The organism is Roseateles aquae, assembly GCF_032337115.1.
Classification (GTDB): domain Bacteria; phylum Pseudomonadota; class Gammaproteobacteria; order Burkholderiales; family Burkholderiaceae_C; genus Roseateles_C; species Roseateles_C aquae.
Genome location: NZ_JAVXZY010000014.1, coordinates 1 through 56,340 on the forward strand (window position 1 = coordinate 1; position 56,340 = coordinate 56,340).

52 protein-coding genes (1 of these 52 only partly in view) are annotated in these 56,340 nt (G+C 66.3%); 33 read left to right on the plus strand and 19 right to left on the minus strand.

The window, feature by feature from the left end:
• Positions 1–233: 233 nt before the first annotated feature.
• Positions 234–434 carry a hypothetical protein gene (locus RQP53_RS23280; protein WP_315653123.1) on the plus strand — a complete coding sequence of 67 codons (201 nt, stop codon included), beginning with the start codon at positions 234–236 and terminating at the stop codon, positions 432–434.
• Positions 435–700: 266 nt separating this feature from the next.
• Positions 701–1,726 (plus strand): patatin-like phospholipase family protein, encoded by a 1,026-nt coding sequence (locus RQP53_RS23285; protein ID WP_315653124.1) that lies wholly within the window; start codon positions 701–703, stop codon positions 1,724–1,726.
• Positions 1,727–1,858: 132 nt separating this feature from the next.
• On the opposite strand, the gene RQP53_RS23290 is transcribed toward RQP53_RS23285, so the two are convergent.
• The 4 genes from RQP53_RS23290 to RQP53_RS23305 all read right to left on the minus strand — a co-directional run bounded on the left by RQP53_RS23290 (position 1,859) and on the right by RQP53_RS23305 (position 6,186).
• On the minus strand, positions 1,859–2,692 hold the full coding sequence (locus RQP53_RS23290; protein ID WP_315653126.1) for a PEP-CTERM sorting domain-containing protein: 834 nt from the start codon (positions 2,690–2,692) through the stop codon (positions 1,859–1,861).
• A gap of 161 nt (positions 2,693–2,853) precedes the next feature.
• Positions 2,854–3,741: an alpha/beta fold hydrolase gene (locus RQP53_RS23295; RefSeq protein WP_315653127.1), complete on the minus strand. Its 888-nt coding sequence runs from the start codon at positions 3,739–3,741 to the stop codon at positions 2,854–2,856.
• A gap of 91 nt (positions 3,742–3,832) precedes the next feature.
• A complete protein-coding gene (locus RQP53_RS23300; RefSeq protein WP_315653128.1) occupies positions 3,833–4,654 on the minus strand; it encodes an esterase/lipase family protein in 822 nt (273 codons plus the stop codon).
• Positions 4,655–4,701: 47 nt separating this feature from the next.
• Complete coding sequence (locus RQP53_RS23305) at positions 4,702–6,186, minus strand: wax ester/triacylglycerol synthase family O-acyltransferase (RefSeq protein ID WP_315653129.1); 1,485 nt, start codon at positions 6,184–6,186, stop codon at positions 4,702–4,704.
• Positions 6,187–6,456: 270 nt separating this feature from the next.
• On the opposite strand from RQP53_RS23305, the gene RQP53_RS23310 reads away from it, so the two are divergent.
• The 4 genes from RQP53_RS23310 (at position 6,457) to RQP53_RS23325 (ending at position 11,731) form a co-directional block, all read left to right on the plus strand.
• On the plus strand, positions 6,457–7,581 hold the full coding sequence (locus RQP53_RS23310; RefSeq protein ID WP_315653130.1) for an HD-GYP domain-containing protein: 1,125 nt from the start codon (positions 6,457–6,459) through the stop codon (positions 7,579–7,581).
• 1,354 nt (positions 7,582–8,935) lie between these two features.
• Complete coding sequence (locus RQP53_RS23315) at positions 8,936–9,262, plus strand: hypothetical protein (RefSeq protein ID WP_315653131.1); 327 nt, start codon at positions 8,936–8,938, stop codon at positions 9,260–9,262.
• 2 nt (positions 9,263–9,264) lie between these two features.
• Positions 9,265–10,536 carry a hypothetical protein gene (locus tag RQP53_RS23320; RefSeq protein WP_315653132.1) on the plus strand — a complete coding sequence of 424 codons (1,272 nt, stop codon included), beginning with the start codon at positions 9,265–9,267 and terminating at the stop codon, positions 10,534–10,536.
• Between the two features lie 292 nt (positions 10,537–10,828).
• Positions 10,829–11,731 (plus strand): LysR family transcriptional regulator, encoded by a 903-nt coding sequence (locus RQP53_RS23325; protein ID WP_315653133.1) that lies wholly within the window; start codon positions 10,829–10,831, stop codon positions 11,729–11,731.
• Here the strand turns inward: RQP53_RS23325 and RQP53_RS23330 are convergent.
• Positions 11,717–12,415, minus strand: a complete 699-nt coding sequence (locus RQP53_RS23330; RefSeq protein WP_315653134.1) for a glutathione S-transferase family protein — start codon at positions 12,413–12,415, stop codon at positions 11,717–11,719. The two genes, RQP53_RS23325 and RQP53_RS23330, sit on opposite strands and share 15 nt — an antisense overlap.
• A gap of 381 nt (positions 12,416–12,796) precedes the next feature.
• Here RQP53_RS23330 and RQP53_RS23335 point away from each other — a divergent pair, with 381 nt between their 5' ends.
• The 3 genes from RQP53_RS23335 to RQP53_RS23345 all read left to right on the plus strand — a co-directional run bounded on the left by RQP53_RS23335 (position 12,797) and on the right by RQP53_RS23345 (position 16,396).
• Positions 12,797–13,153 carry an H-NS histone family protein gene (locus RQP53_RS23335; protein ID WP_315653135.1) on the plus strand — a complete coding sequence of 119 codons (357 nt, stop codon included), beginning with the start codon at positions 12,797–12,799 and terminating at the stop codon, positions 13,151–13,153.
• Between the two features lie 575 nt (positions 13,154–13,728).
• Positions 13,729–15,609, plus strand: a complete 1,881-nt coding sequence (locus RQP53_RS23340) for an ATP-dependent nuclease (RefSeq protein WP_315653136.1) — start codon at positions 13,729–13,731, stop codon at positions 15,607–15,609.
• Positions 15,610–15,982: 373 nt separating this feature from the next.
• Positions 15,983–16,396, plus strand: a complete 414-nt coding sequence (locus tag RQP53_RS23345) for a hypothetical protein (protein WP_315653137.1) — start codon at positions 15,983–15,985, stop codon at positions 16,394–16,396.
• A gap of 315 nt (positions 16,397–16,711) precedes the next feature.
• On the opposite strand, the gene RQP53_RS23350 is transcribed toward RQP53_RS23345, so the two are convergent.
• The 3 genes from RQP53_RS23350 to RQP53_RS23360 all read right to left on the minus strand — a co-directional run bounded on the left by RQP53_RS23350 (position 16,712) and on the right by RQP53_RS23360 (position 20,569).
• Complete coding sequence (locus tag RQP53_RS23350) at positions 16,712–18,961, minus strand: xanthine dehydrogenase family protein molybdopterin-binding subunit (RefSeq protein ID WP_315653138.1); 2,250 nt, start codon at positions 18,959–18,961, stop codon at positions 16,712–16,714.
• On the minus strand, positions 18,958–19,425 hold the full coding sequence (locus tag RQP53_RS23355; protein ID WP_315653239.1) for a (2Fe-2S)-binding protein: 468 nt from the start codon (positions 19,423–19,425) through the stop codon (positions 18,958–18,960). Before RQP53_RS23355 ends, RQP53_RS23350 begins: the two co-directional genes overlap by 4 nt.
• Positions 19,426–19,567: 142 nt before the next feature.
• Entirely contained in the window at positions 19,568–20,569 is a 1,002-nt protein-coding gene (locus RQP53_RS23360) for an MBL fold metallo-hydrolase (protein WP_315653139.1), read from the minus strand.
• A 174-nt stretch (positions 20,570–20,743) separates the two neighbouring features.
• Here RQP53_RS23360 and RQP53_RS23365 point away from each other — a divergent pair, with 174 nt between their 5' ends.
• Positions 20,744–21,898 (plus strand): sensor histidine kinase, encoded by a 1,155-nt coding sequence (locus tag RQP53_RS23365; protein ID WP_315653140.1) that lies wholly within the window; start codon positions 20,744–20,746, stop codon positions 21,896–21,898.
• Positions 21,895–22,716 carry a LytR/AlgR family response regulator transcription factor gene (locus RQP53_RS23370; protein WP_315653141.1) on the plus strand — a complete coding sequence of 274 codons (822 nt, stop codon included), beginning with the start codon at positions 21,895–21,897 and terminating at the stop codon, positions 22,714–22,716. The genes RQP53_RS23365 and RQP53_RS23370 overlap by 4 nt, the downstream gene beginning before the upstream one ends.
• A gap of 16 nt (positions 22,717–22,732) precedes the next feature.
• Here RQP53_RS23370 and RQP53_RS23375 read toward each other — a convergent pair whose 3' ends face one another.
• Positions 22,733–23,638 (minus strand): LysR family transcriptional regulator, encoded by a 906-nt coding sequence (locus RQP53_RS23375; RefSeq protein ID WP_315653142.1) that lies wholly within the window; start codon positions 23,636–23,638, stop codon positions 22,733–22,735.
• A 140-nt stretch (positions 23,639–23,778) separates the two neighbouring features.
• Here RQP53_RS23375 and RQP53_RS23380 point away from each other — a divergent pair, with 140 nt between their 5' ends.
• The 5 genes from RQP53_RS23380 to grxC all read left to right on the plus strand — a co-directional run bounded on the left by RQP53_RS23380 (position 23,779) and on the right by grxC (position 26,052).
• Positions 23,779–24,324: a carboxymuconolactone decarboxylase family protein gene (locus tag RQP53_RS23380; protein WP_315653143.1), complete on the plus strand. Its 546-nt coding sequence runs from the start codon at positions 23,779–23,781 to the stop codon at positions 24,322–24,324.
• Positions 24,325–24,383: 59 nt separating this feature from the next.
• Positions 24,384–24,887 carry a YHS domain-containing (seleno)protein gene (locus RQP53_RS23385; protein WP_315653144.1) on the plus strand — a complete coding sequence of 168 codons (504 nt, stop codon included), beginning with the start codon at positions 24,384–24,386 and terminating at the stop codon, positions 24,885–24,887.
• 91 nt (positions 24,888–24,978) lie between these two features.
• Complete coding sequence (locus tag RQP53_RS23390; protein WP_315653145.1) at positions 24,979–25,461, plus strand: nuclear transport factor 2 family protein; 483 nt, start codon at positions 24,979–24,981, stop codon at positions 25,459–25,461.
• Between the two features lie 22 nt (positions 25,462–25,483).
• Positions 25,484–25,771 (plus strand): BufA1 family periplasmic bufferin-type metallophore, encoded by a 288-nt coding sequence (locus tag RQP53_RS23395; protein ID WP_315653146.1) that lies wholly within the window; start codon positions 25,484–25,486, stop codon positions 25,769–25,771.
• Between the two features lie 5 nt (positions 25,772–25,776).
• Entirely contained in the window at positions 25,777–26,052 is a 276-nt protein-coding gene (gene grxC, locus RQP53_RS23400) for a glutaredoxin 3 (protein WP_315653147.1), read from the plus strand.
• Here grxC and rtcR read toward each other — a convergent pair.
• Positions 26,049–27,659, minus strand: a complete 1,611-nt coding sequence (rtcR, locus tag RQP53_RS23405; RefSeq protein ID WP_315653148.1) for an RNA repair transcriptional activator RtcR — start codon at positions 27,657–27,659, stop codon at positions 26,049–26,051. The genes grxC and rtcR overlap by 4 nt on opposite strands.
• Before the next feature lie 206 nt (positions 27,660–27,865).
• On the opposite strand from rtcR, the gene RQP53_RS23410 reads away from it, so the two are divergent.
• From RQP53_RS23410 to rtcA, 4 genes are all read left to right on the plus strand, one after another.
• On the plus strand, positions 27,866–29,440 hold the full coding sequence (locus RQP53_RS23410) for a vWA domain-containing protein (RefSeq protein WP_315653149.1): 1,575 nt from the start codon (positions 27,866–27,868) through the stop codon (positions 29,438–29,440).
• Between the two features lie 750 nt (positions 29,441–30,190).
• Positions 30,191–31,408: an RtcB family protein gene (locus tag RQP53_RS23415; RefSeq protein ID WP_315653150.1), complete on the plus strand. Its 1,218-nt coding sequence runs from the start codon at positions 30,191–30,193 to the stop codon at positions 31,406–31,408.
• 56 nt (positions 31,409–31,464) lie between these two features.
• Entirely contained in the window at positions 31,465–32,274 is an 810-nt protein-coding gene (locus RQP53_RS23420) for a nucleotidyltransferase domain-containing protein (protein WP_315653151.1), read from the plus strand.
• Between the two features lie 20 nt (positions 32,275–32,294).
• Complete coding sequence (gene rtcA / locus RQP53_RS23425) at positions 32,295–33,329, plus strand: RNA 3'-terminal phosphate cyclase (RefSeq protein ID WP_315653152.1); 1,035 nt, start codon at positions 32,295–32,297, stop codon at positions 33,327–33,329.
• Between the two features lie 18 nt (positions 33,330–33,347).
• Here the strand turns inward: rtcA and RQP53_RS23430 are convergent, their stop codons facing one another.
• The 8 genes from RQP53_RS23430 to phnF form a co-directional block, all read right to left on the minus strand.
• Positions 33,348–33,647, minus strand: coding sequence for a cupin domain-containing protein (locus tag RQP53_RS23430; RefSeq protein WP_315653153.1), 300 nt, complete (start codon positions 33,645–33,647; stop codon positions 33,348–33,350).
• Between the two features lie 291 nt (positions 33,648–33,938).
• Positions 33,939–34,433, minus strand: a complete 495-nt coding sequence (locus RQP53_RS23435) for a hypothetical protein (protein ID WP_315653154.1) — start codon at positions 34,431–34,433, stop codon at positions 33,939–33,941.
• Between the two features lie 388 nt (positions 34,434–34,821).
• Entirely contained in the window at positions 34,822–35,517 is a 696-nt protein-coding gene (locus tag RQP53_RS23440) for a hypothetical protein (protein ID WP_315653155.1), read from the minus strand.
• A 58-nt stretch (positions 35,518–35,575) separates the two neighbouring features.
• A complete protein-coding gene (locus tag RQP53_RS23445) occupies positions 35,576–38,188 on the minus strand; it encodes an AAA family ATPase (RefSeq protein ID WP_315653156.1) in 2,613 nt (870 codons plus the stop codon).
• 437 nt (positions 38,189–38,625) lie between these two features.
• Complete coding sequence (locus RQP53_RS23450) at positions 38,626–40,458, minus strand: M14 family metallopeptidase (RefSeq protein WP_315653157.1); 1,833 nt, start codon at positions 40,456–40,458, stop codon at positions 38,626–38,628.
• Positions 40,459–40,584: 126 nt separating this feature from the next.
• Positions 40,585–41,529: a hypothetical protein gene (locus RQP53_RS23455; protein ID WP_315653158.1), complete on the minus strand. Its 945-nt coding sequence runs from the start codon at positions 41,527–41,529 to the stop codon at positions 40,585–40,587.
• A gap of 156 nt (positions 41,530–41,685) precedes the next feature.
• On the minus strand, positions 41,686–42,366 hold the full coding sequence (locus tag RQP53_RS23460; protein WP_315653159.1) for a DUF1045 domain-containing protein: 681 nt from the start codon (positions 42,364–42,366) through the stop codon (positions 41,686–41,688).
• Positions 42,363–43,121, minus strand: a complete 759-nt coding sequence (gene phnF / locus RQP53_RS23465) for a phosphonate metabolism transcriptional regulator PhnF (protein ID WP_315653160.1) — start codon at positions 43,119–43,121, stop codon at positions 42,363–42,365. The genes RQP53_RS23460 and phnF overlap by 4 nt, the downstream gene beginning before the upstream one ends.
• 61 nt (positions 43,122–43,182) lie before the next feature.
• Between phnF and phnG the strand changes: the two genes are divergently transcribed.
• From phnG to RQP53_RS23525, 12 genes are all read left to right on the plus strand, one after another.
• Complete coding sequence (phnG, locus tag RQP53_RS23470; protein ID WP_315653161.1) at positions 43,183–43,668, plus strand: phosphonate C-P lyase system protein PhnG; 486 nt, start codon at positions 43,183–43,185, stop codon at positions 43,666–43,668.
• Positions 43,665–44,396 carry a phosphonate C-P lyase system protein PhnH gene (gene phnH, locus RQP53_RS23475; RefSeq protein ID WP_315653162.1) on the plus strand — a complete coding sequence of 244 codons (732 nt, stop codon included), beginning with the start codon at positions 43,665–43,667 and terminating at the stop codon, positions 44,394–44,396. The genes phnG and phnH overlap by 4 nt, the downstream gene beginning before the upstream one ends.
• Before the next feature lie 3 nt (positions 44,397–44,399).
• On the plus strand, positions 44,400–45,509 hold the full coding sequence (locus RQP53_RS23480; protein ID WP_315653163.1) for a carbon-phosphorus lyase complex subunit: 1,110 nt from the start codon (positions 44,400–44,402) through the stop codon (positions 45,507–45,509).
• Complete coding sequence (locus RQP53_RS23485) at positions 45,506–46,396, plus strand: alpha-D-ribose 1-methylphosphonate 5-phosphate C-P-lyase PhnJ (protein ID WP_434064143.1); 891 nt, start codon at positions 45,506–45,508, stop codon at positions 46,394–46,396. The genes RQP53_RS23480 and RQP53_RS23485 overlap by 4 nt, the downstream gene beginning before the upstream one ends.
• Positions 46,393–47,205: a phosphonate C-P lyase system protein PhnK gene (gene phnK / locus RQP53_RS23490; RefSeq protein WP_315653164.1), complete on the plus strand. Its 813-nt coding sequence runs from the start codon at positions 46,393–46,395 to the stop codon at positions 47,203–47,205. The genes RQP53_RS23485 and phnK overlap by 4 nt, the downstream gene beginning before the upstream one ends.
• Entirely contained in the window at positions 47,202–47,978 is a 777-nt protein-coding gene (gene phnL, locus RQP53_RS23495; RefSeq protein ID WP_315653165.1) for a phosphonate C-P lyase system protein PhnL, read from the plus strand. The genes phnK and phnL overlap by 4 nt, the downstream gene beginning before the upstream one ends.
• Complete coding sequence (locus RQP53_RS23500; protein ID WP_315653166.1) at positions 47,975–49,153, plus strand: alpha-D-ribose 1-methylphosphonate 5-triphosphate diphosphatase; 1,179 nt, start codon at positions 47,975–47,977, stop codon at positions 49,151–49,153. Before phnL ends, RQP53_RS23500 begins: the two co-directional genes overlap by 4 nt.
• Before the next feature lie 538 nt (positions 49,154–49,691).
• On the plus strand, positions 49,692–50,666 hold the full coding sequence (locus RQP53_RS23505; RefSeq protein WP_315653167.1) for an NAD(P)-dependent oxidoreductase: 975 nt from the start codon (positions 49,692–49,694) through the stop codon (positions 50,664–50,666).
• Between the two features lie 69 nt (positions 50,667–50,735).
• The gene (locus tag RQP53_RS23510) at positions 50,736–51,869 is read left to right on the plus strand and encodes a helix-turn-helix domain-containing protein (RefSeq protein WP_315653168.1); all 1,134 of its coding nucleotides are present in this window, start codon (positions 50,736–50,738) and stop codon (positions 51,867–51,869) included.
• A 27-nt stretch (positions 51,870–51,896) separates the two neighbouring features.
• The gene (locus tag RQP53_RS23515) at positions 51,897–52,844 is read left to right on the plus strand and encodes a hypothetical protein (RefSeq protein WP_315653169.1); all 948 of its coding nucleotides are present in this window, start codon (positions 51,897–51,899) and stop codon (positions 52,842–52,844) included.
• A 232-nt stretch (positions 52,845–53,076) separates the two neighbouring features.
• Positions 53,077–54,099 carry an alpha/beta hydrolase family protein gene (locus tag RQP53_RS23520; RefSeq protein WP_434064145.1) on the plus strand — a complete coding sequence of 341 codons (1,023 nt, stop codon included), beginning with the start codon at positions 53,077–53,079 and terminating at the stop codon, positions 54,097–54,099.
• Between the two features lie 71 nt (positions 54,100–54,170).
• Positions 54,171–54,926, plus strand: a complete 756-nt coding sequence (locus tag RQP53_RS23525; protein ID WP_315653171.1) for a hypothetical protein — start codon at positions 54,171–54,173, stop codon at positions 54,924–54,926.
• Between the two features lie 27 nt (positions 54,927–54,953).
• On the opposite strand, the gene RQP53_RS23530 is transcribed toward RQP53_RS23525, so the two are convergent.
• Positions 54,954–55,607 (minus strand): peroxiredoxin, encoded by a 654-nt coding sequence (locus RQP53_RS23530; protein ID WP_315653172.1) that lies wholly within the window; start codon positions 55,605–55,607, stop codon positions 54,954–54,956.
• A gap of 160 nt (positions 55,608–55,767) precedes the next feature.
• On the opposite strand from RQP53_RS23530, the gene RQP53_RS23535 reads away from it, so the two are divergent.
• Positions 55,768–56,340 carry the 5' portion of a class I SAM-dependent methyltransferase gene (locus RQP53_RS23535; RefSeq protein ID WP_315653173.1) on the plus strand. Its footprint extends 219 nt past the window's final position, so only the first 573 of its 792 coding nucleotides appear in the window; it begins with the start codon at positions 55,768–55,770; its stop codon lies off the right edge, out of view.

Consider the following 56,340-nt stretch of genomic DNA (forward strand, 5'->3'; position numbering starts at 1 on the left):
CTCTGCGCGGTGCTCCAGCACCATACGCACCGCGCGCTCGCGCACCTCAGGCGAAAACTTCGGGGACTTCTTCATGGCTCCATTCTCCAGAGTTGGAGCCTCCTCGAAATCCGGGGCGATTCAAGGCGGAAAGCGAGGCGGAGGCGAAGATCGGTAGGTCGTAGACCCCAGTTTTGTAGGGCGGGTCACCGACTCGCGCTGACCCATTAATTGCGCGTCCCGGCCATGCCAACATGCGCACCCCCGCCGGCGACACCACCACCGACAGCGCGCTGTACAGCAACGCCATCTACGGCCTGGACGGCCGGCTGGCGCAGCTGGAGGTGGGCAGCGCAAAGATGACACTGGCCTACGACGCACAAGGCCAGCGCGTGCGGCGCAGCATCAGGGGGGGCGGGCGGCACCTCAATGGTCGCAACACCTACTGCGCTTAAGGCCAGCAGGCCCAGCCGCGCGACGAGTACGGCCAGGGTTCCACGGGCGAGCCGATCGCGCTGATCGAATACGTCTGGTTCGATGGGCTGAAGGTGGCGGCACTCTGGAGGAATAGATCTGTAGCCCTGAGCTCGACGCTAGTCTCTGCGCAAGGCCACAATCGCCGCATCGCCCACTCCCGAACCCATCCATGGCCACAGTCCCTCGCAGCCCCCGGTCGCGCAAAGCCAGCAGTCGTGTGGCCGGCCGAAGCAACGGTGCCCGCTTGTCTGTCGACCTCGCTCTTCAAGGCGGCGGTTCGCATGGCGCCTTCACCTGGGGCGTGCTGGATGCGCTGCTGGAGGACGGCCGCCTGCAGTTCGATGGGGTCTCGGGCACCAGTGCCGGGGCGATGAATGCGGCGGTGCTGGCCAGTGGCTGGGCCAAGGGCGGGGCCGCTGGAGCGCGCCAGGCGCTGGCGGGTTTCTGGCATGCTGTGGGGGGCGCGGGCGGTTGCTGGGCGCCGCAGGCGCCGGGGATGTCCTCAGCGGCCTTGCCCGCCTGGGTGTTCAACCGCGATCAATGGCCGGGCTTCGCGCTGTGGGAGAGCTGGCTCAAGCTCTGGAGCCCGGCGCAGCTGAACCCCTTCAAGCTGGACCCGCTGCGCGAGCTCGTGACTGCCCATGTCGATATCGAGGCGATCAAGCAGGGGCCGATCAAGCTGTTCATCGCTGCCACCTCGGTGCGCACCGGCCAGCCGCGTATTTTTGATGCTAGCGATCTGAGCATTGACGCTCTGCTGGCCTCGGCCTGCCTGCCGCAGAGTGCGCAGACGGTGGTGATCGATGGCGAGCCCTTCTGGGACGGTGGCTTCTCCGGCAATCCTGCCCTGTGGCCGCTGACCTATGGCACGAGCAGCGACGATGTGCTGCTGGTGCAGATCAATCCCCGTGTCCACGAGGGAATTCCGCAGACCGCGGCCGAGATCAATGATCGCGTCAACGAGATCACCTTCAATGCCAGCCTGGTGGCCGAGCTGCGCGCCATCGCCTTCGTCAAGAAGCTGCTGAAGCACCAGCAGATCGATGCCACGCACTACAAGAACCTGCGCCTGCACCGCATTGCCGATGAAGCGGGCTTGGCGCCCTTCGATGCGTCCAGCAAGCTGAACACCGATCCGCGCTTGCTGCAGCAGCTGTTTGAACTGGGCCGCGCCGCAGCGGCACGTTGGCTGCGCGACGATCTGGCGTCCGTGGGCCAGCGCAGCAGCATGGATGTAGAGCATCTATTCCTGGCGCCGCGGGGAAGCTGACTCCGGCGCTCAGGCCAGCGGGCGAAACATTCAAGTCGCGACCGATAAAAAGCAAAGGCGTGAGCGGGCTCACACCTTCGTTCGCGCGGACGGTCAGCCTGTCGATGTTTGGCTGGCCGGCTGAGCTGCTGGTCAGCGGCAGCGACGCGCTGCCGCGCCCAATCCAAGTAGGCCAAGCAGCATCATGATATAGCTGCTGGGTTCAGGAACGGGGGCAGACAACTCGATGGCCTGCGCATAGCCCTGGACCATGAAATTGAAGGTCTTGTCGGTATCGCCGGTGTTCTGCAGCGTGTAGCTGACGTGCTGGTGATCAAGCTGCTTGTTCAACGCAGCCTTGTCCCACCAAGACGCGAAGGCACTATCAGTACCCCATTGCCAGTCATTGACGACCAAGGCGACGTTGTATGACAGCGAGGAAAAAGCTGGCACTGAAAAGCTGTCAGGCATCACCAGATGGCCCGTGAAGGCATCGCTGCGCAAGCTTCCGCTGTATTCCACGTCAAAGGTGACCTGGCTGTGTGCAGACAGCGTGAATGCCTGGAAGCTGCTAGCGAAGCTGGTGAAATTGGCACCGCCACTGACGGTATGGCTCAGCTGAATGCCGCTGAATCCTGCCCCTTGATTGCTGACCGACTGCTGGCCACCGCCCAGGTTGGTCGACAGGCTGCCGGCGCCAGGCCCCGAACTGCTTTGCCATTGTTGGCGGTCTTGCCAAACGGTGGAGTACTCAACGTAGTTCGGATGAAGCGTTGTCGTCCAGCCGGATTGCTGGTTACCCCAGCTTCTGGTTTGGAGATAGACGTTGCTGTCCCAAATCAGACTCGGGGTCACGCCGTCATGCGCGTCAAGGTCGCTCAAGCTGACGGTCACCGGCCCGATATTGAGCGTGGACTGAGTGCTTGCCTGCGCGGCAAAAACGGAAGAAGACAGCAGCAGTGCTGCCGACAGGTGTGCTGGATGCATGGGTTCCTCGCGAAGGTCGTTGAGTGTTCTTATCAGTCTCGCGGCGCCCCTTGCTTGGACGTTTGTTCCCCCTTAGACAAACGGCCCGCTGACGCCACGGATTGTTCCGAGCAGGGCGCTACGCGCACCATAGGGGTTAATGCTTCCCCTGAATGGGTGGGTCAGCGGGACCGCTGAGCTACCGCCGCGATGCCATCCGAAAAACGCCCCCACAGCGGCTCCGGCAGGTCGTGGCCCATCCCGGGGATCAGGTCCAGCGTGGCGCCTTGGATGCGGCGTGCCAGGTCTTGCCCGGCGGCGCTGGGCACCAGCGGGTCGGCGGCGCCGTGGATCACATGGGTGGGGGCCTGGATGCGCGGCAGCAGCGGCGTGCGGTCACCATCGGCGACGATGGCCATCAGTTGGCGGGCCATGCCTTGCGGGTGGTAGCTGCGCCGCAGCGCCAGATCGGCGCGAGCTTCCAGCCAGCCCGGTGGCGCCGGGTAGGCCGGGCTGCCAATCATCGTGTACAGCGCGGTGTAGTGGGCGAGGCGGCTGGCGTGTTCGTGGGGATTGGCCGGGCGCGACATCAGTGCGGCGCGCATTTGCAGATTCGGGCCGGGCAGTCGGCGCGAGCCGCTGCTGGTCATCATCAGCGTCAGGCTGTTGACGCGCTCAGGATGCCGCGCCGCCAGATGCTGGGCAATCATGCCGCCCATGCTGGCGCCGCAGACGTGGGCGCGAGCGAGGCCCAGGGCGTCGAGGATGCCGCGGGCGTCTTCGGCCATGTCGGCCAGGCTGTAGGCGCTTTGCACCGGCAGATGAAAGAGGTGCTTCATCGCAGCCAGGCCCAGCGCCGGGCGACCGTGCTCGTCGAAGTACTGGCTCAGGCCGACGTCGCGGTTGTCATAGCGGATGACGCGAAAGCCGCGTCGCACCAGCAGCGCGACGAAGTCCTCATGCCAGGCCAGCAGCTGCATGCCCAGGCCCATGATCAGCAGCAGCGGCTCGCCCGAGGCCGGCCCGTGGTCTTCAACTTCGAGGCGGATACCGTTGGCAGAGATTTGCATGGTGTGTGAAGTGCGCTGTTGCGCGGTTCTTTGCATTTGCGGGCCAAGCGCCGGGCCGCCCAAGGCAAGCCTTGGGCGAGGGGTCCATAGCTCAGGTTGTCTTGTAGAACCAGCGCCGCGCCCCGTGCGGATCGAACTTGTGCCAATGGCCGGCCGGCTGGGCCAGGCGGTCGGCCACGGCGTAGAGCGCCATCGGATTCATGCCCAGGCCCAGGTGGCTGGCGTGGACCTCGATGTTCTCGGCCTGCGGGCCGGGCTCCATCACGCTGCAGCGCCAGGACACAACGCCATCGCTGCGCGAATAGATGCTGGTGGTGGGCACCGGCGGCGTCTGGCGGATTTGATGCAGCAGCTCGTGATTGGTGACGCGCTGGCCGCTGACGAATTCGAAGAAGCGCCAGGCATTGGTGGCGCGCGGGTGGCCGGTGAAGGGTGTGCCCAGCGTGATCACGCAGCGCACATGGTCGGGCAGCTCCTTGGCCAGCTCGCGGGCATAGATGCCGCCCAGGCTCCAGCCAATCAGGCTGACCTTGCGCGCATGGTGCTTGAAGAGCCGCTGCACATCGGCATTGCACTGCTCCAGCACACCGTGGCGTGGCCCGAAATTGAAGCCCTGGCCCCAGGGGTGGCTGACGTAGCCGAGCTCGTCCAGAAAGCGGCGCAGCGCGAGCGTGGTGAAGTCGTTCGCGCCCAGGCCCGGAAAGACGATGACCGGATGACCATCGCCGCGCGGCAGCTTGCGCAGCCAGGGGGTGGCGGCCAGCAGCGCGGCTAGCTCCCAGGGCGCGCGGCCTTCCAGCATCATCAGCCAGGCATTGGGCGGCTGCAGATCGTCGTGATCGGCGGCGATGTCGTCGTCGGCAGGCAGCGGCTTGTTGCGGCTGGCCGCGCGTTTGCGGGGGGCGGTGGGCATGGGCGAAATGGTAGCGAAGCCGGATGACAGCGATTGGGGCATCTGCCCTAGTTGCCTGTCCCCTGGGCGACAGGCCGGTGCGGTCGAGCTGCTACGGGCTTGAGCGCCAGGAACTCGTCATAAGCGGCCTGCAGATGGGCGGCCAGCGCTTGGGTGTCGGGCAGGACCTCGGCGCAGGCCATCAGGCCGACTTCCAGCATGCCGTTGTAGCTCTGCACGGTGATGTTCAGCGCGATGCCGTGGACGACGATGGAGGCCGGCGCATTGGTCAGCATGCGGGCGCCGGCCAGGTACAGCGGCATGGCCGGGCCGGGCACATTGGAGATCACCAGATTGACCAGCGGCGGCACCCGCTCGGCCAGATGAGCGCGCCCATAGAGCTTGGCGGCGGCGGCCAGCAGCCAGGGCAGGCCCGGCGAGGGGAAGTCCTCGGGCATCAAGTCCTTGATCGCGCCCATGCCCTGCTTCATCGCCGCCGAGGCCTGCAGCAGCTGGGCCAGCCGGCGGCGCGGATCGGCGATATGGGTGGCCAGGCTGACGCGGGTCATCGACACCTGGTTGCTGGCCCGCGTGTCGCCGGCCTCGCGCAGCGAGATGGGCACGGCGGCGATCAGCGGCTTCTTGGGCAGCTCGCCCAATTCCAGCAGCAGGCGGCGCAGCGCCGAGCCGCACACCATCAGCACCGCATCGTTGAGGCTGGCGCCGTGGCGCTTGCGCGCCTCGTTCAGGCCGGCCAGCGGCAGGCTCAGCGACGCAAAGCTGCGCGCGGCCGAGATGCTCTGGTTGAAGCGCATGCGCGGTGCCAGCAAGTCGCTGCTGCCGGCGCCTGAGGCCTCGCCGCGCCAGCGCCCGGCCAGCGCACTGAGCGCCTCGCCCGCGCTTTGCGAGGCCAGCTGGCTCAGCGTGCCCACGCTGCCGGGCAGCGCCCGGGCCAGCTTCATCGTCTGCTGCCACTGGTGGGCCAGGGCGCCGCGCAGCAGGCCGACCGGCCCTAACGGCGTGCGTGCTGCCCTGGCCGGCTTGGCCGGCAGCTCGCGGGGCTCGGGGCTCAGGTCGAGGATGACACTGGCCAGCGCCACGGCGGCCTGGCCGTCGACCGCGGCGTGGTGCAGCTGGGTGTAGAGCGCCACATAGCGCTGGCCCTCGTTGCCGGGCGCCAGGTTCTCAAAGACATGAAACTTCCACAGCGGCCGCTCGCGGTCCAGCAGCTGGCCATGCAGCCGGCCTACGGCGTCCTGCAGCGCCCGCATCGCACTGCCCGGCGGCAGCTCGATGGCGACGATGTGCTGGGCCAGATCCGGTTCGGCGGCGACCCAGGCCGGGTTGAACAGATCCAGCGGCACGCTGGCCAGGCGGCGGCGCAGCGCCGGCAGATGGGGCAGTCGTGCAGCGATGTGGGCACGCAGCAGGTCCACAAAGCGGCCCTGGAAGCCGGCGGGCAGCTCCAGCACATGCAGCGCGCCCACATGCATGGGCATTTCGGGCGTCTCCAGATAGAGAAAGCCCGCGTCCAGTCCGGCCAGTTGTCTCATGTCGGGCTCCGATCTGCTTGCGGGATGCGTTGGCCCGCATGCTATGCCGAAACTGCCGCGCACCGGCATTCGCTGGCCCCTTGTCCAGCCCGGCGGCAAGACAGAGGCGCGTTTCGCGCGCCGCTGGCATGGCCAATCTGCCCGCCAACTGATGCAGATCACCGACAAGTCCGGAAAGTGCGCCTTTTGAACCTGACAGTGGGCGCCTTTTCTGTCTACGATGGGCCCGCAAGGCGTCCTGCCCGCCTGGCAAGTCACGGGAGTTCATCAATGGTTCAGTCCACCGCGTGGGCATTGCGCCAGCTCGAGGTTGAAAAGTCCGGGCTGGCGGGACGCCTGCATAGTCTGCATCTGATCATCCAGGCCCGTTTCCCGGCGATCAGCCGGATCGCGCTGGCCTTGTACGACCCGCTCAGCGACACGCTGAAGACCTTCGCCAGCAGCAATGACGATGGCGAGGCCTTGAAGCGTTATGAGGCCCTGCTCAAGGATGTGCCCTCGCTGCTGCAGCTCAAGCAGGAGCGCAAGGCCCGCGTCGTGCCCGATATCGACGCGGCCTTCGCCACGCCCAGTGCCCACACCGCCTGGCTGCGTACGCAAGGCTATCGCAGCAGCTACACATTGCCGATCTTCAATCGCACCGAACTGGCGGCCTTCTTGTTCTTTGACGCCAAGCAGCCAGAGGCCTTTGGCGCCGAGGTGACGGCCTTCCTCGATCTCTTTGCCGACATCGTCGGGCAACTCTACCTGCTGCGACTCGCCGCGGTGAACACGCTGGTGGGTGCGGTCGACATCGCGACCGGACTGGCGCGCATCCGCGATGTTGAAACCGGCCGCCATCTGGAGCGCATGGCAGCCTATGCGCGCCTGATCGCCAAATCGTTGCCGGCATCGCTGGGGCTGAGCGACGAGCAGATCGAATACGTCCATCTGTTTGCACCGCTGCACGATATCGGCAAGGTGGGCATCCCCGACAGCATCCTGCTCAAGCCCGGCAAGCTCGATGCCGAGGAATGGCGTCACATGCAGCGCCATGTGGAGATCGGCCTCAAGCTCGTCGACCACATCATTGACGATCTTGGCCTGCGCGGCGATCCGGTGGCTCAGGTGATGCGCGAGGTGGTCGGCGGCCACCATGAGCGCGGCGATGGCTCGGGCTACCCTCAAGGCCTGGCCATGGCGCAGATTCCGCTGGTGGCGCGCATCATTGCCGTGGCCGATGTCTACGATGCGCTATCGACCCCGCGGCCCTACAAGCCCGCCTGGGACGATGCCAGCAGCCTGCAGGAGCTGCAGCGCGAGGTTTCCCTCGGCCGCCTCGACGCCGATTGCGTGCGCGCACTGAGTGAGGCCGGCGCGCAGCGCGCAGAAATCAGGCAGCGGCTGGCGGATTGAGGGGCTTCCGACCGAGTCACGCGTGTTGATTGCGCCTGGCGAGACACCACACCGGGTGAGCATTCAATACAGCCAGGGAAGGGCTTCACCCTCGAAACGCCCTGGCGGCCACGACGTTGTGCGCTCCCGGCCCCATGTCTTGCCAAAAGGCCACTGCCCTTTTTGCCTAAAGGCCCGCCATTTCGAAACTTTGACCTGAACGCCCGGTCGGCCTTCCCCCAAGACTTCGATAATTTGCCAGTAACTTCGAAACTTTGTTCTCAGCCTCCTTTCACAAGGAACCTAATAACAAAGTTTCGAAGTGGCCGCTCTAGGGTCACGCGGCAGAGCAGCGCTCCCAACGTCGTGGCAAAGATTCGAAGTCTCCGCTCATCTCGGCGGTTCGAGCTGATAACACAAATGGCAATGTCTCGAAGGGCGTTGTCGGACAGAAGCTACTCGAGCAAATCGGCAGAGAGAGTGTGTGGCAACCCTCGGATGTCGCGCATGTCTGATAAGAGCAACTCGACCTGTCGTCTCAGATGCTTCTGGGACACCTCAATCCCCCCGGTCGAGCCATGTCGCATCGGACAGAGCCGCTCGGCGAAGTCCGGTGCCTGATTTCCGCCAGATCATTTGCTCTGGACAAAGTGACTGGGCAGTCAGGAGGGCTGCTGCGCAGCGGGTGCGGTCATCTGCGACCAGTCGCCCAGTTTTCGCTGCGTGGCATTAAGCAGTCGCCGGTGCACCTAGCAGGCTGACGGCTTCAACGACCGGTGTCGAGGGTGCTGCGCTCGTCCAACTCTGGCTGCCCGCGGCTGTCACCGTCAACTCGCGCCGGAATGTCTGCTGCTTGAAGCTTTGGAATGGCGCTACTGACCCGTTGGCGACATCCGCTGCCCCAATCGAGTCTCCATAAAGCCGCCGCTTGACCGCCTGCGCTCCGGCCGGCATGGGGCTCGGGAGCGGGCAGCGTGCATATATGCCGCTGACTGCGCACGCGTTTGATCCCTTTGACACTTGTAATTGCTGGTGTGTCGCCGCCAAGCGAACCAGGATGGAGAAGTCGGCGTCCTCAACTTTGAGCATGACGGCCCCCCCCCCTGCTCAGGCAAGATGCCGCAATAGCATTGCCCGACATGCGAAACCTCGGGTACCGATGTATCGGCCGGATGGACGCGCGTCCTTTCCTCCCCCCGGCAAGAGGTTAGCTGTCGCGCCGTCCCGGTCCGAGTGCCGAGGCGGCGAAACTCGACTGGCTGCATTCCGGTGCCCGGCCTAGCTTGAGCTCCCGGCCGGGAGCCGTCGGTGAAGGGGGCTTCTTTCGCCTACCCTAGTCGGGTCAAGCCCTACTTATCCCACTTGAGGAGCCATGATGTCTGACCTGACTCTCGCGCTCGAATGCGACTCGGACGCCTCCAGCAGCCTCTCTGCGGCACTTGCAGAGGCCACGCACGCCAATGTCATCGAGGCAGAGAAGAATAGTCTCGACGGTTCGTTGCCGACCATTCTGCAGATTGTGCAGGTGGCATCCTCGATCGCCGCGATCGTGACACCTATCGTGACGAGCTACATCGCGAGCAAGAAGGTCAAGAAGATTAAGTTCGGCGACATCGAGATCGAGAACCCGACGCAAGAACAGTGGGAACGCCTGTGGAGCGACTACCAGGCACGCGGCGTCGAGCCCGATAACAGAGGGTGAATGTGGCCAGCGCCACCTTGCGTCACCTCGTCGACCTGGCGCTCCCCAAGCCCTGCGAGTTCGGGGACGAGAATTTCGCCGGCGATCCGCTAGTGCGTGAGTTCTGTGATCGCTTGGCCCAGGCGCACGATCTCAATCTGCACTTCTTCGTGGCTTGGGCCTGTCCGCCAGATGTCACCATCGTTCGAAGCGCTGCGGGCAGCGCCATCATCCGTAGCGAACGCCTGGACACGCTGCTCATCGAGTACTTCAATCTTCAGAGCGTCCATTCGAAATGGTCGGACGACTTGGCCCGAGAGGTGACAACATCGGCCGTGCTGCGCTGGATGTCCGAATTGCTCATCGGATATCGCCACTCTGGCCTTGCGCTGCTTGCACAGCGTCTTCGACCGCCACTTCCGGGGCTTCGACTTACGAGTCCCTTTCGAGATCAAACACTTGCCTCGGTACCGGAACTCGAGAGAGTTGCTCTTCAATGCGCTTGCCTCGCTCACGAAGTTGGACACATCCTTAATCCCCGGCGGCCAGGGGTCACCGTCGACGAAAGTGTGGATGGTCTTCCCTTGGCTGCACACATTGCCTGGGGAGACCAAGCGTGCGGCTATTCTGAAGAGACTCTCTCTGCCCTGCAACAACACTGGCGGCAGCATCTCAACGGACCGGCGCTGCTTAGCGAAGTCGAGGCCGATCTTTTCGCGTTCTCGAGCGTGGTCGAGTTCTTGTGCAATGCGCTCTCATACACGTTGGAGGATTCCATTCGCGCAGCCCTCCGTGCTTTCGAAGCTCAACTATTCGTCTGCGCTTGCAAGAACACTTGTTCGCTGCTGACGACCAGCGTACTTCGTGGCACGAGCAAGGGCGACTTCGTGATTGAGGATTACCTCGTAGGTGCTCAGTACCTAGCGCGCGCACGGGCGCTCGTGAGACGTGCCGGCATCGTCTGGGCGATTGCCGAGCAACCGGATGCATCACCTGGGACGAGAGACTTCAACTCATACGTGCGGCGGATCGATTCCATGATCGTCGCGGTTCAGCCGTTCACAGCGCTTGCGGCGGAGACGCTGACGCATCACGCTCACATGCTGTTCGAGCAGGCCCACTTCCTAAGCCAGCAGCGTGACGGCGCATGGCTTGCTGCGGAGATAGCCAACCTTGAGAACAGTTCGGATCTGCGCGTCGAGCTTTTCGAGATGCTCGTGGCGTTTGGCTGTCCCGGAAGCGTCAACGTAGTCGAGTACCTCAGGAGCATGCAAATGTCCGCACAGGCGCTCTGAACCCGCGCCCGAGCGTTTTGGGTTGCCTCGGATCTATTCCAACGAGTATTACGTCTCAATGACCGTTGCTGTCGGTAGCAGGCATTGGATCGAGCAAGGCGGGTGAACGCAGTCAGCCTTGGACAGACATCGCGTTTGGGGTCGGCGGCTATGCAACGATAGGCGTCATTCGGCTTGACTCAGGCAATGACCGCTAGCGCTGCATTGCGGCCTTGACTGGCAGGATCGAGTGCTAGCGCGGCTCGCGAACCGGGAGCCAACATGTGGGATGTGTGCGGCGACAATGCCAGCCATGAGCCGCACCTCCGCTTTCGACTGGGATGACCTGCGTATTGCACTCGCCATTGTGGAGAGCGGCACATTGTCCGGTGCTGCAGCCGCGCTGCATGTGAGCCATCCAACACTATCGCGCCGTCTGCAGCTGATGGAACGGCGCCTCGGAACGCGGTTGTTTGAGCGCACCCCGGGCGGCCTTCGGCCGACGGAGGCGGGAGAAGAGGTCAGGACGCTTGCGCTTCGTTTTCGAGACGAGATCGCCGGTCTTGAGCGCCGCGTCTGTGGGCGCGACGATGGCCATGACGGGCCGGTGCGTGTCACAGCCCCTGATGCTGTCTCCGAGTACCTGCTTCCCGATGTGCTGGCCGCTGTGTGCCGAACGCACGATGGGTTGCGGCTTGAGCTTCATGTGTCCAACGATATCGTTTCGCTGGCGCGGCGCGAGGCCGACATTGCACTTCGCGTGACCCGAACACCACAAGAGACTTTGCGCGGACGCGAGGTCGGTACCGTTGCGATGGCGGTCTATGCACCGCGCCAATTGACCGAGGCGGGAGAGGCTTCGGCGCCGCCTACCCGCCTGCCATGGATCGGCTTCGACGCTGGCCTGGCGTGCAGTGCACCGGGAAGCTGGTTGGCGCGTAATGTCTCGCCCGACAACGTGCGGTTTCGCGCCAACACCCTGCTGGGCGCCGCGCAAGCCGCACGTGCGGGGATCGGCTGCGCCGTTCTGCCTTGCTTCGTCGGCGGCTCGATCCCAGAGCTCGTTCGCCTCGGTCCCCCGCTAGACGAGCTGGCGCAGCCGCTATGGCTGCTGATGCATGAGGACGTCGCGCGCGTGCCGCGCATGCGCCGCGCAAGCGCGGCGCTGTCTGAAGAGATCGCGAGATCGTCTCGGCTGATGTCAGGCCTCGACTGAGGTCGTGTCTGCGGCGGCTGCCGCGAGTCGAGCCATGTGGGAACCACGCCCGGCCAGATAACGCGTGAAGACCTGCCCGTAGTCGGGCACCACTGCCGTGCGCACGCTTGGCCGCTCTGCCAGATTGCGGCGATAGGCGGCAGTTGCCGGGAGCCCGTGAAGAAGGCGGAAGTCACCCAACTGGTCGAAGGTCTCCAGCAGCCGGAAGATCGGCGCAAACGCGGCGTCTACCAGACCGAAACGCTTGCCGCCGAAATACGGGCCCGCGCCCGCCAGCTGGCTCTCAAGCCGCGCAAAGCGTCCGGCAAGCTCCGACCGCTTGCGTTCGAACGTCGCCTCGTCCGGTGCCATGTAGAAGCCAAACACGTCTGCGATCACGGTCGAGGCAAACTCGGCCCACGCGCGGTGACGAGCGCGATCCAGGGCGTGGTCGGGCCACATCGGTGCCTGACCGACGGTTGCCTCTTCGATGTACTCGCAGATGACGGTGGTCTCGAACACGGCCGTGTCGCCCACGCGCAGCAGCGGCACCTTGCCCAGTGGCGACAGTTGGATGAACCAATCTGGTTTTTTTGCAAGGTCTATATAGGTTCGCCTGGCTTCCAGGCCCTTCTCGGCAAGCTGGATCGCTGCCCGCTGCGTGTACGGGCAAAGGATGTTGCTGATGAGTTCAAAGTCGTGCATGCCATTTCCTTGTGGAAGAGCACACGACGTTACGCACAGGCGGCAAGCGGCACCATCGAAAGCTTGTGCAGGCCGATGTGCAGGAATTTGTAGGTGCTGGCGTGCACTCACCTGCGCTGACTGGATTCGGTGCCCTCCCTTGGTGCCGCCTGCATCTGCTCTCTCCAGCAGAAGCGGTCATACGGTGAACGAGGGCGACTGGCCGCCCCCAGCCTCGAACGGTCGCCTAAGAGGGGCGCAGAGCATTGTTTTCTGGCCTGCTGTTGAGGGCATCAAACCGATTCGCGGTCGGCACTGCGACTAAAGGCTCATCCACTGATTCGGCCTCCTGCTCTGGCTTACGATTCGAGGCCGCCATGTGGCGGCCTAACGTGGAAGAACATGGCAGACGTTGATGTTGCGAAGCAATCCTATGCCGAGTTGATCTCGCTGAGGGCTAGGCTCGAGAAGGAGATTGAAGAGAAGCGAGATGAAGAGCTCAAAGTTTTAGCAGACGGCTATGCCAAGAAGCTGCAGGCCGCAGGATTCAGCGTAGAAGAAGGCATCAAGGCCATGCTTCCGTACACCGAGGCAAAGCTGCGCGGTAGCGCCGCTATATCGACGTCGCCTGCGCGTGTTCTCTATCGCGATCCCGCTAACCCTGAAAACACATGGAGCGGCCGCGGCCAGCCTGCTAGGTGGCTGAGCCAGTACATAGCCGCCGGCCGGCAGCGGGAGGAATTCCGGGTCGAGTCCTGACGGGCGTAGGCAGTCACGTGGAGTTTAGTTTCTCGTTTCGCACTGCCACTCGCTGACCGTGGCCTTTGAATTGGAATGGCTAGGCAGGAGCAACGGCGACAGGCGGTGCTTGCTGTGGCGCCGGAAGAAAAGGTTTGCAGCGATTGCTGCCAGTGGTCGCCGGCAAACGTTCTCACGCTGCCTGGCATCAAGCAGTCGTTGGGGGTGGCTATAGGGCGATGGCCGCAACGGCGGCTCTACGGAGCACTGCGGTCGTAGGACTATTACGAGGCGGTCTTCGGGTCTCCAGTGAGCGTTTCTCTGCTGGTCGACCGCGCAGTTTCGACCCGGAGCGGTCGGACGCCGGCCGAGAGAGCAGACGCTCGGCAGCTCGCCGTCAAGGTCGGTGGCGGGGACGAGGCGGTTACGGTGGTGTGCATGCCCTCTTGGAAGCCATGCAAAATGCTTCCGCCCTAAGAGCCGTAGGTGGCGCGCAGGCGAATCTGGCTGTTTACCTTGGTCGCAGAAACCATCGGGCCAGCCCGTGCATCGCCATGTCCGAGTACGAGCAGTCCATCAAGAGGGGCGGAGAAACAATGAAGATTCAGTCAGTTCGGATCAGGAATTTTCGCGCGTTGAATGACGTGACCATCCCCTTCGATTCCGTCACGACGTTCATCGGGCCAAACGGCGCCGGCAAGTCAACAGTGCTTCGTGCACTTGACTGGTTTTTCAACGGTAAGCCTGGCTCTCTCACGGAGAAGGACTGTTCGTTCGGCGCGACTACCGAGAACATCGAGGTTCAGGTTGCCTTCACCGCTCTGACCGACAAGGACCGCGAAGCACTTGGCAAGTACGCGCCGGAAGGCGTTGCGACATTCACAGCATGGAAGCGTCGGTCGCCTGACGGCACTGAGGCACTTTCTGCGAATGCAAAAGGACTCCCGGAGTTCAATGCGATCAAGGCAGCAGGCAATGCGACAGCGAAGAAGGAGATGTACGCTGCGCTTCGCAGCAGCCGGGCGGAGTTAAATCTGCCGGCTGCCAACACTGGGGCAGCGGTGGAGCAGGCGATGACTGCCTGGGAGTCCTCACACACTGATCAGCTTGTCGATGCTCCAGAAGCGCTACAGACCAACTTCTTCGGTTTCAACAGCGGCGGCAAGATGAGCGGCCTTTTCGACTTCGTCCTCGTCACCGCTGACCTGCGGGCAAGCGAGGAGTCGATTGACGGCAAGTCGAGCATCATTGGCCGAATCCTTGAGCGTTCGGTCGATCGCGCAGCCGCCGATGACGAGATCGAGAAGATCGTCGAGGAGTCGCGCGCCAAGCAGCAGCAAGTCTACGAAGCGAAGTTCAAGGCGCAGCTCGATGCGATTACGACGCAGCTGAATGAAGTCGTCAGTTCTTACTCCCCTGGTCGGGCGATCACGGTGTCTCCTGCTGAGGTAGAACTCAAGGCTGCTCGCACGACGTTCGATGTGACCGTGCTGGACGGAACAACCGCGACTCTCGTCGAGCGACAAGGGCATGGCTTTCAGCGCACGCTTCTGATCTCCGCGCTCCAGCTTTTGGCGCAGTCGGGCGCGGCCTCGGCGGAGGGCGTCATCTGCTTGGCGATCGAGGAACCAGAGCTCTTTCAGCACCCGATCCAGGCCCAGACCTTTGCAAAGGTGCTCCGGTCGCTTGCCGAAGACGCCGGCAAGCGCATCCAAGTGACCTACGCGACACACAGCCCGTACTTCCTTGAAGCTCGCCACTTCGATCAAGTCAGACGACTGACTCGATCGGCCGACAAGAAACCGGCGGTTGCCGTCCACTTTTCCACGGTCGACGGCGTGAAGGCGAAGCTCAGCGGGACGGTTGATGCTGATCAAGTTGCCCGTCAACTGGACGGCATTGTCACGAATCGGCTCGCAGTCACGCTGTTCGCGGCGCGTGCGCTGCTGGTCGAAGGGGATACGGAGGCGGCAGTGTTCTACGGAATCGGCGATCGGGATTCCGTGGGCCGGCTCGAATCCCAGGGGCTGTCGATTGTCTCGGCGTGCGGCAAGGGAGGTATCCCGCTTGCTCATGCCATCCTTGTGAGCCTTGGGATTCCGACCTACGTCCTCTTCGACGGAGACAGTGGCTTCGAGGCGCGTGCCAAGACCGTAGGTAAGACTCAGAGCGTCATAGACAGTGAGCGCACGAAGTTCTCGACGGAAAACCGTCGGCTTTTGAAATATCTCGGCGAGGCCGAAGTTGATTTTCCGCCCGAACGGGTTGGCGATCGCGTAGCGACCCTGAGCGACCACCTTGAGAGCTACCTTGAGTCCAACTGGACGGAGTGGGTCACGTCCTGTGCGGCGATTGAGGCCGCTTCCGGAATCCAGCTCTCAAAGAATCAGTATGCCTACCGGACGGCGACGCTTGAGGCGAAGGGAGCTACCCCAGATCTTCTCAAGCAGATTCTGGCCAAGGCGGGAGGAGCATAGACATGCGCGAGATCAAAGACCCAGACGCAGCTGACCCGGGTTGATCGCCGCAGCCAGCGCAGACCGCCTGTGCTGGCCGTGGTGAGCAGGGAGTAGCCGAAGGTCGGCTATGCGACGTGCATGCGTGAGACTCCTCCTGGCCGGCAGTATGTTTTCACCGAGACCCACGGAATCAGGTTGGGATCTGAATTGGATCACCCAGCAAGCGGCAGCTTCATGGCGCCGCGGCCTATGGCCCCATCCGGCCAGGAGCTGCCATTCGCGGACGTCCGCTGACTAGCGCATCTGATCCGAGCAGTTGATCGGTCTGTCTGATTAAATGTTGGGCAGCATTCTCTAATGTAATGATCAGCGCATCACCAAGTTGAACGTCATGAGCAACATCAGTGCGGCTACGCTACGAGCCTGCCTTAAAGCGTTTCTGGGAGAGCAGGAATACCGCAGGTTCCTGGAAGCCGGCGCGGCGGATCCAATGAAGTTTTGGCAGGAAAGGTCATGGGAAAAGTTCGTAACAGAGCATCCCGAGATGGCCATGCGTTCGGATGAACGAGCGTCTGCGCTAGATGTGTGCCCGGCGCATGAAGCCCCGTTGATGGCTGGCTTTACGGATTCACCAGAAGGACATACCTTCATGAATACCCCCGAAATGCGGCACGTTTTTCCGTGTGCGCCCTTGATGCCTCTGCTCCCGGCTGGGGTGTATCGCGTCAAGTATTGCCAACAGTGCATTTCAGCCAAGGCTGAGTACTTCGCAAGTCGCAAGCAGCAGAATGGCGCGCGTGCATGACGTTCAACTTTTCATTTCAGAGGGCCTGTGCCAGCTATGCTGGCTGGTCCACTGAATTCAAACGTTGAACTGCTGCTTCGGCGCTGCGGGTTCGGCGTATCTGGAGACAGCAACGGGTCGATCTGCGACGGTCGCTGAACCCCGAAGCCATCACTGGGACACCGCGACCGCAGCCAGCAGCACCGAACGGCTGCTCTTACCGTCGGACCAGTCGCCCGGAGCCTGTGCCGGCGAGCACCTGGATGACCGGTGCTGGCTCATGATCAGCCGGCAGACGGGCGCCGCGCAATGTCCGAGATCGCTGCAAAGCCGCCCTCACCCCTCCAACCCCCACCCCGCCCTCGTCAACGGCAGCCGCGTGATCGCCTTCGCCGGATCCTTGCCGCTCGCCGCAAACAGCGCATTCGCCAGCGCCGGGCCGATGGAGGCCGGGCCTTCTTCGCCGACGCCGCGCGGCGCTTCGCCGCTGCCCAGCACCACCAAGTCGATAGGCGGCGTCTGGGCCAGGGTCACCAGCGGGTAGCTGTCGAAGTTGGCTTGTTGCACCTGGCCGTCTTTGAGCGTGATTTCACCGGCCAGGGCGGCGCTGAGGCCGAAGAGGGTGCCGCCCATCAGCTGGGCGCGCACGGCGTCGGGGTTGAGGACGAGGCCCACGTCAACGGCCGCTGTGATGCGTTCGATGCGGAAGCGCCCCGGTGCCGGCACCGAGACCTGCACGATATGGGCGCTGCGTGCCGAGTTGCCGGAACTGAGCGCCAGTCCCTGGAAATGCCCGGGGGGCAAGACCTGGCCCCAGCCGGCGCGATCGGCCAGCGCACGCAAGAGCGCCTGGGTGTTTGGCTTTTTCTCCAGCAGGCGCAGGCGGTAGGCCAAGGGGTCGATGCCGGCCAGGGCGGCGGCGCGGTCGATGCTGCATTCGTAGAAAAAGGTGTTCTGCGAGGCGCCGACCGAGCGCCAGTAGCCGCAGGGCACGCCGGCGTCGACGCGGCTCCAGCCCAGCTGCATGGGGCCGACCTCGTAGTCGTGCCGCGTCCAGCCCATGCCGACCGACCAGTCGAAATCCTGGCTCGGCTCGCCGTTCGTCAGCCCGCTGTACTCCAGCAGCGAGGGGTTGGCGGCGTCTACGCGCAGCGCCTGGGGCCAGCCCTCGGCGTCCAGCGCCAGGCGAACACGGGCGGCGGCGGCGGGGCGGTAGCCGCCGGCCTGCATATCGGTCTCGCGCGACCAGATCAGCTGCACCGGCCGGCCCTTCATCTGCTTGGCGATCAAGGCGGCCTGCACGGCAAAGCCATGTTCGAGCCGGCGCCCGAAGCCGCCACCGGCCAGCATCGCGTTGACCTGCACCTGTTCGGGCTTGAGGTCCAGCGCACGGGCCACGCCGCGTTGGGTGTCGCCGGCGCATTGCGTGGAGAGCCACAGCGCGGCGCCCTCGGGGCCGACCTCGGCCAGCGCGTTCATTGGCTCCATCGTCGCGTGGGCGAGGAAGGGCACGTCGTAGCTGATGTCCAGCACGCTGGCACTCTGACTCATGGCCTGAGCCACAGCGGCAGCGTCAATGCGCGGATCGTCGCGCTGATCAAATGGCTTGCCCTCCCCGCGCGCGGCGGCGGCGAGCAGCTCGGCGCGCAGGGCCTCGCTGTTGGTGCTGGCATGCGGCCCGGCGCTCCAGCGTGGCTTCAGGGCTTGCAGGGCCTGGCGGGCGGTCCAGTAGCTGTCGGCCACCACCGCGAGCGCACCGGGCAGTCGCACGACGCGGCGCACGCCGGGCATGGCCTTGGCCGGCCGTTCATCCACGCTGAGCAGCTCGGCGCCGAAGCGCGGCGCGTGGATCAGCGTGGCGTAGAGCATGCCGGGGCGGCGCGCGTCGATGCCGAAGCGGGCGCTACCGTTCACCTTGGCCGGCAGGTCGATGCGCTGGGCGCCGTCCTTGCCAAGCAGGCGGCGTTCGGCGGCGGGCTTGCGCGCTGCGTCCTTGGGCGGGGTCAGCTGCGCGGCCTCGGCCAGCAGCGCGGCATAGGGCAGGCGCTGGCGGGCATCGGGATGCAAGACCTGACCCTCGCCATGCTGCTCGCTGGCCTGGGTGCGGCAGTCCGCCGCGGCCACACCCCAGCGCGTGGCGGCTGCCTGCACCAGCATGGCCCGCGCGCTGGCGCACAAGCCGCCAACTTCGCGCCAGGACATCGGCGTGCCAAAGCTGCCGAAGCTGGCGTAGTCCTTCAGCCGCTTGCTGAAGTAGCGCTGCTCGACCGGCGCCTGCTCGACGCGCACCCGCGCCAGCGGCAGGTCCAGCTCCTCGGCCGCCATCAGCTGCACGGCGCTGTGCGTGCCCTGGCCGAGTTCGGCCACATAGCTGAGCACGGTGAGGCCGTCCTGGGCATCAAAGCGCAGCCAGATGCCGAAGCCGGGCTCGGCCGTGGTGCCGGCCGGGGCAGGCGCTTGCGCCGCGCTGGGTGCGAGGCCCAGCGTCCACAGGCCGGCGGCCAGGCTGGAGTGCAGCAGCAGCGTACGGCGAGCGGGGTTGGCCAGGCGGCCAGCGTTGGTGCGCTCATTCAATCGGGTATTCATGCGGCGCTCCCGTCCTGCAGCGCCGCGGCGGCGCGGGCGATGGCGGCCTTGACGCGCGGATAGGTGCCGCAGCGGCACAGATTGCTCATCGCGGCCTTGACGTCTTCATCGCTGGGCTTGGCATGCTCGGCCAGCAGCGCGGCGGCGGCCATCAGCATGCCGCTTTGGCAGTAGCCGCATTGCGGCACCTGCTCGGCCAGCCAGGCGGCCTGCAGCGCGCGGCCGATGCGGCTCTGGTCCAGCGCCTCGATGGTGGTGATGCGCTTGCCTTTGAGCGCCTCGAAGGGCAGCACGCAGCAGCGGGTGGCTGCGCCGTCCACGTGCACGGTGCAGGCGCCGCACTGCGCGGCGCCGCAGCCGAACTTGGTGCCGGTGAGCGCCAGGTCTTCGCGCAGCAGCCAGAGCAAGGGCTTGCCGGCGGGGGCCTGGACGCGCTGCGTCTGGCCGTTGATCTGCAATTGCAGGGTGACAGGTTTCATGGGTGCGCTTTGCTCATTCAGGCCTTGTCAGGCAATTCGGAATTGACCACAGAGTCACGGAGGAATTCACAGAGGAAGTCGAAGAAGGCATCAAGGCTTGAAGGGCTTTCATCGCAGCCTTGGTCGATCAGGGCGTGGCGCTGGTGCTGGCTGTGGTGCTTGCCGGGAGGGCGGCGTAGTCGGCGGGCACCCAGATGTAGTGGCTGCCGAGGGCGCGCAGCCGGCCGATGCCGGGGAAGGCGAAATGGGCGCCGGCAATCAGCTCGCCGCTGCGCGCGCTGGCGGCGTATTCACGCTGGCGCATCGCGATGCCCTGGGCGGCGTCTTTCTCGCCGGGCGGCGCGGTGTCGGGCAGCTCCAGCTGCACCTTGTCGTTGACGACGAAATCGCCCCAGAACTGCAGGCGCTGGCCGCGGCTTTCGATGATGTAGAAGCTGTGGCCCTCGGTATGGCCGTAGCGGGCCACGGCGCGCAGCTCGGGCGAGAAACGGGTATCGCCGTCAAAGGGCTGGTAGCGCTTGGCGGCGATATAGGGCGCCAGCTTGGCCACGATGGCCTGCGCCGTCTTGTTGCCCTTGGCGGCGCCGGCCTGCCATTGCGGCAGTTCGTGCGCGTCGGCATGGACCACGGCGTTCGGGAAGGCGCGCTGCTCGCCGTCGAGCAGGCCGAATACGTGGTCGGGGTGCATATGGGTGATGTAGATGTCGTCGACCTGCTCCGGCGCATAGCCGGCCGCCTTCAGATTGCTGAACAGCTGGCCATAGCCGGGCTGGCTTTTGCCGCCGCCGGCGTCGATCAGGATCAGCTTCTTGCCGGTGTTGACCAGGAAGGCGATGGTCGAGAAATCGTTGCTGGGCTGCGCATGGGTGCGCTGGCGCAGGCTGTTTTTCTGCTCAGCGCTGAGGGCGGGGAAGAGCTCATCCATCGCCTCGGGCCAGGGGTCGACGGCATCGAGCAGCGCCGTCACCTCCAGCTCGCCGACCATCAGCCGGTAAAAGCCCGGCGCCTGGGTCTTGGCCAGCGGCGCGGCGGCGTGGGTCAGGGGCGAGGCGAAGGGCAGCGCGGCGGCCAGGGCCAGCATCGTCAGGGCGCGGCGGGGGTGCTCACAAAGATCACGAAAGATGCGCATGAAACAAAGGGTCGGGGCGGTCGGGTAGGGAGGGAGGGATGGCGGCAGTATGTGCAGCCAACAGGGCGCGAGCGAGGGCCGTGGTACGAGTGCGGTCGGGCGTGATGCGAATACGCCCGGGCTTGAGCGATCATCGCTATCTGCGCGCCCCGCCTGTTCCCACCCATGCATCCGATGAACCCAAGCACTGCCATGCAGAACGCCCCGACGATGGCCGTCCGCACGACGCAGCAGGCGCCATGGGCCGAGTTTGTGCGGGTGCTGCTGGTCAATCTGCTGGTCTGGGGGCTGATCTGTAGCCTGGGCGCGGCGGGGGACTATCGCGATGGCGTGTTGAGCGGTCGCTCGGCGGACCTGCTGCGTGTCTGGCGCGCCTGGCTCAACGGGCATGTGCCGCTGTTTGTGCTCAGCGTGGCGCTGATGCTGTGGCTGCCGCGCACGGGCGAGCGCTTCATCGGCGGGCACGCCATCGCCGGGCTGTATGCCGCGTTGGCGCTGCTGTTCTTTCCGCTGCACATGGCCTATACCGCGCTGCCGGGCTGGCTCGCACGCGGCGGCGGGCAGAGCCTGGTGAGCTATGTGCTACAGCGCGACAACTTCAGCTGGTTTCTCGAGTTCGCCTGGTTCAGCGGCACGTTTGCGGTGGTGATGGCGGTTCACATCTGGCGGCTGGGCCAGCAGCGTACCGCCGAGCTGCAGGCCTCACGCGAGGCCAATCTGGCGCTGGAACTGGCGCTGGAGCGGCAGCGCCTGCAGGGCATGCGCCAGCAGCTGGAGCCGCATTTCATCTTCAATGCGCTGAACAGCATCAGCGCGCTGGTGCGCAGCAATGAGCAGCCGGTGGCGCTGGAGGGCATTGCCAGCCTCTCCGCGCTGCTGCGCTATGCGCTGAAGGCCAGCGCGCAGGATGCCGTTCGCCTGGGCGACGAGATCGAGTTCTGCCAGGACTATCTGGACCTGCAACAAATGCGTTATGGCGCGCGGCTGCAGGCCGCCTTCGAGGGGCTCAGCCCGGCGGTCGAGCGCATCGAGGTGCCGCCGCTGCTGCTACAGCCGCTGATCGAGAACGCGCTGCGCCACGATCTGGACCGCCATGCCGGCACCACCCGGCTGGCGCTGCACTTCGCGCTGGACGGCGAGCGGCTGCGCCTACGCGTCTGGAACTCGCTGGGCGAGCGCGGCCCGGCCAATGCCGGCCTGGGCCTGGGCCTGGCCCATGCGCGCGAGCGGCTGGCGCTGCTGTACGGATCGCGAGCGCGGCTGGACACCGAAGAGAGCCCGTCGCATTTTGAAGTCCGCATCGACTTGCCGATCCGCATCAACGAATGACAAGCCCGCACGCCGCCCCAGCCGCTGGCCTCGAGCCGGCCATCCCTGCCCTCGTCGTTGACGACGAGGAACTCGGCCGGCGCAACCTCTGCCTGGCCCTGGCCGAGCAGCCGCGCTGGCAGGTGCTGGCCGAAGCGCCGAGCATGGCGGCGGCACTGGAGGCGCTGCGCGCGCAGCCGCAGATCGAGGTCGTGTTCCTGGACATCCGCATGCCGCATGGCTCGGGCCTGGATCTGGCGCGGGCGCTGGCCCAGCTGGAGCAGCCGCCCTGGATCGTCTTCGTCACCGCCTTTGACGAGCATGCGATCGAGGCCTTTGATCTGCATGCGCTGGACTACATCCTCAAGCCCTTCAGCAAGCGGCGGCTGGAGAAGGCGCTGGCCCATGTCGAGCAGATGGTGCGGCTGCGCCAGCAGAGCGGCTATGCCGGCGCGCTGCGCCGCTATGTTGACGACAGCCAGCCCGCTGAGCCACCGGCCAGCCCGTACTGGACAACGGTCAGCGTGCGCTCGGTGGGGCGCATTGATGTCGTGCCGCTGAGCGAGGTGCTGCACATCGAGGCCCAGGGCAATTACGCGGCCCTGCATCTGCCCGGCCGCGAGCTGCTGCTGCGCGCCTCGATGGCGCGGCTGGAACAGCATCTGGACCCGGCGGTGTTTCTGCGCGTGCATCGCGGCAGCATCGTGTGCCGGGCGCAGGTGCAGTCGCTGAAGCTGCTGGCCAGCGGCAGCCATGAGCTCACGCTGCGCGATGGGGCACGGGTGGCCGTCAGCGAACGCTATGTGGCCGCGGTAAAAGCGGCGCTGACGCAGGGCTGAGCGGCCGCAGCCAGCTTCAGCCGTTCAAGGCCTTGTTGCTGCGCAGCCGCTCGATCGCCAGATCCAGAAAGGCGCGGGCTTTCTGCGAGGCGTGGCGCCCTTCGCGGTGCACCAGATGCACCGGCAGCGGCGCGCTCTCATAGTCGCTCAGCACAATCTGCAGTCGGCCGGCCTGCACATGTTCGGCCACCTGGTAAGACATCAGCCGTGACAGCCCGAAGCCGCCCACGGCGGCGGCCACGGCCGAATCGTTGGTGGTGGTGACCATGCGCGGCTGCAGCTTGATGCTGCGCGGGCCGCCATCGGTATCGCGGAAGCGCCATTCCGGCGTTGGCGTCACGCCGCTGGCGGCAACGATGGTGTGGGCGCTCAAGTCCTCGGGCGTCTGCGGCACGCCCTGGCGTTGCAGATAGTCCGGTGCGGCCACGATCACCCGCCGCACCTGGCCCACGCGCACCGCCTGCAGGCTGGAATCGGCCAGCTCGCCGATGCGCAGCGCCACATCAACGCCCTCCTCCACCAGGTTGACGACCCGATCGAGAAACCAGCAGCTGGCATTGACCTCGGGATAACGCTGCAGATACTCGGCCACCACCGGCGTGATGAAGAGCGCGCCGAACAGCGCCGGGGCGGTGACGGTGAGCCGCCCGCGCGGCGTGGCATGCAGGCCGCTGACCGACTCATCGGCTTCGGCCAGCTCGGCCAGGATGCGCCGGCAGTCCTCCACATAGCGGGCGCCGGCCTCGGTCACGCGCACCACCCGGGTCGTGCGGGTGAACAGGCGCACGCCCAGGTGCGACTCCAGCTCGGCAATGGCGCGGGTCACCGCCGGCGGCGACAGATTCAGCTGCCGCGCGGCGCCGGCAAAGCCCTCGGCATCGACGACGGCGACAAAGACCTTGATCAGGTGAAAGCGGTCCATTGTTTCTCCACGCGTAACGGAGTCTTGGAATTGGCGGCGATTCTAAAGCTGAGCGTATTCAACGACAGTTCAGTCACTCGCTGAACACGAAACGCAGCGACGAAACGCGAAACCCACCCACCACTGAACTGGAGCCCACCATGTCCCGCCTGAGCATCCCCACCGTCGAACAATCGCACGAAGCCGCCAAGCCCCTGCTGGCTGCCGTCAACAAGCAACTGGGCGTCGTGCCCAATCTGATGAAGCTGGTTGGCCACAGCCCGGCCGCGCTGGAAGGCTATCTGTCGCTGAGCGGCGCGCTCGGCAAGGGCGAGCTGAGCGCCCAGCTGCGTGAACGCATCGCGCTGGCCGTGGCCGAGTTCAATGGCTGCGACTACTGCCTGTCGGCCCACGATTACATCGGCCGCAATCTGGCCAAGCTCAGCGGTGAAGACATCGCCGCCGCCCGCGACTTCCATTCGCCCGACGCTGCCAGCGCCGCCGCGCTGCGCTTTGCCCGCCGTGTCGTCGAGACGCGCGGCCAGGTCGACGCCGGTGATGTCACGACGCTGCGTGCCGCCGGCTTCAGCGAAGGCGCCGTCATCGAGATCGTGCTGAACGTCGCGCTGAACGTCCTGACCAACTACGTCAACAACGTCGCCCAGACCGAGGTCGATTTCCCCAAGGTTTCGGCCAAGAAGGCCTGAAGCACCGTACTCGCACTGAACTTTCCCACCCTGTACTGAAGCTCCACAAGGAACACACCATGAGCCACACCACCCTCTATCGCCGCAGCCTGCTGGCCGCCCTGATCTCCGCCGCCAGCCTGGTCACCCTGATGCCGCAACAGGCCCTGGCCTATGACGAGAACTCCGTCAGCGCACTGAACACCGATGCCAAGGGCATCGCCGTGCACGGCCATGACGTCGTCGCCTACTTCACCGACGGCGCTCCGCTGGCCGGCAAGGCCGAGTTCAAGGCCAGCCACGAAGGCGCCACCTACCTGTTCGCCACGGCCGCTCACCGCGATGCCTTCAAGGCCAACCCGGCCAAGTACGCACCGGCCTTCGGCGGCTTCTGCGCGATGGGCGTGGCCCTGGACAAGAAGCTCGATGGCGACCCGACCGCCTGGAAGATCGTTGACGGCAAGCTCTACCTGAACGTCAACAAGGACGTGCAGAAGAAGTGGCTGGAAGACGTGCCGGGCAACCTGGTCAAGGCCAATGGCAACTGGCCGCAGATCAAGGACAAGGCGCCCAAGGACCTCTGAGAGCCTCGGCCGCGCGCGCTGCTGCGCCAGCGCTCAGGCGCGCGGCCCTTCTACCTGCTGCCCTGATCCTCAACGATTGAAAGCCCGAGCCATGACCACGCCCCCGACCGCCAGCCGCCCGCCCCTGCCCCCGTTCAGCTACGAAACGGCGGTGCAGAAAGTCCGCCTGGCCGAAGACGCCTGGAACAGCCGCGACCCCGAGCGCGTGTCCCTGGCCTACACGCCCGACAGCCGCTGGCGCAATCGCGCCGAGTTCCCGCGTGGCCGGGCCGCCATCGTCGAGCTGCTCAAGCGCAAATGGGCGCGCGAGCTGGACTACCGCCTGATCAAGGAAATCTGGGCCTTCGACAGCCATCGCATCGCCGTGCGCTTTGCCTATGAATGGCACGACGACGCCGGCAACTGGTTCCGCTCCTATGGCAATGAGAACTGGGAATTCGACGCCCAGGGCCTGATGGACGTGCGCCACGCCAGCATCAACGACCTGCCCATCAAGGCCAGCGAGCGCCTGTTCCACTGGCCGCAAGGCCGCCGTCCCGACGACCACCCCGGCCTCACGGCGCTGGGCCTTTGAACCGCGAATGGAGATTGACACCATGAAACACAGCAAGACCGTTTCCGCCGCCCTGGCCTGCGTGCTGGCCCTGGGTACTGTTCAAACCGTGCAGGCCGCCGACGCCAACAAGGAAAAGTGCTACGGCGTGGCCAAGGCCGGCCAGAACGACTGCGCCAACCTCTCCGGCTCGCACTCCTGCGCCGGCCTGGCCAAGACCGACGGCGACCCGGGCGAATGGAAGCTGGTGCCCAAGGGCGAGTGCAAGCCGCAAGGCGGCCTCAGCCACGAGGAAGCCCGCGCCCGCTACAAGTCCCAACAAAAAGGATGAGCGCCATGAGCTCGAACGACACCATCACCATGTTTCACACCTCGACCTGCCCGTTCTGCGAGCGTGCCGAGGCCCTGCTGGAGCGCGAAGGCCTGGCCCAGCGTCTGAACAAGGTCAATATCGAACGCGACGACGCCTTGCGCGCCGAAATGATGAGCCGCAGCGGCCGCCGCACGGTCCCGCAGATCTTCATCGGCGATCGCCATATCGGCGGCTACGACGATCTGGTGCTGTTGCAGCGGCAGGGGGGCTTGGCAGCTGAGCTGCTGACTCAAGGCTAGACCTGCTCACGGACGGGCTGCAGCGCATCCCACTGCAGCCCGAACTTGAGCAGGTACTTGCGCAGGCGGTCGGAGTCGTTGACGACGCTGCGCTGGCTGCGCGAGTGGTTGAACAGCTTGCGGCCCGCTTCGGCCAGACTGCGCGATTCGCGGCAGACCTGGATCACGGCTTCGAGCTGCAGGCGGTCAAACAGGTCCAGGCTGTCGGCGTCGATCTGCGCCGGCAGCGCCTTGGAAGACAGGCGTTTTGTCGCTGTGCCACCCTCCTGCCAAAGCCAGCGCAGTCGCTCGATTTCAGCATCGACCAGCGCCGTCGAGATGCGTCCACCCTCCGCCAGTGTCGCCATCCGTGTGACGCTGGCCGAGAGGTCGCGGAAGTTGCCGCGCCAGGGCGCTGCTGCCGACTTGGCGAACTGCAGATAGCGTACCTTGGCCTCGGTGCTGAAGCGAACGGCGCGGCCCCCCTCGGCGGCCGCGCGACTCAGCAGATGCTCGACATTGGGCTCAATGTCCTCTGGCCGCTCGGCCAGCCCGGGCAGGGTGTAGGCCCAGAGGTTGATACGCGCGAACAGGTCGTCGCGGAATCGGCCCTCGGCCACGTCGATGCGCAGATCGCGGTTGGTACCGGCGATCAGCTGGAAGTCGCTGTTGACCTCGCGGTCGCTGCCCATGGGCAGGAAGCGCTTTTCTTCCACCGCCTTGAGCAGCATGGCCTGCTCGTCGAGCCCCAGTTCACCGATCTCATCGAGGAAGAGCACGCCTTGGTGGGCCGTGCGCAGCAGGCCGGCCCGATCGGCGGCCGCGCCGGTGAAGGCGCCCTTTTTGTGGCCGAACAGCGTGGACGCAGCTCCGTCGCCGCGCAGGGTGGCGCAGTTCACCTCGACAAAGTCGCCGTCAACCTGATGGCGCGCCTTCTTCAGCTCGTACATGCGGCGCGCCAGATGCGACTTGCCGGCGCCCGTCGGCCCGGTCAGCAGGATGGGTGCCGACGAGCGTACGGCCACATGTTCGATTTCCTCGATCAGGGCGTTGAAGCGCTTGTTGCGGGTGGCGATGCCGCTTTTCAAAAAGTCCAGCGCCTCCTTGTGCGCCTGGTCGAAGCGCTGGGCCAGGATGTCGTAGCGCGACAGGTCGAGGTCGATCAGCGTGTAGCTGCCGGGATCGCCCTGGCGCTGCTTTCGCGGCGGCGCGGTTTGCAGCAGCTGGCCCGGAATGAAGCGCGACTCCACCATCAGGAACATGCAGATCTGCGCCACGTGCGTGCCGGTGGTGATGTGCGCCCAGTACTGTTCGTGAGCGGGGTCGAAGCGATAGCCGCGTGCCCAGTCGTAGAGCGCCGCATACATCTCGCCGAAGTCCCAGGGGTTCTCAACGTCGACGGGCACCAGATTCACCTCGGTGCCGGGCGAGACGCTGGCAATGTCCCGCACCAGCACCTGCGCCAGCGCCAGGTATTTGGGCGCATAGAGCAGTTCCAGCCGGTCAACTAGCGTGTCCTCGTGCTGCATCAACGACACCGTGGGTCGCCACTTCTCCCAACGCCCGGCACCCTGCCCAGCGTCCAGCTGCGTGCCCATGAAGCCAATCACGACGGTCTTTTTACTCATATCTCAAATGATAGCTGGCTAGCAAAATGGATATGAATGAAAACAGGGCTCGGATGGTGGTCCGGCGTGGAGATGAGCGTCGAGATCATAAATATCTCCTTTTGAATCAAGGGTTTGCGATCAATGCCAGGGTAAGGCCAGCAGCGCTGGCACGGCTGTTGCAATAGACCATGCAGATAGAGACTGAATGCACGAGGGATAAGAAAATGGTCAACACGCAACTGTTCAAGACGCTCAAGGGCGCCTTGCTGCCCACAGCGGCGGCACGCAATGCGGCCGAGGCGCCGGCCTACGCTTTCAGCGCCAAGCATCAGCTGGCGCAGCTAGCAGCCACCGGCTGCCTGAGCCGCACCTTTTATGCAGACGCCGAACAGCAGCTCGAGCAGGTGCTGGCGCTGACGCAGAAGCTGGAGCCGGCCTTCGTCGCCAAGACAGCGATCTACGCTCGCCAGTCCGGCTACATGAAGGACATGCCGGCCCTGCTCGCCGCCAGCTTGGCCGTGCGTGATGTCGCGCTGCTGAGTACCGTGTTCTCTCGCGTCGTCGACAACGGCAAGATGCTGCGCAACTTCGTGCTGATCTTGCGTAGCGGGACGGTGGGGCGCAAGTCGCTGGGTTCGCGCCCCAAGAAGCTGGTGCAGCAATGGCTGCTGACCGCGACCGAGAAGCAACTGCTGAACGCCGCGGTGGGCAACACGCCCTCGCTCGCCGATGTGGTCAAGATGGTTCACCCCAAGCCTGCTGAGGCCTGGCGTGCCGCCTGGTTCGCGTGGTTGATCGGCCGGCCTTTCGATGAAGCGGCTTTGCCGCCGATCACCCAAGCGTTCGAATGCTTCAAGCGTGAGAGTGCTCAAGGTCTAGCGAGCGAGGTGCCGGAGGTGCCGTTCCAGATGTTGACGGCGCTGAACCTGACTTTGGTTCAGTGGGCGCAGATCGCTCGCAGCGGCTCATGGCAGATGGTGCGTCAGAACCTGAACACCTTTGCTCGCCACGGCGTGTTCGAGATCGACGGCATGGCTGATGTGCTGGCTGCCAAGTTGCGCGACCCACAGGCGGTGGCCAAGGCCCGGGTGATGCCGTACCAGCTGCTGTCCGCCTTCAAGGCGGCTGGCGACGCGGTGCCGGCTCAGGTTCGTGAGGCCTTGCAGGACGCGATGGAGCTGTCGCTGGCCAACGTGCCGGCGCTGGCAGGTCGGGTCGTGGTGTGCCCTGACGTGTCGGGCTCGATGAGCTCGTCGGTCACAGGTCACCGCGGTTCGGCGACGTCCAGCGTGCGCTGCATCGACGTGGCTGCCCTGGTGGCTGCGGCGGTGCTGCGCAAGAACCCGCAGGCCCGTGTGCTGCCGTTCGAGCAGGATGTGGTGAAGCTGCAGCTGAACGCTCGCGACTCGGTGATGACCAACGCGCAAGCGCTGGCCAAGATCGGGGGCGGCGGGACCAACTGCAGCGCGCCGCTGGCCATGCTGAACCGCGAGCGTGCGGCGGTCGATGTGGTGATCCTGGTCTCGGACAACGAGTCCTGGGTCGACGCCAACCGGCGCGGTGCGACGCAGACCTTGCGCGAGTGGGAAGTGCTGAAGCAGCGCAACCCGATGGCGCGCCTGGTGTGCATCGACATCCAGCCGATGTCGACCACACAGGCCGCGGAGCGGCACGACATCTTGAATGTCGGCGGCTTCTCGGACGCGGTGTTCACGATGGTGGCGAGCTTCGCCGCCGGCACCATGGACGCCGAGCATTGGGTCGGCGAAATCGACAAGGTGTCGCTGGCCGCGCAGTAAGGCCACGACAACAAGTTTTGGAAGGTGTCCCGGGCGAATGCCTGCAGGAGTACAGCACATACCCGGCCGCGCGGGCCGGCAAGCCCGCAACGGAGAACCCGTAGGCCGCTCTTGCAACTCTTGTCGCCCGGGGCACCAACTTTCACAACAACACGCGTCGTCGCGTGGCGAATGCAGGTGGGACTACATCCCAAACGTGTCTCACCGCCTGTTAGTCGCCACGCGAGGGCTTCGGTTTTGCGCGAATGCTGGCAGGACTACATCGGAACGCCGGGGGTTCAAGTCCTCAACTGGGAAACCAGTGTGGCTACGTCTTGCTTCACTTGTCGCGCTTCTTTTGAGATGTCTCGCTGCGAATGCAGGTGGAACTACAGCCTACAACGCTCGTGGTCGCGGGTTCGAGTCCCGCCGGTCCCAAATCAGGGGGACCGTAGCTCAGTGGAAGAGCACGACGTTTCACCGTCCCTTGTCGCAGCGGGGCATCACTGTTGATTTCGGGCGCGCTGGCACAGAAGGGAGCGCCACTGCCAAAAATGATTGACATGCCGGCAGCCTGGGTAACACCAGGTGCAGCAGGCAAGTTGGTCGGCGAGTACGGTTGAGGATGCAGGTGCCGGCTCCGATGACGGGTCGTCACTGGCGCGCGTTTCCAATCGCCGACGATGCCACTGGCCTAGAAACCGTGGTTGCTGCATTGATGCGGGTTCGAATCCCGTCGCGTCCACCAAAACTTCAAATAGACAAAACATCATGAACTACAAGATTGAACAACCCGAAGGCGGCGTGCCGATCAAGATGTGGACGCAGGGCGTCCCTGTCGAGGACGAGGCCATGCAGCAGCTGAGCAATACCGCGCGGCTGCCGGTGGTCTTCAAGCATGTCGCGGCCATGCCAGACGTGCACTTCGGCCTCGGAGCCACGATCGGCTCGGTGATCCCGACGATCAAGGCCATCATCCCGGCGGCTGTTGGCGTGGACATCGGCTGCGGCATGATGGCCGCGAAGACCACGCTGCGCGCCGAAGACCTGCCTGACAACCTCGGCCCGCTGCGCTCGGCCATCGAGAAGGCAGTGCCGCATGGCTCGGCGCCCAAGCATCGCGGCCGCGACCCCGGCAGCTGGGAGAACCCGCCCGAGACGGTGGACCAAATCTGGGCGACGCTGGTGGACGAGTTCGAGGCGCTGTGCGAGCTGCACCCGCGCCTGAAGAACACCAACAACCGCAAGCATCTGGGCACGCTGGGCACGGGCAATCACTTCATCGAGGTCTGCCTCGATGAAGCCGGCTTCGTCTGGTTCATGCTGCACTCGGGCTCGCGCGGTGTGGGTAACGCCATCGGCACGCACTTCATCGAGCTGGCCAAGAAGGACGCCGAGCGCCACCAGCGCAATCTGCCGGACAAGGACCTGGCCTACTTCGAAGAAGGCGCCCAGTACTTTGGCGACTATGTGCGCGGCGTGTCCTGGGCGCAGAAGTTCGCGATGAAGAATCGCGAGGTGATGATGGCCAACCTGATCGCCACCGTCCGCAAGGTGATTCCCAAGCCCTTCGAGGCCCATGTTGAGGCGGTGAACTGTCACCACAACTACGTGCAGCGCGAGCGCCACTTCGGCGAGGATGTGTTTGTGACGCGCAAGGGCGCCGTCAGTGCCAAGCGCGGCGAGATGGGCATCATCCCCGGCAGCATGGGGGCACGCAGCTACATCGTGCGCGGCCTGGGCAACCCGGAGAGCTTCGAGAGCTGCAGCCACGGCGCCGGCCGCGTGATGAGCCGTACCAAGGCCAAGAAGCTGTTCACGGTGGAGGACCAGGTCAAGGCCACGGCAGGCGTCGAGTGCCGCAAGGACGCCGATGTCATCGACGAGATCCCGATGGCCTACAAGGACATCGACGCGGTGATGGCCGCGCAGAGCGATCTGGTGGAAGTGGTGCACACGCTCAAGCAGGTGGTGTGCGTGAAGGGGTGAGCGGGCGAGGGCTTGATGCGCTCTCCCGCCCATCAGAAAAAGTGAGGGGGGAGAACATGAAAGAAGAACCCGTATTGAGCGCCCATCCGGTGTCGGCTGAGATGCGCGCCACCGTGCTGAAGAACCTGGCGGCGCTGGAACAGCAGCATCAGGTGAAGGTGCTGTTTGCCTGCGAATCGGGCAGCCGCGGCTGGGGTTTCGCGTCACCCGACAGCGACTATGACGTGCGCTTCGTCTACGTGAACAGGCTGCCCTGGTACCTCACTGTGGAGCCTGGTCGCGATGTGATCGAGCAGCCGATCAACGGCGACTTGGACATCAATGGCTGGGATCTGCGCAAGGCCCTGCAGCTCTTGAAGGAGTCCAACCCCACGCTGCTGGAGTGGCTGCGCTCGCCCATCGTCTATCAGCAGAACGACGATTGGGCCGCACGCCTGCGCACGCTGGCCGAGGACGGCTTCTCGCCGCTGCGCGGCTATCACCACTATGTGTCGATGGCCAAGAAGAACTTGCGAGAGCACCTCTATGGCGAGGTCGTGCGCTACAAGAAATACCTCTACGTGCTGCGGCCGCTGCTGGCGGCACGCTGGATACGCGAGGGCCGTGGTGTGCCGCCGATGCGCTTTGCCGAGCTGGCGAGCCAAACCCTGCGCGATCCCGCGCTGCTGGACGAGGTGAACGCACTGCTGGCGGTCAAGATGCGTGCCGGCGAGTCAGCCACCAGCCCACGCTGGGTGCGCATCCACGACTTCATCGAGGCAGAACTGGCCGAGGCCACGGCGCACGCGCCCGAGCAAGGCCTGCGAGCCGACACCCGGCCTCTGGATCACTATCTGCACGAGGCCGTGCTGCAATTTGGCACTTAAGACAAGAAGAGAACAAGAAGATGATCGAGATCGATGGCTCCGCCGGCGAGGGCGGCGGGCAAATCCTGCGTACCTCGCTGGCCCTTTCCATGTGCACGGGCCAGGCATTCGCGTTGACGAAGATCCGTGCCGGCCGTGCAAAGCCCGGGCTGATGCGCCAGCATCTGACCTGCGTGAACGCAGCCGCCGAAGTCAGCGGCGCCGAGCTTCGCGGGGCAGAGCTGAACTCACAGCTGTTGGAGTTCAGGCCAGGCGCGGTGCGCGCGGGCGACTACGTCTTCAACGTCGGCACGGCGGGCAGTTGCACTCTGGTGCTGCAAACCGTCTGGCCGGCCTTGCTGATGGCCGATGCGCCAAGCCGCCTGAAGCTCGGCGGCGGCACGCACAACCCGATGGCGCCGCCGTTTCACTTTCTGGAGCGAAGCTACGCGCCGCTGATGCGCCGCTTGGGCGCCCGGGCGGAACTGAAGCTGCGCCGGCTGGGCTTCTACCCTGCTGGTGGCGGTGAGATTGAGGCGACGATCTGGCCGGCGGCGAAGGAACTCAAGCCCTTCGATCTGCTCGAGCGAGGCGAGAAGCTGGAGGCGTTTGCGGAGTGCTTTGCACCTGCATTGCCGCGCTCGGTGGCACGGCGCGAGCTGGAGCAGCTGGGGCTGGCCATGGGCTGGAGTGACGAGCAGCTGCGCGAGGGCCCGTCTCGCCAGAACGAGGGGCCTGGCAACGCGCTGGTCGCCACCCTCGCCTATGAGCAGCTGAGCGAAGTCTTTACCAGCTTCGGTGAGAAAGGCGTCAGCGCAGAGCAAGTGGCAAAAGATGTGGTTCAGCAGCTGCGCGCCTACCAGCTCAGTGAGGCGGCCCTGGGGCCGCATCTGGCCGATCAATGGGCACTGCCTCTGGCACTGGCTGTCTGGCAACGTGGCGGTGAAGCCCGCTACAGCTGCAGCGAGCTGACGCCGCATGCGCGTACCAACTTCGAGGTGATTGAGAAGTTTCTGCCAGTGCGCTTCGAATCGAGTGCTGCGGGTTCGGGATGGCGGGTGAGCGTGCGAGCTTGAGCGGACGGTTCCCCTCCGTCAGCCCTGATCGATGATCACCAGCGTGCCGAAGCTGCCTTCGGCCACCGCATGCGCTTGGCCGGCGGGCACGACATAGACCTCACCGCTGCGCACCTCGTGCACGCGGCCGGCTATGGACAAGCGCATCAGCCCATCCAGCACCAGCAGCGCTTCCTCATACGCGTGGCTTTCGGCAGGATAGCTCGCGGCATCCATGCGCAGCACCTTGAGCTGCCTGTCGCCCAGCCGCGCGACGACGCTTGAGCGCCAGGCCTCGGGCAGGCTGCTGGCGAGCGGGATGAGTGCAGCTTTGGACACGGTCTTGTGGGTCTGATGACGGTTTGAGTTCGGGTGCTTACCTCGCGCTCGAGACTGCATGGGCGCTGTGTCTGCTTGCGTTGATGGCACGGCTGCTTGTGGCTGTGCGCCGAGGACTGCTAGGCAGCGATTGCCGTCTTTCGCGTCAAGAGATCGCCGTTCAGAAACGGTCAGTCAACGTCGGTGCTGAGCGCTAGCGTAGGCGTCGTGCCTGTGCCGCGTTACGGCTGATTGGCGCCAGCGCCTCGCGGCCCTGGTGCCATCACGGAGCGCGTTCGATCGAGCCAGTGCTTAGGCCACACGGTGGCGAATCTGAGATTGCATGAAACCGCGACTACCAACGCTCCGCGGGAATTTGGCTGGGTCGATCGCGTCACCAAGTCTCTTGCAGATGGACTGCTGGGAAGCGTGAGCCTGAACCGAGCAGCTGTTAAAAAACTTCCACACCAATTCCGATATCGCCCCGCTTTCCGCACGCTTGCACCTAATGTAGAGCGAAATCAAGTCCAGCTGATCCTCGGGTTCGCTGTACGCATCGATCGCCAGCACGGCACTCGAATCGTTGCCAAGCTCAAAAACATGGACATCACCGCGACCTGCGCGCGCAGTGTCTTCGAAGTACGCCTTGACCAAGGGTGTGAGCTCGATTCTTGCGCCCAGCGCATCAAGCACTGCCTGGAACTGCGGGTGATGACCCATGGGGCCGTCGCTCGCGTCGGACCAAAGGACGAGATCTCCCATAGCAACGACAAGTTCAAACTCGGTAGCTGGAATCTGGATCTCCATGGCGTGAAGCCTCTTCCAATGCTGCAAGACGATAGAGGCGACCACTAGGGGGGCGGCTATGAAAGCGCCGAACAAGATAGCAACGTAAACGCCTCCGAGTTCACCGAATACGAGCGCAATGGCTAAGTTTGCAGAACCTGCACATTGACCCAGCCCGTACGGATTCGGATTGCATCCTGGAATGAGCCAAGCCAGCACCAGTGAAAAGAGCGAAACGCAAAGCGGAACGCCCATGGCCAGTGAAATTCGGGGTCAAGTCTTAAATGTTAATTCCCAGCACTCCTAGACGGACGCCCACTAGCGCATCCAAAGTGCCAACTTAACATTTAAGACTTGACCCCGATCACCGCGATCACCGTGTGACCCCGATCACCCGATCACGTGCCGATCATCGCTCTTCAATGAGTGCCACTTCGGGCGGCTGAATGAAGATTTGCGCGAAAATGAGCTTCGCGGCGATCTCTGCTTTCCAAAAGCCGGCTATCCGTCGCTTGAGCTGATCTAACTCCGCCTCGGTGATGCTCGTTTGATTCCGAACGTGCCAGCTCGCGGGAATCACGACCTCCAGGGCGCCAATCTTCAGATCGCGGAACAACCGCAGTTTGCGCCGGGTATTCACGTGGGTGTCGGTGATTTCGATGGCGAGACGATCGCCAAACGTTGGCCGGGAAGTGCAATTTGGCGCAAGAGTGAGCATCACGTCCGTGAAGATTTGTCGACTCGAGTCGTTTGGATCCTGGATATGGACTTCGTCGTCGGCCTGCGCCACTGACGCGATGAACGAATTCCCAAACATCTTGAACCTGACTTCCGTCTGTTTGCATAGGAACTGTTGCGCCAATTCGTGGGCAATTCCTTTTGAGCCGCGCCCATGTCCACCGCCAGCCTTGCCCTTATAGGTAAAACTGCTGCTGTCCTTCTTGTCGCGCACGCGCTTAACCGGGAACATGGGCTTAGAGCGGACGATGTCGTAGTAAATCCAGTTTTCCCAGACATCGGGATCCCTGTCTTTGCGGCGCAGCGCCTCATACACCGTGATGAGTTCGCCTTTGAAGTCGGGTTTCGTATACGCAAGTAGTTTCACGTCGGCTTAGCAGGCTAATGGGCGCCAGCCGGCGCCCAGGTTGGTCATAAGAATGGGATCAGCCCCGCGCCTTGGCGACATCCTTCACCCGCTTGTCGAGCAGGTCGCGCCACTTGGCCAGGCGCTCGATGTCGTCGCTGAGTTCGACGGGCACGGGCACGGGCAGCCGGCCGACAGCCGCCGCAGCGTCGTGCTCGAACTTCGAGCACTTGGTCATGCCCGCGTAGATCTCGCTGTAGTCGTTGTCGGTGACCGTGACGCCCTTCAGCCGCAGCGTCGCGACGCCCTCGCCGAAGCGTTGCACCGCCCCGTTGAGTAGTACTTCCTCGATGCACCGCTCCCAAGCAAGCCGGAGGTGGCCATAGCACTTGGCCGTCAGCTGGCGCTGAGCTTCTTCGTCGCCCTCCTTCGCGGCCTTGCGCACGATGACGAGCATCTGCCTCAGCCGGCCCAGGCGATCCTTGGTACCCAGCACATCGAACGGCAGATCTTCCGAATGCACGCCATAGCCCCGCGCGGTACGGCGGATGTAGTTCTTAGTCAGGTCCGCGCCCACCTCTTGCGCCTTCTGTTCCAAGATGAGCAGAAAGTAGATGTCATGGGTGAAGACGATCACCTGCCGCGTCAACGACTCCTCAGCCAGCCGCTCCGCGACCTCCCAGCGCCGACGATGGTCTAGCGAAGAGACAGGGTCGTCGAGCACGATGCCGCCGCGCCCCTTGCCCAGCCGGATCTCCGCCATGAAGGACGCGATGGCGATCGCCCGCTGTTCACCCTCGCTGAGAATGGCAGCGGGGGCACCGCCGCCCGGCAACTGCAGCGTGAGCTTGAACTGTGTCCTGCCGCCCGGTGACTCGGGCTTCATCACGACCCGCAGGTGATGGACCTTGAGCAGCTTGAGCTCCTCGTTGAGGGCGTCTGCAAGCTCCTGGCTGGCCGTCGTACGCGAAAGCTCGGTGGACTTCCGCGAGATGCCCCGCGTCTCCATACCGTCAATGCACGCCTGAAGCTTGCGGCAGTATTCGTGTTTGGTCATCGCCTCCAGCACGGCGACCTTGACCTCGCCGAGCCGGCGCCGGGCATCGAGCTCGGCCCGCTCCGCGACCATGGCCGCCCTCAGCTTTTCATCGGCGGTGGCGTCGAGCGCGTTGGCCTGGCTCAGCAAGCCGTCGACGACGCCCATGAGGCCAGGCTGCGGATCGACCGAGAACTTCGGCAGCGCGTCCCAGCCTTGTTTGCCGGCAGCCGACTGGACCACCGCCTGTTGGCGCGCCTTCAGGACTTCCTGCAGGACCGCGCAGGCCTCGGCAACCGCCGGCGCAATCTCGGTCAGCTCCTCGACCAGGGCGTCGCGGAACATCAGGTCGAGGTTCGCTTGCTTGATCGCCAGGAACGGTGCCGCCGCCGCGTAGTGCGCCTCCTTCGCCGCCTTCTCGGCCGCGGCCTGGATGAAGGCGTCGAAGCGCAGCAGTCGCGCGGCGCCCTCCTCGCCGAGGACGTTCTGGCACAGGGGGCAGGCGGCGTCCGCGGGCAGGCCCGGGAACGCGTGTTCCGCGTGGCTGGCCGCCGAAAACATGCGCGCCGCATCGAAGAGGGCCTTCCACTCTTCGCCGCCGGTGCCCGGCAACTGGCCGGGTGTCGCCCTGAACTCCTTGGCCGCCAGTTCTGCCGCTGCCTTGGCGAGGTTCGATTTCTGGACGAGCCCCTGCAATGAAATGACCCGCTCGTCGCTCACAGCGTCTGCCGCAGCGGTGGCACGCGCCTTCAGATCACCCAGACGACTGGCCTTCTGCCGCAGCGCCAGGGCCTTCTGCTTCGGGTCGGCCTCGGCCAAGGTCTTGGTGAGCAGCTCGAGCCGCGCCACCTCAGCTTCGCTGAGCGTCGCCAGCGCTTCGATGTCCTCGGCCTTGGTCCTCGCTGGAATGCCGAGCAGCTTCTTGGCGACCTCGGTCTGCTCGCGCGCGAGCACCGCGTAGGCGGCGTCGCTCGGCGCGGTGGCGCCCTTCTCGGCGAGTGCGCGGGCCTTCAGCTTGTTGCAGGCCCCCACCAGGCCTTCCAGGATGTCCAGCCCATAGGGGGCATAGGCAAAGTCTCCCTGGTTGTCGATGTAGGCGCGGGCGCAGTGCGAATCGAATATCGAGATGTCCGACAGCGGCGCCGGCGGCTCGGCCCCGTCTTGCCAGGGCAGATCGATGGCCACCCCGTCGACATCGGCCTCGAATACGGCCCGCGCCGGCCCGCACTTGCCAGGCTCAAGGTTGGCGTCGGGGAGGATGGGCTCACGGCGATCGCGAGCCCGGCAGGCGTGTTTGAACACGCGCGAATAGCCGGACTTCCCGGCGCCGTTTTCACCGTAGATGACGGTCATGCCCGTTCGGGCAATCGGCAGGCGCGCCTCGCTGGCCAGCGCGTTGACGTTCGCCAGTTCCTTGATGGCCCCGAGCACCACGTGGCGAACAGGATCGGCCTTCGGCGCGACCTGTGCGTCTTCAAGCCGTCTTGGCCTGCGCCCTTCGGCATCCTGTATGCCCGCCTCAGTCTTGGCCAGGGCGTAGAGGTCGTCCAGATCGCCGGCGCTGAGCGTGCGATCGCCATAGAGCCTAGCAATGGCATCTTGCTGCCAGGGCGCGAGGTCCTTGGACCACGCATGGATCTCCTGCAGGATCGTCACCAGCTTCCTCCTTGTCAGCGGGTCCTGCCGAAGATGGGATTGACTTGTGGTCTTCGGCTTGATCGAGAGAGTCCAACTGTATGGGAGTTAGGCCGGCGGTGATGCTGCTCCCCCTCGCGCCAGGGAGGCGTACGCTGCAACTGTTGAGCCGGCACAACAGGAACCCATACGCCGCCTGAATTTGCCTGATGGAAGCCAACGAATCGGTGGGCTGGGATTGCGGGATCAGGACAGCGTATGTCTCTCTTCAGGGTCGAAAGCTGTCAGCGATCAGCCCTGCGTGAACGCCTGGACTCAGCCTAAAGAAGCCTTCCCCGCCAACACAGTGAAAGCCCATACAAACAAGCAAAGCGAGCAGCGGGAACCGGCAATGACGCTCAACGAGACCGGACGCCACACTCGCCTTGCGCCGATTCCAGGCGATCAGCGCCTCGCCATCAGCGCCCCTTGGCATGGCCGGAGCTGCCGGGCTCGCTGTCCACCCTCAGCACCGGATAACGCTGAAAGCGAACGTCCCAAGCCGGGTGGCGGCGGTAGAAGAAGTCGAGGCGTTCCCTGGGGTTGGCGGCGAAGGCGGGATCGTCGGCCAGGCGCTGCTGGAACGCAGCGGCCAGGGCGGGGTCGGCGGCGAGTTGTTCGCGGGCGACCTGCTCGGCCACATAGCCTTCCATGTATTCCTTGCGCTCGAAGGCCGTGTTGAACTGGCCCCAGGCCAGCAGGGAGTCAGGCGCTTGCGGCTCCAGCAGGGCCACCAGCAGCCGCGCGCGCGGCTGGGCGATGGGCACGAAGAGGGCGCCGGCGGCCAGCTCGCCGGTGCCCCGCTCGTCCAGCTGCCACTGGCCGCTCACTTCTAGCCGCTGCCGGCCCTCAAAGCTGGCCGGCGCGGCGCGCACCTGGCTGGGCAGGAAAACCTCGCGTGGCGCTGCGGGCAAGGCCTGCTTGAGGCGGCGAAAGGCGATGCCGTGCAGGCGCAGCAGCGGCGCCAGGCGATCGGCCTCGGCGGCGGGTACCAGATAGCCGGCCTTGGGCGCCTGGATGCTGAGGGCCGGCAGCAGCTCGTCGCGCAGCGGCACGCGCCAGAGTTGCGGCCGGCTTTCGTCGTAGCGCGTCATCAGCGCGCCGGACACCTCCGAGGGCGTTCGCGTGTAGGCATAGCCGCGGAACTCGATCTCGCGGCTGCGTTCGCTGGCCTTCCAGCTCAGCGGCAGCGGCTGGCCGGCCAGCTGCGTGGCGGCCGCATCGGCTTGCAGGGCCTGGCGCTGCCAGGTCTTGCCCTGGGCGGCGGTGTGCTGCAGCACATCGACGATGGTGTTGCGGGTGATGCGCACGCGGGTCGGGTAGTCCTTCCACGAGTGCGTTTCGACCAGCATGCCGAAGCGGTTGCGCAGCGCAAAGTAGCCATGCGAGAAGCGCGGCGGCGGCACGCTGTCTTCGAAGCCGGAGGCCGGGTCGTCCTCATGGGCGAAGCTCATGTAGAAGGGCTGCGGCAGCGAGCCCTGTGTGGCCAGCTGTGCGATCACGCCGTCGCGCAGCTGCCGGCCGCTGGACTGCAGTGTGGCGTCGCCGGTGTGCAGCGGCTCGACCTGGATGGAAATGTCGTGCTCGAACTGCGCGCCGTCGGTGACGTGCAGGTCAACCGTCAGCAGCGGGTCCCAGCGCTGCACCAGGCCCAGCATGGCGCGCATCTCGGGCGCATCGGCCTTCATATAGTCGCGGTTCAGGTTGTAGTTCTGCGCCGTCGTGCGCCAGCCCATTTCCTCGGGGCCGCGCTGGTTGGGGCGCTGCCAGGCACCAAAGCGTCCATGGCCGTCGATATTGAAGACCGGCACGAAGACGAAGACCTGCTGCTTCAGCGCGCCGGGCGCGGTATGGCCATCGAGCAGCTCGCGCAGGGCCAGAAAGCCGGCGTCCTTGCCATCGATCTCGCCGGCATGGATGCCGCCCTGCATCAGCACCACGGGCAGGCCGCGGCGGCGTGCGGCTTCCGGGCTGAGTGCGCCGCTGTGCGAGGCCACCAGCGCCAGCATGGGCCGGCCTTCCGGCGTCGTGCCAAAGCGCTCGCAGCGCACGGCCTTGGGGTAGGCGCGGGCGAAATCGCGGCACAGCGCGATCACTTCTTCGTAGCGGCCGGTCTTCTTGAAGCCGCTGGCCTCGGCCAAGGTCTGCAGCGCCGGGGCGGCGACGGCGGCCCGTGGCGCTTGCAGTGCGAACAGGGCGAGCAACGCGATGAGGGCGAGCAAAGGCAGAGAGGGCAGCAGCGTCTTGCGCATCGTCGGGGCAGGGTGGCCGGGGAGCTGCGCAGCATAGCGGCGGCGGTGGGGCCGACCTATGCAGACCTTCCCTGGGGCTGTGAGTGGGCTGTGAGGGGGCGGCGCGGGGACGGCGAGCGTCCGGCGTTAGCGGCTGTGCAGCGCGGCCGGCTGGGTGTGCTCCAGCAGCTCGTCCTCGCTGACCAGCAGCGAGCGGGTGATGCGCCGGTCTTCGCGGATTTGCAGCAGCAGGCGCTGCTCGAGGTTGTGGCGGATCGAGGGGCAGGGCGTGCCGCGGCTGTTTTCCCACTGCTCGGCCGTGGCGCCGCCGCAGACCGGCAGCAGATGGCAGCTGCGACAAGGGGTGTCGGCCTCGGCGCTGGCAACCAGATGGGCGGCCAGCGCCGGCAGCAAGGCGGGCTTGTGGCCCAGCTCGGCCAGGCGGCGCAGCACCGTTACTTCGAAGGCGGCGAACTCGGGGGCCGACATCGCCGTGCCGCAGCGCGAGGGCGCCAGCGTCAGCCGCAGCTTGGCCAGCAGACCTTGTTCATCCAGGTGTTCGATCAGCTGCAGCAGATCGGGTTGGCCGCGGGCGTCGAGCTCGCAGCGCAGCTGCAGCGACAGGCGCTGCTGGGCGAACTGCGGATCCTCGATGATGGCGTGCAGCATCTGCAGCGAACGGGCGAGGCGCTGTTCGGCCGCGGCGCCGCTGCCGTGCAGGCGCAGCCGCAGCTCGACGGCGCGCACGCCACAGCGGGCCCGCCAGGCGAAGAAGGCCTTGGGGCTCAGGCCCTCGGCGTCGAGCAGCAGGGCCGGTCGGGCCTCGGCGGCGGCGGCCTCGCTGCGCTCCAGGTCGAGCACGCGGGCGAGTTCGTCTTCATCGCGGCTGACGGCGATGCGCCGAGCGATCAGCTGGGCCAGCTCCGGCACGCTCATGGCGGCAAAGGTGCCGGCCACCAGCTTGCCGTAAAGGGCTTCGTCCAGCATCGTCAGCTCGGCGCGCCGGGTCGAGAACACGGCGCGGAAGCGGCCGCCAAACAGCGCCGGGCTGACCACCAGGTAATGGCTCTGGCGCAATTCCTCGCGGCTCATGGGCACCCTCCCGGCTGGCGATCGGCGGCGGCACGGAGCGCAACAAGGTGAGGGGCGAGACGGCTGACTTGCATTGCGGTCAGTGTGCCGCCGCGCCTGCAAATTTGCGTCTGTAAGACCTGACAGGCTGGTGTCTTCCCTAGCCTCGGCTGGGCACTAATCGCCCAGTTTGAAACGCTGCAACAAACGCAGCGGCGTGCCGGGCCGGGCTTCGACAAAGACGCTCACTTCCTCAAGCATCAGCGGCTGCGCCAGAGCGGCCGCAAAAGCCGCCTCGGCGCGCTGCTGCAGCGCAGCAGGCTCGGGCGGTAATCGATCACTGAGGGTCATGTGGAAACGCCAGTGCTGCAACACATGGGGATAGCCCCAGCGCTGCAGCGCGGCGAGCTGTGCTTCAGCGAGCCCGGCGGCGCGGCGCGCCAACTCCGGTGCGCCCATAGTCGCGCGAAACTCGTCCAGCGAGGTCACGCAGGCATCGGCCAGCTGGCGCAGCGGGTGAGCGGCAGCCGGCGGCTGCTCAGGTCGCAGCGCCAGAAAGCCGTCCAGCCAGTCGACCCGCAGCGCGGGCATGGCGAAGCGGGCTTGCCGGGCCGCCAGCTTCGCCACGGCAGCGCAGAAGGCCGCCTCGCTGCAGCCCTCGCGCAGGCGCAGCGGCGCCTTCAGCGTGGCATGGAATCCATAACGCCACGGTTCAGCGCCCCAAGCCGGCGCCGTACCTGCCTCGCCAAGCTCCGGGTCCCGCCCCAGCCAGGCGCAGCCAGCGGCCCAGAGCGGGTGGGCGCGGGCCGGCACCCAGTAGACGGCGTAGCGGGCGGTGGGCTCGAAGCCGCTGCTCATGGCTGGCCCCAGTCCGCCGCGTTGACGCTCAGCTGCACCGCATCGGCAGCAAACACGGTGCGCCCGGCCTCGACCGGCCGGCCTTGCGCATCGACATTGAGATAGACCACCTCCAGCAGCGGCTGCGTCGGCGCGCGGGCCAGCGCATCGGCCTCATGCGCTTCGGGCAGCCTGGCGCTGACGACGCTGCGCTGGCGCGTGTAGTCGGCCACGCCCAGCGACTGCAGCGCGGCGGTGATGCTGCCCAGCCGGGCAAAGGCCTCGGCCATGCCGGCCAGCCTCGGCAACGGATAGGCGGCGGTGCTGACCCCGACCGGTCGGCCGCGCACCGAGGAGCGGGTGATCAGCAGCTCGATGCTGTCGCTGCGCGCCAGGCCCAGCTCGGCAGCCCAGGCGCCGGCGGGCTCGATGCGGCTGGCCAGCAGCTCGCGCTTGGCCTGCTCGCCGGCGGCGGCCAGGCTTTGCGTCAGCCGGGTGCGGCGCTGCAGCGCGTAGTCCAGCACCAACTCGCGCACATAGGTGCCGCTGCCCTGGCGGGCCTGCACAAAGCCCTGGCGGGCGAGCGCCTGCAAGGCCTGGCGCAGCGTGTGGCGGTTGACGCCGAAGCGTTCGGCCAGCTGCGCTTCGTTGGGCAGGCGCTGGCCCGGCGCCAGGCGGCCGGCACTGATGTCGGCGCCGAGCTCGTCGGCAATCAGCTGCCAGCGCGGTGCGGCGCTGCCAGTCGGGCTTGGGGAGGGGTGGGGATGTGCGGTCAAGAAACTGTCACCGTTGCTGGACATACTGGCGCCATCCTAAAGTCATCTAGATGACATCAGCATGACCACTGCTTCAATGTCCCCGTCCAGCACAGCCAGCCAGGCCCGCCGCGACTGGCTGGCCGTGCTGGCCCAGGCGCCGCGCGAGGCGCTGCTGCGCGCGGCGGCGCCCTGGCGCGCCGGCCAGCCCTTCGAGCTCATGCGCGCTCCTGAGACCGGCCTGGCCATGCTGCGCGGCCGAGTCGCCGGTGCCGGCGAGCGCTTCAATGTGGGCGAGGCCACACTGACCCGCTGCGTCGTTCGCCTGCAGCGCGAAGGCTGCACCACGCTGGGCCTGGGCTACCGCCTGGGCCGCGATGCCGAACGGGTGCGCTGCATGGCCGAGATCGATGCGCTCTTGCAGCAGCCCAGCAGCCAGGCCGATCTGCTGGCCGCGCTGATCGAGCCGCTGCGCGAACAGATCGCCGCGGCGCGCGCCGCCGAGCAGGCGCGCAGTGCCAGCAGCCGGGTGCGCTTCTTCACACTGGCGCCGGAGACCACGACATGAATGCCTTGCTGAAAATGCCGCCGCTGGCCGAGACCGGCAACCTGGCCACCGCGGTGATGCTGGGCCTGCGCGAGCCGGTGCACGGCGCCCAGGCCTGCTTCCGGGCGCTGCTGACGGCGCTGTCCTACCCCGGCCGCCTGCAGACCCTGCCGCCCGATGTGCTGGCCGCCGAGCTGCAGCGGGGCTTGCGCGAGCAGGCCGCGCTGCTGGCACCGGCCAGCGCCGCCCTGCTGCTGACGCTGCTGGACCAGGACAGCACGCTGCAGCTGGCCGGCGCCCATGGGGCCGATGCCACACGCCGCGCCGCGCTGCTGCGCTGGCTGCGTTTTCACACCGGCGTGCGCGAAGCCGGCATCGATGCTGGCGGCGACTTTGTGCTTTGCGATGCGGCCGGCGCGCGCGCGCTGACGCTCAGCCAGCTGCCGCTGGGCAGCGATGAGGAGCCCCAGCAGGGCTGCACGCTGATCATCGAGGTCGAGGGTCTGCAGGCCGGGGCTGGCGCCGCGCTGCCTGGTGGCACCGGGGGTCAGGTCTTGCGCCTGCGTGGCCCCGGCATTGCCGGCGAGCAGTGTGTTCGCGTGCTGGGCCTGGACGCCGCCTTCTGGCAGCAGCGCATCGCCTTGCAGGCCGAGTTCCCGCGCGGGCTGGAGTTGGTGCTGGTCTGCGGCGAGCAGCTGCTGGCCCTGCCGCGCAGCAGCCGCATCGAATTGATGGTGACGGAGGGCTGAGCCATGTATATCGCAGTCAAAGGCGGCGAGCAGGCCATCGAGGCCTCGCGCGCGCTGCTGGCGGCCGCCCGCCGTGGTGACGAGGCGGTGGCCGAGCTGAGCGTCGAACAGCTGGCCGGCCAGCAGCGCTTGGCCGTCAGCCGGGTGATGGCCGAAGGCTCGCTCTACGACCCCGAGCTGGCCGCGCTGGCGCTCAAGCAGGCCCAGGGCGATGCGGTGGAGGCGGCCTTCCTGCTGCGCGCCTACCGCACCACGCTGCCGCGCCTGGCATTCAGCGAGCCGCTGGACACCGATGCGATGCGCCTGCAGCGCCGCGTCTCGGCCATCTTCAAGGACCTGCCCGGCGGCCAGCTGCTCGGCCCCAGCGTCGACTACACCCAGCGCCTGCTGGACTTTGCGCTGCTGACGCCGGGGGCGCCACTGCCCGCGCTGCCGCAAGCTGCCGAAGCCGCCCCCGAAGCTGAGTCTGGCAACGCGCTTGCCGCGCTGGCCGCCCAGGGCCTGATCGAGCCGGCGGTGCCGCCGGCCGGCGATCCCGAGCCGCCGGACATCACCCGCGATCCGCCGCGCTACCCGCTCAACCGCGCCGGCCGCCTGCAGATGATGGCCCGCGCCGACGAGGGCTGGCTGCTCGGCATGGGCTATTCCACCCAGCGTGGCTATGCCCACACCCATCCCTTTGGCGGCGAGATCCGGCTGGGCCATGTCGTCGTCGAGCTGGTGCCCGATGAGCTGGACTTCGCGATCGAGGTCGGCGAGATCGAGCTGACCGAGTGCCAGATGATCAATCAGTTCGTCGGCAGCGCCAGCGCGCCGCCGCAGTTCACCCGCGGCTACGGCTTGGTGTTCGGCCATGGTGAGCGCAAGGCGATGGCGATGGCCCTGGTCGACCGCGTGCTGCGCGCCGACGAGTTCGGCGAGTTGAAGACCAGCCCGGCGCAGGACCAGGAGTTCGTGCTGCCGCAGGGCGATAGCGTCGAGGCCTCGGGCTTTGTCCAGCATCTGAAGCTGCCGCATTACGTGACCTTTGAATCCGAGCTGCAGCTGATCCGCACGCTACGTGAAGAGCAGGCCGCCCGCGCCGCGGGCGCGCCGCAGGAAAGCAGGCCATGAGCACGACCGTTTCACACCCCGCCCACAGCGGCATCACCCCGGCCAGCGGCGAACGCCTGGCCGGCTACAACTTCGCCTACCTGGACGAGCGCAGCAAGCGCATGATCCGCCGCGCCATCCTGAAGGCGGTGGCCCTGCCCGGCCACCAGGTGCCGTTTGGCTCGCGCGAGATGCCGCTGGCCTATGGCTGGGGCACCGGCGGCATCCAGGTCACGGCGGCGCTGATCGGTGCCGACGATGTGTTGAAGGTGATCGACCAGGGCGCCGACGACACCACCAATGCCGTCAACATCCGTCAGTTCTTCCGCCGCTGCACCGGTGTGGCCACGACCGAGCACACCGCGCTGGCCACGCTGATCCAGACCCGCCACCGCATCCCCGAGCGCGCGCTGAGCGAGGCGCAGGTGCTGGTCTACCAGGTGCCGCAGCCCGAGCCGCTGTACAAGCTGGAGCCGCGCCGCGCCGAGACGCTGAAGCTGCACGCGGCGCAGGAGTACGGCCTGGTCAATGTGCGCCTGTATGAGGACATCGCCCATTGGGGCCGCATCGAGGCCAGCTACGACCACCCGGTGCGCGTCAACGGCCACTATGTGATGTCGCCCTCGCCCATCCCCAGTTTCGATAACCCCAAGATGCACCAGATGGCCGCGCTGCAGCTGTTCGGCGCCGGCCGCGAGAAGCGCATCTACGCGATTCCGCCCTACACCGATGTGCAGAGCCTGGACTTCGAAGACCACCCCTTCCAGGTGCCCGCCCAGCCGCAGGCCTGCGCGATCTGCGGCTGCACCACGAGCTTTCTGGATGAGCTGCCGCAGCCCGCGGGCCCGAGCGTCTACGCCTGTTCCGACAGCGACTGGTGCCGCGAACAGCTGGAGGCCCGCGCATGAACGCGATCCCGTCCTTTTTCGCGCCGCCCGTTCCGCTGCTCAAGGTGAGCGGCCTGTCGCACCGTTTCGAGGGCGCCAGCGATGGCCGCTATGCGCTGCGCGAGGCCAGCTTCGAGCTGTACCCCGGTGAGGTGCTGGCCATCGTCGGCGAGTCTGGCTCGGGCAAGAGCACGCTCTTGAACTGCCTGGCCGGCCGCCTGATGCCCAGCGCCGGCGAGCTGCTCTATCTGGACGCCGAGCAGCGCTGGCGCGATGTGCTCGCCTTGAGCGAGCGCGAACGCCGCGTGCTGGCGCGCACCGAGTGGGGCTTTGTCGAGCAGCACGCGGCCGAGGGCCTGCGCATGGACGTCAGCGCCGGCGCCAATATCGTCGAGCGCCTGATGGGCCAGGGCCAGCGCCATTACGGCCAGCTGCGCGAAACGGCACTGCAATGGATGCGCCGCGTCGAGCTCGATGCCAGCCGCGCCGACGACGCGCCGCGCGCCTTCTCCGGCGGCATGCGCCAGCGCCTGCAGATCGCCCGCAATCTGGTCACCCATCCGCGCCTGGTGCTGATGGATGAACCGACCTCGGGCCTGGACGTGTCGGTGCAGGCGCGGCTGCTGGACCTGATCCGCCTGCTCAGCAGCCGGCTGCAGCTCTCGGCCATCATCGTCACCCACGATCTCGGTGTGGCGCGGCTGCTGGCCCAGCGCACCCTGGTGATGCGCGAGGGCCGCATCGTCGAGCATGGCCTGACCGACCGCGTGCTGGACGATCCCCAGCATCCCTACACCCAGTTGCTCGTCTCCTCCATGGTGGCCCCATGAATATGGCAAGACCTGACCCCCAACAGCCGCTGGCCGGCGAGCCGGTGCTGCGCCTGCGCGGCCTGAGCAAGCATTTCACGCTGCATCTGCGCGGCGGTGTGGCGCTGCCGGTGCTCAGCGACTTCTCGCTCGACGTGCATGCCGGCGAATGCGTGGCCCTGGTCGGCCCCTCGGGCCGCGGCAAGAGCACGCTGATGAAATGCCTGTACGGCAATTACGCGCTCGATGCCGGCGAGGCCTGGTTCGCGTCCAGCGCCGGCGCTATCGATCTGGCCCAGGCCACGCCGCAGCAGCTGCTGGCGCTGCGCCGCAGCGAGATCGCCTATGTCAGCCAGTTCCTGCGTGCGGTGCCGCGGGTGCCGGCGCTGGACGTGGTGGCCGAGCGCGCGCTGGCCGCCCGTGCCACGACACCCGCCCTCAACGATCTGGACCAGCCCGACCCCGGCGAGGCCGCAGCCCGCGAACGCGCCGCCGCCCTGCTGGCGCGGTTGAACCTGCCGCGCTCGCTGTGGCAGCTGCCGCCGGCCACCTTCTCCGGCGGCGAGCAGCAGCGCGTCAATATCGCCCGCGGCTTCATCACCCCGGCGCGCCTGCTGCTGCTTGACGAACCGACCGCCTCGCTGGACGCCGCCAACCGCCGCGTCGTCGTGCAGCTGATCCAGGAAGCCAAGGCGGCCGGCAGCGCCATCGTCGGCATCTTCCACGACGAGGAAGTGCGCGATGCCGTGGCCGACCGCAAGATTGAAATGGAACCCTTGAAGGAGCCAGCGTGAGTCCGCTGAATTCCACCTTTGCCGGCGCTGACGCCGACGAGCTGCTGCTCAGCAACGCCCGCGTGGTGCTGGCCGACCGCGTGCTGGAAAACGCCAGCGTGCTGTGCCGCGGCGGCCGCATCGTCGATGTCTCGGCCGGCGCCAGCACGGCGCCTGGTGCGATCGATCTGCAAGGCGACTGGCTGCTGCCCGGCCTGGTCGAGATGCATACCGACAATCTGGAGCGGCATGTGCAGCCGCGGCCCAAGACCAGCTTTCCGATGAGCGCTGCCGTGTTGGCGCACGATGCCGAGGTGGCTGCCGCCGGCATCAGCACCGTGTTCGATGCCATCGGCGTCGGCGATCCCTATGGCGACGGCTTCCGCGCCCGCGACCAAAGCGAGCTGCTCAACGTGCTCGATCGCATGGACGCCGCCGGCGTGCTGCGCGCCGATCACCTGATCCATGTGCGCTGCGAGCTGCCGGCCGAGAACGCGCAGGCGCTGTTCCAGCCCTTTGCCGGCCATGCCCGGCTGGCGCTGATCTCCTTGATGGATCACACGCCGGGCCAGCGCCAGTGGACCGATATCGAGCAGGCCCGCACCTACTACACCGGCAAGAAGGGCTGGAGCCACGCCACCTTTGACGAAGAGGTGCGCATCGCGCCCGAACGTCAGGCGCGCCACGCGCGGCCCAACGAGGCCTGGTTCGCCACCTTTGCCCGCGAGCACCGCATCGTGCTGGCCAGCCATGACGACACCACGCCGGCCCACGCCGAGCACGCCCAGGCGCTGGGCGCCGCGATGAGCGAGTTCCCGACCACGCTGGCCGCCGCCCGCCGCGCCCGCGAGCTGGGCCTGGCCACGGTGGCCGGTGCGCCGAATGTCGTGCGTGGCGGCTCGCACTCGGGCAATGTGGCGGCGCTGGATCTGGCCCGCGAGGGCCTGCTCGATGTGCTGTCCAGCGACTATGTGCCGGCCAGCCTGCTGCTGGCCGCCTGGACGCTGATGCGCGACGCCGGCTACTCGCCGGCCGAGGCGCTGGCGGTGGTCAGCCTGAACCCGGCGCGGGCCTGCGGCCTGGCCGATCGGGGTCAGATCTTGCCTGGCTTGCGTGCCGATCTGGTGCGCGTCCGCGAAGTGGCCGGCCAGCCGGTCGTGCGCCAGCTGTGGCGCCAGCAGCAGCGGGTGCTCTGAGCGGGCAAGGAGAACCGACCACAGAGACACGGAGACACAGAGGAATACGAAGGCCTTGAGTTCTCTTTGCTTTCTCCGTGGCGCTGTGACTCTGTGGTGTGCTGCAAGACTGGTCAACCGACCACTGACACACGGAGACACTGAGGAATGCGGAGGCCTTGGGTTCTCTGTGCTTTCTCCGCGTCTATGTGACTCTGTGGTGTGTTACAGGACTGTTGAACCGACCACAGAGACACGGAGACACAGAGAAATTCAGAGGCATCGGGTTCTCTGTGCTTTCTCCGTGGCGCTGTGACTCTGTGGTGTGCTGCAGGACTGGTCAACCGACCACAGAGACACGGAGACACAGAGGAATACGAAGGCCTTGAGTTCTCTGTGCTTTCTCCGCGTCTATGTGACTCTGTGGTGTGTTGCAGGACTGTTGAACCGACCACAGAGACACGGAGACACAGAGAAATTCAGAGGCATCGGGTTCTCTGTGCTTTCTCCGTGGCTCCGTGTCTCTGTGGTTTGTTCGGGTTTGAAAGGAGCGATGGGAATGAAAAGAGCGCATGTGTTGGTCAGTCAGCCGGTGTTCCCGGCCGTCGCCGAACGGCTGGCTGAGCGGGCCACGCTGGACATCAACCCCGGCCCCGAACCCTGGTCGGCGGCCGAGTTCGCCGAGCGCTTGCAAAAGGCCGACGCGATGATGGGCTTCATGACCGACCGCATCGACGCCGCCACGCTGGCCGGCGCGCCGCGGCTGCGCATGATTGCCTGCGCCCTGAAGGGCTACGACAGCTACGACCTCGCCGCCTGCCGCGCCGCCGGCGTGCGCGTCTCTATCGTGCCGGACCTGCTCACCGCGCCGACCGCCGAGCTGGCCGTCGGCCTGGCGATTGCGCTGGCCCGCCATCTGCGCGCCGGCGACGAACGGGTGCGCAGCGGCGCCTTCCAGGGCTGGCGGCCCACGCTTTACGGCCGCGGCCTCGACGGCGCCTGTGTCGCCATCCTCGGCGTCGGTGCGGTCGGCCGGGCGATCGCCCAGCGCCTCGGTGGCTTTGGCTGCCGGCTGCTCGGTGTTGACAGCGCCGTTGCCGCCGACTGGCCGGCCGCCGTGCAGCGCTGCAGCCTGGACGAAGCGCTGGCCCAGGCCGATTACGTCTTCGTCGCCCTGCCGCTGAACCCGGCCACGCTGGGCCTGATCGATCAGCGCCGTATCACCCAGGCAAGACCTGGCACCCTGTGGATCAATATCGGCCGCGGCTCGGTGGTCGACGAAGCGGCGATGGCCGCCGCGCTGGCGAACGGTCAGGCCGGCGGCTACGCGGCCGATGTCTTTGCCTTCGAGGACTGGTCGCTGCCCGAGCGTCCGAACGCCGTGCCCGAGGCGCTGCGCCGCCAGCCCAACACCGTGTTCTGCCCGCACCTCGGATCGGCCGTGCGCGAGGTGCGGCTGGCGATCGAGCAGCGTGCCGCTGACAACCTGCTGGCCTTCCTGGCCGGCGAGGATTTGCCTGACGGGGTGGCCTGAAGTCGGGGCAGCGGCCCAGCGCTGTGTGAATGCCGTGCCGGTAGCGGCCAGCTGCTATCGTTCGCGCCCATGCATCCCCAAGCCCTGCCCCTTCTCGACGCTGGCCTGCGTGGCGCCGTGGTGGCCACGCTGCTGCTGTTCGCGGGCGCCTTGTGGCGCGAGCGCCGCACCGGCTTGGGAGCCGCCGGACGGCTGGCAGGCGCACTGGCGCTGGGCCTGGTGGTGCAGGCGATCAGCTCCCTGCCGCTGATCGAGGCCGAGCTCAGCCCGGCCTGGCAGGCGCCCTGGGTGGCGATCTCGGTAGGCAATGGCGTGCTGTTCTGGCTGTTCGCCCAGGCCTTGTTCGACGACGAATTCCGGCTGCGCCGCTGGCATGGCGGGCTCTGGCTGGCGGTGCTGGGCGGCGTCTGGCTCAACTGTGCCTTGGCGTTTCCGCTGGGCCTCGTCAGCCTGGCGTTTCAACGCGCCGTGCCGGTGCTGACGGCACTGGCCGCCGCCTGGCCGCTGCTGCGCCACTGGCGCGGCGATCTGCTCGAATGGCGCCGCCATCTGCGTGGCTTCATCGTCGTGGCCGGCAGTGCCTATGCGCTCTTGATGGCCGCGCTGCGGTTGACGGCGCCGGGCGGGCGGCTCAGCCAAGCCGCGGCATTGCTGGACATGGGCTGCCAGATCGCAATCGGCATCGTCGTGGCGCGGCAGTTGTTCAGCATCGGCCTGCGCGGCTGGATTGGCCTGCAGGCCCCACCCGCCGTGGGCTGCCAGGCTGGCACAGGGCCGGCCGCCCCGCCTGTGACAGCCGCTCGGCAAGACCTGGCCCCGCCTGTTGATGCCGCGCCGGCGCCCGAGCCAGCCGAGGTCCAGGCCCAGGTGCAAGCACTGCAGCAGGCGATGCGCGAGCAGCGCCTCTACCGCGAAGAAGCGATGAGCCTGGCCGCGCTGGCCCTGCGGCTCAAGCTGCCCGAATACCGCTTGCGGCGGCTGATCAACCAGCAGCTGGGCTATCGCAACTTCAATGCCTATCTGAACGACTGGCGCCTGGCCGATGCCCGCCAGATGCTGGCCGACCCCGCCCGGCGCGAGCTGCCGGTGTTGACGATTGCGCTGGAGGCCGGCTTCCAGTCCATCGGCCCCTTCAACCGCGCCTTCAAGGCCGACACCGGGCTGACGCCGACGGAGTTCAGGCAGCGGGCCTTGGAGAACTGACTCACCAAGAAGAAAGAGGAGACGGAGATGAAAAACACCCTGTTGGCGCTGGCGCTCCTTGCCGCCGTTGCAGGGCCGGCGCATGCAGATAGCGATGGCGTTCGCGTCGAGGCCCATGCGCAGGCCTCGGGCTATCGCCTCGTGGCGCGCGGGCGGCCCGGGCAAGCGGACGAGCGTTTGCTGGCGGCCATGAAAGTCGAAGCTGGCAGGCTCTGTGCCGGTGGGACCCTCACCGAGCCAGCGGCCAGCGGCAGCTACGAGTATCTGAACGGCGGCAATCAATTCCTGATGCCTGCCGGGCGGGTGCTGATGCCAATGGCCAGCTACCACCAGCTTGAGGTGGCACCCTTGCTGAGCAGCATGCTGGCCTGCCCGGCAGAGCCGGGCAGCCCGAAGAACGAGGCAGCGCTGCGCCTGCGCATTGACAGCGAGTTGCCTGAGCATGTGAACTACATCGACCTCGGCTTTGGCAGCAGCATCCGGGCCCGTCTGGAAGTGCCGCTGTCTGGCAAGCGCTATGCAGACCTGGTGGCCGAAGCGGCCGCCGAGGCACTGCGCGCGCGCGGCTACGCGCTGGCGCTGGAGCCAGCCGGGCAGGCCGTGGCAGGCGCTGCACAGCTGCGCGTGGCCGGCGCCGAAGTCGCCTATGAGAACTTCTACGGCATGGCGATGGTCACCAAGATTGGCCTGCTGGGCCTGTCCAACCAGAGCGCGGCCTTCTGCAGCATCAGCTTGAACCTGGCGCTTGGCGGCACGCCCTTGAGTGCCGGCATGGTCAGCACCCGCGAGATGCTCCCGGCCATCTATTCCGACTGGGGCCGCGACATGGCCCAAGGCCCGGCGCCGGCCGTCCATCAATCGAGCACCGAACGGCTGGGCAAGACCTTGCAAGCCAATGTCAGGGCCGCCGTCCATGCGATGCCAAGTGCTGCATTGCAGAGCTGGTTGGAGCTGGCGGCAAGCTCGAGTCCCTGAGTCGCCGCTGGCCGATTCCTGAAATCGGCCAGGCCGAAAGCTCAAATCCTGGCGCTGCGCAGCTTTCGGCGAGACGCCGCCGCGCGCCGCACGCATCGTTCGCCTCCAGACGCCGGCATGGGGCCGGCGCCGCAGGAGCGAGACGATGACGAGCAAGACGAACAACACCAAAGCCACCAAAACAACCACCACCACCACCGCCGGGCGGAGCACGGCCGCGAGCCGCCCGCTCATGCGCTGGCTGGCCGGCGGCCTGGCCCTGCTGCTGGCCGCGCCGGCCTGGGCCGGCCTGGGCTTCACGACGCTGGCAGCGACCGAGCAGGACGGGCCGGTCAGCGTCTACTACCCGAGCGCTGCGGGCGAGTCGGCTGAGGCAGCGGCACCGCTGGGCCTGATGCTGGCCTTTGATGCACCGCCGCAGCGCGGCAACGGCCGGCTGGTGATGATCTCGCACGGCTCGGGCGGGTCGCCCTGGGTGCACGCAGGACTGGCGCGCGCCTTGGTGGATGCCGGCTTTGTCGTCGCCATGCCCGAGCATCGTGATGACAACTACAGACATGGCAGCCGCCCTGGGCCGGACAGCTGGAAGCTGCGCCCGGCCGAGGTCACGCGGGCGATTGACGCGATCGGCCGCGACGCCCGCTTTGCGCCGCTGCTGCAGCTGGACAAGGTGGGCGTGTTCGGCATGTCGGCCGGCGGGCACACGGCCCTGGTGCTGGCCGGCGGGCGCTGGTCACCGAGCCGCTTTCGCGATCAGTGCCTGGCCCATCTGGGCGAAGACTTCCAGTCCTGCGTCGGCCTGATTACCAGCCTCAAGGGCAATGGCCTGGACGGCCTCAAGCAATGGCTGGCGCGGCGCATCCTCAGCTGGCGCTTCGACGATGAGACGCTGCATGGCCACACCGATCCGCGCATTGCCGCCGTGGTGGCTGCCGTACCTTCCGCCGCGCATTTCGAGATGAGCAGCTTCGAGCAGCTGGCCGCCCCGCTGGCGCTGATGACTGCCCGCCAGGATGCCTGGCTGCACCCGCAGTTCCACAGCGACCGGGTGCTGGCCGCCTGCCCGCGCTGCGAGCTGCTGGCCGAGCTGAAGACCGGCGGCCATGGCGCCTACCTGTCGCCGCTGCCGCCGGGCCTCAGCGGCCTGATCGGCGCCATGATCAATGACCCGCCGGGCTTTGATCGCAGCACCGAAGTGCCGGCCGTCAATCGCAAGGTGCTGGCCTACTTTGACCGGCTGCTGCGGAACAACTGAAACCCGTCGTTGCTGCCAAGCCGGCTACCATCGCGCGTTTCCGTGGTCTGCATCTAAGCGAAGGAGCGCGTATGTCCGAAGCGAGCAAGCCAGAAGCCAGTGAGGGTGGGGCGCGAGTCCTCGCCTGGCTGGCCGCCCTCAATCCGCTGCTGCTCTTGCTGGTGGGCTATTGGCTCAACCACGGCATCGACAAGGCGCGCCTGGGTATCGAGCGGCAGAAAGCCGAGATCGAGGCGCTGAAGGCCGCGGCGGACACGTCCAGCGTCTACACCAAGACGCAGGTCGACAAGGTCAAGGTGATCGGCGACTTCCTCAACGACCTGACCGGCAAGGACGAAACCCGACGCTCGGTGGCGATGGAGGCGATCAACATCGTGCTGCCGCCGAACGAGGCGCGGCGCATCCTCAACGCGGTGCAGCAATCGGGCGGCGACGGCAATGCCAATGCCAAGGCTGCCAAATCGCTGCTGGAGCGCGATCGCCAGCGCCTGCTCAGCGATATGTTTGCCGACGACAAGGCGCGGCGCAGCAGTGCGCTGCATACGCTCAGCCAGGGCTGGGCCGACGACGAGGCGACGATCGCCGCGCTGATTGATCGCGTGATGCTCGATGTGCAGGCGCGCGACCAGGGCGGCTGGGCCGAGCCGGCGACGCCGATTGCGCAGCAGCAGCGTGCCAGCATCTACAACACCGCCAAGTTCCTGAGCCTGGCCAGCATCGTCGACCCCGGCTTGCGCGAGAAGGCGCTGAAGTTCGCCGAGCAGGCGGCGCGCAACAGCGCCGACAGCGCTGCGCTGGCCGAGGTGATCAAGCAGCGCTATCGCTGAGGCTGCGCCACGGCGCAGCCTGCGGGCTTACAGTGGCGCCTTGGTCGTGCGCAGATAAGGCAGCTTCACATCGATGGCGCCGAACTTCTCGCGCGCCTGATCGTCGTTCAGCGACAGCGCGACGATCACGTCCTGCCCGGTGCTCCAGTTGGCCGGCGTGGCCAGGGGCACGTTGTAGGTCAGCTGCAGCGCATCCAGCGCGCGCAGCACCTCGGCGAAGTTACGGCCGACCGACATCGGATAGGTCATCGATAGCTTGAGCTTCTTGTCCGGGCCGATGATGAAGACCGAGCGCACGGTGGCGGTGTCGTTGGCGGTGCGGCCATCGGGCAGATAGGCCTCGGCGGGCAACATGTCAAAGGCCTTGGACACGGCCAGGCCCTCGTCGGCAATGATGGGGAAGCCGGCGGCGGCACCGGCAAAGCGCTCGATGTCGCCCTTCCACTTCTTGTGCGCCTCGACGCCATCGACCGACACGCCGATCACGCGGGTGTTGCGCTTGGCCCATTCCTCGGCCAGCTGCGCCACCGCGCCGAACTCGGTCGTGCAGACGGGCGTGAAATCCTTGGGGTGCGAAAACAGGATGGCCCAGCCGGAGCCGATCCAGTCGTGGAAATTGATCGTGCCTTGGTCGGTCTCGGCGGTGAAATTGGGGACCAGATCGTTGATGCGCAGGGCCATGGCTTGCTCCTCAGGGGTGGGACGGGGTCTTGGGATGGGGGACTGCTACAGGGCTCGCAGCCTAACAGCGTGCACCTGCAGCGGCATGCCAGAGCCCTGTTCGTCACCGGGTCTTGGCCGGCACCTATGATCCGGCTTCCTCAGCCAAGTTCAAACTGCGATGAGCGAAGAAGCACAGATCCGTTTCGATGATGGCGCCAGCTACGAGCGCCTGATGGGCCGCTGGAGCCGTCTGGCCGGCGTGCAGTTCCTGGACTGGCTGGCCGCGCCGGCGGGCCGACACTGGGTCGACGTTGGCTGCGGCAATGGCGCCTTTACCGAGCTGCTGGTCGAACGTTGCGCGCCGGCCGGCGTGCATGCTTTTGATCCGGCACCGGCGCAGATCGCTTATGCCAGCCAACGCCTGGCGCCCGGCGCCCCGGTGAACTGGGCCGAGGGCAATGCAATGGCGCTGCCGCTGGCCGATGCCAGCTGCGATGCCGCAACGATGGCGCTGGTGCTGTTCTTCGTGCCCGAGCCGGCCCGCGGTGTGGCCGAGATGCTGCGCGTGGTGCGCCCCGGCGGCCTCGTCGCCGCCTACCACTGGGACATGCTGGCCGGCGGCTATCCGCTCGCACCCATCGGTGCCGAGATGAAGAAGCTCGGCCATGAATCGGTGATGCCGCCCAGCGTCCAGGTCTCCACGCTGGAGGCGACCACCGCGCTCTGGCAAGACGCCGGCCTGCAGGACGTG

Coding starts and splice junctions, on each gene's coding strand:
- RQP53_RS23280 (WP_315653123.1), top strand. CDS start 234: ATGCGCACCCCCGCCGGCGACACCACCACCGACAGCGCGCTGTACAGC.
- RQP53_RS23290 (WP_315653126.1), bottom strand. CDS start 2,692: ATGCATCCAGCACACCTGTCGGCAGCACTGCTGCTGTCTTCTTCCGTT.
- RQP53_RS23295 (WP_315653127.1), bottom strand. CDS start 3,741: ATGCAAATCTCTGCCAACGGTATCCGCCTCGAAGTTGAAGACCACGGG.
- RQP53_RS23300 (WP_315653128.1), bottom strand. CDS start 4,654: ATGCCCACCGCCCCCCGCAAACGCGCGGCCAGCCGCAACAAGCCGCTG.
- RQP53_RS23305 (WP_315653129.1), bottom strand. CDS start 6,186: ATGAGACAACTGGCCGGACTGGACGCGGGCTTTCTCTATCTGGAGACG.
- RQP53_RS23310 (WP_315653130.1), top strand. CDS start 6,457: ATGGTTCAGTCCACCGCGTGGGCATTGCGCCAGCTCGAGGTTGAAAAG.
- RQP53_RS23315 (WP_315653131.1), top strand. CDS start 8,936: ATGTCTGACCTGACTCTCGCGCTCGAATGCGACTCGGACGCCTCCAGC.
- RQP53_RS23325 (WP_315653133.1), top strand. CDS start 10,829: ATGAGCCGCACCTCCGCTTTCGACTGGGATGACCTGCGTATTGCACTC.
- RQP53_RS23330 (WP_315653134.1), bottom strand. CDS start 12,415: ATGCACGACTTTGAACTCATCAGCAACATCCTTTGCCCGTACACGCAG.
- RQP53_RS23335 (WP_315653135.1), top strand. CDS start 12,797: ATGGCAGACGTTGATGTTGCGAAGCAATCCTATGCCGAGTTGATCTCG.
- RQP53_RS23340 (WP_315653136.1), top strand. CDS start 13,729: ATGAAGATTCAGTCAGTTCGGATCAGGAATTTTCGCGCGTTGAATGAC.
- RQP53_RS23345 (WP_315653137.1), top strand. CDS start 15,983: ATGAGCAACATCAGTGCGGCTACGCTACGAGCCTGCCTTAAAGCGTTT.
- RQP53_RS23350 (WP_315653138.1), bottom strand. CDS start 18,961: ATGAATACCCGATTGAATGAGCGCACCAACGCTGGCCGCCTGGCCAAC.
- RQP53_RS23360 (WP_315653139.1), bottom strand. CDS start 20,569: ATGCGCATCTTTCGTGATCTTTGTGAGCACCCCCGCCGCGCCCTGACG.
- RQP53_RS23365 (WP_315653140.1), top strand. CDS start 20,744: ATGAACCCAAGCACTGCCATGCAGAACGCCCCGACGATGGCCGTCCGC.
- RQP53_RS23370 (WP_315653141.1), top strand. CDS start 21,895: ATGACAAGCCCGCACGCCGCCCCAGCCGCTGGCCTCGAGCCGGCCATC.
- RQP53_RS23375 (WP_315653142.1), bottom strand. CDS start 23,638: ATGGACCGCTTTCACCTGATCAAGGTCTTTGTCGCCGTCGTCGATGCC.
- RQP53_RS23380 (WP_315653143.1), top strand. CDS start 23,779: ATGTCCCGCCTGAGCATCCCCACCGTCGAACAATCGCACGAAGCCGCC.
- RQP53_RS23385 (WP_315653144.1), top strand. CDS start 24,384: ATGAGCCACACCACCCTCTATCGCCGCAGCCTGCTGGCCGCCCTGATC.
- RQP53_RS23390 (WP_315653145.1), top strand. CDS start 24,979: ATGACCACGCCCCCGACCGCCAGCCGCCCGCCCCTGCCCCCGTTCAGC.
- RQP53_RS23395 (WP_315653146.1), top strand. CDS start 25,484: ATGAAACACAGCAAGACCGTTTCCGCCGCCCTGGCCTGCGTGCTGGCC.
- grxC (WP_315653147.1), top strand. CDS start 25,777: ATGAGCTCGAACGACACCATCACCATGTTTCACACCTCGACCTGCCCG.
- rtcR (WP_315653148.1), bottom strand. CDS start 27,659: ATGAGTAAAAAGACCGTCGTGATTGGCTTCATGGGCACGCAGCTGGAC.
- RQP53_RS23410 (WP_315653149.1), top strand. CDS start 27,866: ATGGTCAACACGCAACTGTTCAAGACGCTCAAGGGCGCCTTGCTGCCC.
- RQP53_RS23415 (WP_315653150.1), top strand. CDS start 30,191: ATGAACTACAAGATTGAACAACCCGAAGGCGGCGTGCCGATCAAGATG.
- RQP53_RS23420 (WP_315653151.1), top strand. CDS start 31,465: ATGAAAGAAGAACCCGTATTGAGCGCCCATCCGGTGTCGGCTGAGATG.
- rtcA (WP_315653152.1), top strand. CDS start 32,295: ATGATCGAGATCGATGGCTCCGCCGGCGAGGGCGGCGGGCAAATCCTG.
- RQP53_RS23435 (WP_315653154.1), bottom strand. CDS start 34,433: ATGGAGATCCAGATTCCAGCTACCGAGTTTGAACTTGTCGTTGCTATG.
- RQP53_RS23450 (WP_315653157.1), bottom strand. CDS start 40,458: ATGCGCAAGACGCTGCTGCCCTCTCTGCCTTTGCTCGCCCTCATCGCG.
- RQP53_RS23455 (WP_315653158.1), bottom strand. CDS start 41,529: ATGAGCCGCGAGGAATTGCGCCAGAGCCATTACCTGGTGGTCAGCCCG.
- RQP53_RS23460 (WP_315653159.1), bottom strand. CDS start 42,366: ATGAGCAGCGGCTTCGAGCCCACCGCCCGCTACGCCGTCTACTGGGTG.
- phnG (WP_315653161.1), top strand. CDS start 43,183: ATGACCACTGCTTCAATGTCCCCGTCCAGCACAGCCAGCCAGGCCCGC.
- phnH (WP_315653162.1), top strand. CDS start 43,665: ATGAATGCCTTGCTGAAAATGCCGCCGCTGGCCGAGACCGGCAACCTG.
- RQP53_RS23480 (WP_315653163.1), top strand. CDS start 44,400: ATGTATATCGCAGTCAAAGGCGGCGAGCAGGCCATCGAGGCCTCGCGC.
- RQP53_RS23485 (WP_434064143.1), top strand. CDS start 45,506: ATGAGCACGACCGTTTCACACCCCGCCCACAGCGGCATCACCCCGGCC.
- phnK (WP_315653164.1), top strand. CDS start 46,393: ATGAACGCGATCCCGTCCTTTTTCGCGCCGCCCGTTCCGCTGCTCAAG.
- phnL (WP_315653165.1), top strand. CDS start 47,202: ATGAATATGGCAAGACCTGACCCCCAACAGCCGCTGGCCGGCGAGCCG.
- RQP53_RS23505 (WP_315653167.1), top strand. CDS start 49,692: ATGAAAAGAGCGCATGTGTTGGTCAGTCAGCCGGTGTTCCCGGCCGTC.
- RQP53_RS23510 (WP_315653168.1), top strand. CDS start 50,736: ATGCATCCCCAAGCCCTGCCCCTTCTCGACGCTGGCCTGCGTGGCGCC.
- RQP53_RS23515 (WP_315653169.1), top strand. CDS start 51,897: ATGAAAAACACCCTGTTGGCGCTGGCGCTCCTTGCCGCCGTTGCAGGG.
- RQP53_RS23520 (WP_434064145.1), top strand. CDS start 53,077: ATGCGCTGGCTGGCCGGCGGCCTGGCCCTGCTGCTGGCCGCGCCGGCC.
- RQP53_RS23525 (WP_315653171.1), top strand. CDS start 54,171: ATGTCCGAAGCGAGCAAGCCAGAAGCCAGTGAGGGTGGGGCGCGAGTC.
- RQP53_RS23530 (WP_315653172.1), bottom strand. CDS start 55,607: ATGGCCCTGCGCATCAACGATCTGGTCCCCAATTTCACCGCCGAGACC.